Genomic DNA, 45,180 nt, shown 5'->3' with positions numbered 1-45,180 from the left:
AGTAGCGGACCATTGCCGGTGATGCCGCGAAGGTCGCATCTCGGACCCGGTGCGTACCTCTGTCGGAGAGCGTCCTGCCACAAATCCTGGACGCGTCTCTGACGTTCAGCAGCCTGTGCCTTTGTCGTCTGAACGCCCCCCGACACACAAATCCACATAGATTCGGGTCAGCTTCATCCTAGCCTCTGGATCGCCTCGACTGAACGTCTTTGCCGATTAACAAGAAAGCTCATGCGTCGCGCCAAATTTGTTACCAACGCTGCACCTGCGTCTTTACTGGGAGACGAGCCAAATGAGCGTTGCACAAAATCTTGCAAGCGACAGATCTGTCTCTGGCACGTCGCATCTTTGCATCTGCACCGGCCGCGTCCAGGAAACCCATAACGTTTTCACTCTGGTTTTCGAGCGGATCGACCGTCAGACATTTAATTTCCTGCCGGGTCAGTTCGTCACGATCCGCTTTTCATGGGACGGCCGGATTTTTTCGCGGGTCTTCACCATTGCGTCACCGCCAACCCGTCCCGAGCGGATCTCCTTGACGATCAAAGCGGCGACGGATGGTGAGGCAACGCGAATTCTGCATGGCCACTTCCATGAAGGCTGTGGGGTCGAGATCAGCGAGGCCATCGGAGAATTTACGCTCCACGGACGCGCCGTTGAAAAGGCGCTGTTCCTATGTGCCGGGAGCGGGATTACCCCGCTCATGTCGATGGTGAGGACGCTGCACGACCTCGGCGAGGAATTGGACCTCTGCTTGATTCAATGCTCGCGGACACCGAGCGACGTCCTCTTCGGACAGGAACTGGCGATGCTGTCGCGAAGCATGCCCAAGATGCGGGTCGAAACGTTTTGCAGCCGACCATCTGACCTTAATTCGAATCGTCCGGGTCGGCTCAACAAATCGCAGCTGGCGCTGCTTGTTCCGGATGTGTCGGATCGGACCGCTTTTGTTTGCGGTCCGACAGGTTTCATGGCGGTGATGCGTGGTCATTTGCTTGAGCTTGGGATTCCGGCCGACCGGATTTTCGAAGAAGCTTTTGGCCCCCGGCCAGCTACCACGAGTAAGACATCTGCCGGCGAGAAGGCGGTTGTTTCCTTCGAGCGCTCCGGCTTTCATGTGGAAGCAGACGAGGATACGACCATCCTGAACTGCGCCGAGACGGCAGGGATTCACATCGAGACTGCGTGCCAGATGGGTTTGTGCGGGACGTGCAAGGTGAAGCTGACGCGAGGCGAAGTCGATATGAGTGATATGGGCGGATTGTCCGAGGTGGATTGTCAGGACGGCTTTATTCTTGCTTGCTGCAGCAGGCCACGGGGCCACGTCACAGTCGACTTGTAATCAATTCTGCTAGGCCGCCATCAGTTTAAGCGCCTTCAGAAGGCGAATGTGCGTATGGGAATGGTGGTGCCTCACATGCACGGCAGAATAGATCGGATGAGAGATCTTCGGCGCATCTGCAACAGTCTGAACCACCCCCTCCTGCCGCAATTTGGTGGCAACGGTTTCGGTAACGAACGCTGTCCCACCCCTGCTCCGCAATAGGTAAGCAACGGCTCCGCCATTTCCGGTCGATACCGGGCTATTTTCCAATTCCGGCAACATCTGCTTGTGGGCACGATTGAAGTAGGCGGAATAATTGGCGCGGATATAGTCCGATGGCGTGATCTCACTGAACGCAACTCGGCGCGTGCTGACCATCAGAAAATTCTCCTCGGCAATCTGCTCATAGTGCATGTCCGGCAGATGCTGCGGCGAGTAAAGCACCGCCAGATCAAGACTCCCTGTAGTCAGGTCCAGGATCATCTGGTTGGAATAGTCGATCTCGACATAGATGGCCAACTTTGGCATCGTCGCTCGCACCCACTCCAGCCACGCTTCCAGCACACGTTCGTAGAGTTCGTGCTGGATACCGATGCGAATGAGGCGGTCGAATTTGCCTACGGACTGGATTTCGCGGCGGGCGTCAAGCCACCGTAGCTTAACTGCACGCGCGTGCTCCTCGAACCTTATGCCCGCTACGGTCGGTTCAGTGCCGCTTTTGTTGCGGATGAAGAGCTGCTTTTCCAGCAGCGTTTCAAGCGAACGGATCCGGCTCGAAACGGTCGACTGCGTGACGCCCAAGCGCTCTGCCGTCCTATTGAAGTTTCGGGTCTCGATTAGATCAATGAACGTGTCGAGCAGTTCTATTTGCATCTCATCCATCCAGCAGAACTAGAAATCCTCCCAACGGGTATCGCTTTTTAGCCCCGGCTCACAATGGCTAATCGGAATCTTCGATTAAACTCATGCCTCCGCCTGCGTTGTCGGATATGCCTCCAAAGCGCACGTTTGTTGGGTCTTTCACGATACCCTTCTAGGCAGGTGACACATCAATGTTCATCGTCGATACGGACGTACACAATTACTGGTCGAGTGCTGAAGTTCTTCTTCCCTATCTCGAGCCCTACTGGCGCGATTTCCTTGTCCGCGGCGAAAAGCCGGGTCCGACCGGGAGTTTCCCTCATGGGCATCGGCCATGGTTGCATCCGGAGGGATTCTCTCGGCACGACATCAAACCGGAATCCGAGGAGGACAACTACCTAATCATGAAGGAGAAGCACCTCGATTTCTACGATATCGACGTCGCAATCCTTACCGCGGATGAGCCGCTGGAAGCCTCGACATTGGCCAACTATCACTACGCAAACGCGCTGGTGAAGGCCTACAATGATTACATGATCGAGTGGTGGCTGCCGAAAGACAGGCGCTTCAAAGGTTCGATCATCATCTCGCCGACGGACCCGCATGGTGCCGCAGCTGAGATACGGCGCATCGGTGGCCACAAGGACATCGTCCAGGTGCTGGCAAGCCACGGCTCGCAGCGTCCCTATGGCGATCCGTTCTACCACCCGATCTTCGAGGCCTGTGCGGAGGTTGGGCTGCCCTTTGCTATTCATTTTGGCGGCCAAGGCGGCGTGAACCACAACGCCGTCGCGAGCGGACCGACGGCCTACTATTGGGAGACGCATGCGCTTCTTAGCCAGCCCGCCATGACCCACGTGGTGAGCATGATTTCCAATGGCGTGTTCGAAAAGTATCCCGACCTCTACTTCATCGTCATTGAATGCGGCGTTTCGTGGGTGCCGTCGTTGATGTGGAGATTGGACGCCAACTTCAAGGCGCTTCGCAAGGAGACCCCATGGCTGAAGATGCTGCCGTCGGAATATTGTCGCCGGAACGTTCGGTTCAGCACACAGCCCCTCGAGCAACCGCAGAACGTCAAGCATCTTTGGGAGACGCTTGAACATATGGATGGCCAGAATACGCTGCTCTTCGCGTCCGACTACCCGCATTGGGATTTCGACGCGCCGACCAATCTCCACATCCCGCCGGCCTGGCGCGACAAGGTGATGGGTCTGAATGCGCTGGAAGTCTACAAGCGCATAGACGCTCCGGCCGCCACCGCGAGGGTCGCCTGATGACCGCCACGGCAACCGCCACCGCACGAACCTTTGCCTGCAAGGTCGCCGAGGTTGCGGTCGGCAAGCCAAGGATCGTTACCATCGGCCGCATCAGCGTCGGCATATTCCAGCTCGATGACGGCTATGCCGCTCTGCTCAACATCTGTCCGCACCGGGCAGGCCAGCTTTGCGAGGGACCGGTGTGCGGAACCACGCGGCACACCGACAGGGCGGAGTTCATCTACGAACGGGCCGGCGAGCTCATTCGCTGCGCCTGGCATGGATGGGAGTTCGACATCCGATCTGGCAAGTGCCTGGTCGATGAGAAGCTCAAGGCACGCATCTTCCCCGTCCATGTCGACGGGGAAGACATCTATCTCGAAATGGGCCGCTGACCGCCACAAGTCGCAGATTTGGAGATTCGACAATGGAAACCGTGAAGTTCACCCAGATGAAGGATGGCGACCGCGAGGATTATGCCTTCCTGACCGAACATGAAATTGAGTATGCCGCCGGCACGTCCGACCGGCTGCTCGCTGCCATGGTCGATCTCGATAAATCGCTGTCAGGCTACAAGGTCACGCGGCTCGGCCATTCGCTGCAGGCCGCCACGCGCGCCTGGAATGCCGGGGCCGATATCGATTGGGTGGTGTCGGCGCTACTGCACGACATCGGCGACATCTATGCTCCGTACAATCATGACGAATACGCTGCCGCCATCCTGCGTCCGTTCGTGCGCGAGCAATGTGCCTGGGTGGTGGAGAAGCACGGCGACTTCCAGTTGGTCTATTATGGCGAGCATGTCGGCGCGAATCCGCACAAGCGGGACGCGTTCAGGGACAATGCCTATTTTGATGACTGCGCGGAATTTTGCGAAAAGTGGGACCAGGCGAGCTTCGATCCGGACTACCCGACCAGACCCCTGGAGTTCTTTGCGCCCTTTGTGAGAGAGGTCTTCGCCCGCAAGAGCTATGACCCCGCAGTTATCAGAACTGGCGAGCGAATGGTGATGTCGGATGACCTGATTGCTGCCAAACGTTCAACATCGTGATGCCGCGGCGACAAGCAGGTCGCCGAATCTTTTATGCCAAGCGAATGTCTGCAAGCGGGGGCAACCGCCTCGCTCGTGTGAGAGAGGTAGACAGCAGCGATCCACCCCAGTTCGGACCTTTCGATGATTGGTGGCCAAACGCGCTTTCTCCACCCTGCAGGGGGAACTGAGAGTGCTACTCGATCAACCCCATGCGCAGCGCCTTGGCGACGGCGTGCATGCGGTTCACCGCGTTCAGCTTCTGCGCGGTGTTGGTGAGATACTGATTGGCGGTGTGCACCGACAATTTCAGCAGCCGGGCGATGTCCGCGCTCGTGTAGCCGTTGGCGGTCAGTTTCAGGCATTCCAGCTCGCGCTTCGAGATCGACGGCGCCTTGCCGAATTCGCCCGGTCTGATGCGCGACACGGCGCTGAATAGCGAAAAGCAGCGCGCATGGATTTCGTGCAACTGGTCGGCCGGCAGCGCGATTTCGGGGCCGTAGAAAACGGCCAGGCCGCACTGGCCACGCTCGGCATAGGCCGGAAAGGCGATGCCCGAGGTGCCGGGAACGAGCTCGGCGGTTTCGATCGCGCAGTCCAGCGTCTTGAAAGCGAGTGCCGAGGCGGCAAACTTATCGCTGCTCCACCAGCAGGGCAGCGTCGACATGCGCGCATGGCGGACGATGTCCTCGCCATTGCTTCCGGACACGAATTTGGTCGGGACCGACACCTGCGGGTAGTCGGAATCGAAGCATGGCACCAGGCGCGCCCGCTCCATGGAAGGGCTGACGAAGAACAGCCCGAAGGCGGCTGCGTTGAGGTCGATGGCGATCCAGCGGCAGCGCCGAACGGCGTCGGGTATGGTGACCGCCTGATGGCTGTCGGAACTCAGCGAAAAGGCGCCGAAAGGATTGCGGTGTTCGCCGAACAGCGACTGCGCGATGCTCTTGACCTCTTCCGGTTTCAAATGATGCCGCTCCTGATCGCGGTGGCCACCGCCGCAGCGCGGTTGGGCGCGGAAAACTTCTGGATGGCGTGGGTGATGTAGCTGTTGACCGTGTTGGACGAGACGCCGAGGATCACCGCCACTTCGTCGGTCGTCTTGCCTTCCGAAACCCAGAACAGGCATTCGCGCTCGCGATCCGAGAGCGGGTCCTGGAGCGCTGCCGCAGCCAACAGCTCGGGCACCTGCGAAAGGGCATAGCAGCACTGCATCTGCGCCTGCATCAGGTCGGACGGCTCGATCCTGCCGGCAACCGCTGCCGAAAACATCAGGAACAGGCGCTGGCGGCCGACATTCAGCTTCAGCGCGAAAATCTCGCAATGGCCGAGCACGTCGAGCAGCTTTGCCTCCTCCGCGCCCAGCACGTCCGGCAGAGCGGGCGCATCCGAAGTGACGATGCCGCGCGGCCGTATTCCCGGCGAAACGGCGAGCGGGCTCTGGGCGAGGCCGGCGATCAGCCTGTGGCCGGCAAGCTCGATCGCATCGAAGATCCAGTTGGAGGCGATGATGCGCGCATCGTTCCTGTCACGGTCGTGGACGATGGCGACAAGCATGTAGCTGTCGGCGTTGATCTCGCTGGTCAGCTCCATCAGGAAGCTGGTCAGATCGCCCCGCGAAGCCAGCCTGACGGCGAGCGGCTTCGGGTCCGGAATCTGCGCTGCAAGACTGTTCATTGCCCCAAGTTCATTGCCCGAATCGATATAACCGCCGGTCGCCGGATGCCCGGCGGCCGAACCCGAAACGCATCAACTGATACGAAAACACTTCACAGGCGCGGAGAACCGCGCCATCGGTCGAATCCCTGGGGAACACGCGAAACCGGCCGCGCCTGCACCGGAAAAAACTCCGGATCGTCAGACTTGTTGGTGGTTGCCAAGCCCCCCACGGACCGGCTGATTCGGGTCTAATCTAACGCAGACGAATCAGACATCAAACTGGAAATTGCTAAAAATTTAACCATAGGGTTGTGGTCGCTCGGATTGCGATCCAGCGGACATGGATAGGCCTTGCCACGCGCGGCGTTACGAGGCATTGCCGGAGCAGTCGCCAGGGAGACGCAATCCGATGAAACGGTCCCGCATCAACGAGATCATCCGCGAGGGCGACGCCTTCATCCGCTCCTTCGGCTACATCATGCCGCCCTTTGCCTACTGGTCGCCGGAGGAACTGAAGTCGCGGCGGCCGGAAGGCATAGTCGGCGCCCGCCTCGGCTGGGACATCACCGATTACGGTCAGGGCAAGTTCGATGAACTCGGCCTGTTCCTGTTCACGGTGCGCAACGGCCGCGCCGAGGACCTGGCGCGTGGCACGGGCATGCTCTACGCCGAAAAGATCATGATCTCGCGCAAGGACCAGCTGTCGCCGATGCACCGGCACGTGGTGAAGGCCGAGGACATCATCAACCGCGGCGGCGGAAAGCTGGTGCTGGAGCTGTTCATGCCGGCGGCCGACGGCGGCATCGACCGCGAGGCGGAGGTGGTGGTGCCCACCGACGGCGTCATCCGCAAGCTGCCAGCCGGCGGTCTCCTGAAGCTCGATCCGGGCGAGAGCGTCACGTTGCTTCCGGGCGTGTGGCACGCGTTCTGGGGCGAGGGCGGCGACGTGCTGATCGGCGAGGTCTCGACCGTCAATGACGATTTGACCGACAACATCTTCGCCGATCCGATCGGCCGCTTCTCCAATATCGAGGAAGACGAGCCGCCGCTGCGTCTGCTTGTTTCGGACTACGACCGCTGGATCGACGGCAAGGCCTGACGGCCGTCGGACGCCAGCGTCAGTCCGCCGGCTTCATCTCTCCAAGCACGGTCGGGATCAGCTCCGAAACGGTCGGATGGATGTGCACGGCGCGCTGCTGCGTCGTGTAGGGCGCTTTCGCGTACATCGTGTCCAATATACAGTGGATTGCCTCGTCGCCGCCGGTTCCCAGGATGGCCGCGCCGAGGATTTCCTTGCTGTCGGCGTCGGCGACGATCTTCATGAAACCCTGCGTCTCACCTTTTTCGACAGCGCGGGCGACCCTCGTCATCGGGCGCATGCCGATGAGGAGGTTCCTGCCTGATTTCCTCGCCTCGGCCTCGCTCATCCCGGCGCGGCCGAGCGGCGGGTCGATATAGAGCGCGTAGGCGGGCAGGCGGTCGCTGACACGGCGGCTGTCGCCATCGAGCAGGTTCGCCGCCACGATCTCGAAATCATTGTAGGAAGTGTGGGTGAACGCGCCCTTGCCGTTGCAGTCGCCGAGCGCCCAGATCCCGGGGACGCTGGTGCGCAACTCGTCATCCACGGTGATGTAGCCGCGCTCGTCGGTCTCGACGCCGGCATTGTCCAGCCCGAGGTCGTCCGTGTTGGGCCGGCGGCCGACCGCCAGCAGCACATGCGAGCCGAGCACTTGCCGGTCGCCCGAGTTGCAATCCACCCCGACGCAGACCTCCTCGCCGCGCGGCTCGAAGCTGATGCATTCGGAATTGAGACGGATGCCGATGCCTTCCTTCTCCAATATGTCCTTCACCGCGGCGGAAACGTCCTCGTCCTCGCGCGCGATCAGGCGCGGGCCTTTCTCGACGACCGTCACCTCGCTGCCGAAGCGGCGGAACATCTGTGCGAATTCGAGGCCGACATAGCTGCCACCGATCACTATGAGGTGCCTGGGGACGAAGTCCACATCCATCATCAAGCTGTTGGTGAGGTATTTTATCCGGTCGACGCCGGGCATTTCCGGCACGGAAGCCCTGCCGCCGACATTGATGAAGATGCGGTCGGCCTCGAGCAGGTCGTCGCCGGCGCGGACCTCGCGCGGCGATTCAAACCGCGCATGGCCCTCGATGACCGTGCACTTCTCCATGCCCTTCAGCCAGCTTTCGAGATTGCCGCGGGAGTTGAGCGTGATCTTGTCCTTGCGCGCCTTAACCGCCTTCATGTCGACGCCGACGCGGCCGCCGTGGGTCACGCCGTAATCGGCCGCGCGACGCGCGAGGTGGGCCGCGTAGGCGCTGGCGACCATCGCCTTGGTCGGCGTGCAGCCGGTGTTGACGCAGGTGCCGCCGAAGAATTTGCGCTCGATGAGCGCGACGGTCATGCCGGCGGCAGTGAGCCGGCCCGCAAGCGACGGCCCCGCCTGGCCTGCGCCGATGATGATGGCGTCGAATTTTTGGGTCATCGCGTTTTCCGATTTTCCCCTGCGGGCATACTCTTTCCCAACCGGCGACGGCTGGCAATGGCTTGAGGGCGCTTCGAGCGTTCGCTGGGGACGCAACGTCGGCACGACGCCGCCTGGGATCTCGTCTAAACTTACGACATGTCGGCCCGACTACAACGAAACTCTGCTCGATGTGTTCGCATATGATCGGCGCCCTGAGAATCATAACGCACCGCCATCACCAGTGCGAAATGCGTGTCGCAGGCGCAGGAGGCTGATAATTTGGTACCTCAATGTATTGAAGGCGGAGGCATGTTCCATCATCGCTACCCCAATCGGCCGCAGGACAATTTCGACGAACCGGAAACCGCGTTCGCCGCGCTCGCACCGCCCGATGGGAAATCGAAACCGGCGAATTCAGGGGCAACTTCCTCCAAGCACATTCGATGCTCGGTCAGACCAAATGCCGCCGTGCCACTGTCGCGCCGCTGGGATGACGTGCTGTGAGCCGCCTCGTGGTCATTTCGAATCGCGTGTCCTCTCCAAGCAAGCGCGCAGTCCAGGCCGGGGGGCTCGCCATCGCCATGCAGGCTGCGCTCTCCGAGCATGGCGGCCTCTGGATGGGGTGGTCCGGCAAGTCGAGCGGCGCGCGCGATCCGGGCAAACCCATCTTTCGCGAGGAAGGCCGCGTCACCTATGCGCTGACCGACCTTCGCCGAGCCGACATCGATGAATATTACGCCGGGTTTGCCAACAGCGTGCTCTGGCCGCTCTGCCACTACCGGCTGGACCTGACAGACTATGCGCGCAAGGACATGGCCGGCTACTTCCGGGTGAATCGTTTCTTCGCTCAGCAACTCGCACCCCTTCTCAAGCCCGACGATCTCGTCTGGGTCCAGGACTATCACCTGATCCCGATGGGGTCCGAACTGCGCCACATAGGCGTGAAAAACCGCATTGGCTTCTTCCTCCACATTCCATGGCCGCCGCCGGACGTGTTTTTCGCGCTGCCGGTCCACGAGACAATCGTGCGCGGCCTGACTGCCTATGATCTCGTTGGCTTTCAGACGCAGTTCGACGCCGATAATTTCGCAAGCTGCCTCGAGCGTGAGGGCATCGGCCGGGTGCTTGGGGATGGCTGGTTCGAGGCCTATGGCCACCGCTTTCGCGTCGGCGTGTTCCCCATCGGAATTGACACGGCGGGTTTCGCCCAGCTTGCCCAGAACGCGGTGCGAAGCGGTTCGGTCCGCAAGATCGAGGAGAGCTTTCGCAATCGCGACCTGATCGTGGGTGTCGACCGGCTCGACTATTCGAAGGGCCTCACGCACAAGATAGAAGCCTTCGATAAGTTCATCGCCGCCAATTCCGCCTGGCAGGGACGCGCGACGCTCCTGCAGATTACGCCGAAATCGCGCTCGGAAGTGCTCCAGTATGCCACCATGCAACGGCAGGTGGCCGAGTTCGCTGGCCGGGTCAACGGGCAACACGGAACGCCGGACTGGGTGCCAATCCGCTACGTGAACCGGTCGATCGGCCAAGCGACGCTTGCCGGGATCTACCGCGTGGCGCGTGTCGGCCTTGTCACACCGATCCGCGACGGCATGAACCTCGTCGCAAAAGAATATGTCGCTGCCCAGCGCTCTGAGGATCCGGGTGTGCTTGTGCTGTCGCGCTTTGCTGGCGCGGCTCGCGAACTCGATGGGGCGATCCTTGTCAACCCTTACGACATAGAAGCCGTCGCCAACGCGATCGCCCGATCGCTGTCCATGTCGATGGAAGAGCGCCGCAAACGCTGGAAGCAGATGATGGACCACCTGCTGAAGCATGACATCTCAAAATGGTGCCGGGATTTCCTGGAAGCATTGCGATAGCCGTGAGCGGAAACGGTACAGCGCGGGCAATGATTGTCAGTGTTGGCCGCGTTGATGGCGAGGCGCGATTCTTGGTCCCCGATGACATCCAATGGGGAAATCCACTGCTCATGCAATGTGTTCCATAGGTCTCTCCCATTGCAACCCATTCGGCAGTCACGGTTGAGGGGTCGGCACGGCCGTCAGCACGGCGGCGCCCGCGGCAAGCGCAAGAAACCGGAAAATCCCCCTCTATCATTCTGGTTTTGAAACCGGGCTGGGCGGCATTTCAAGGCGGGTGCGCGTGTACCCACAACGAGATTTACACCACATGCGGCTCAGTTCTTTCGCTTGGGAATGCTGACAATCCGCGGAACCCGGAAAGCCAGGGGATGAGCATCGACCGGCTGCCGTGACGCGCCCGGCGGATCGAGCTCCTGCACCGGCAGCCGCAGATAGGCGCCGTCTCGTATGCCTTGAAAAGTCTGTTCGACCATCGCGCTGAAACCCCCGCCATGCATCCCGCTCAGGAACGCCAGCGTATAGGCGGCCTTGCCGGAAAAGGAGAATGAGCAGTTGTCGAACGAGCAGCCCGAGAGCACCGGCGGGATCCCTCCACCGTAGTTCAGTTCGCAGCGGTCGAAAGTGCAGTTCTCGAAGCGCTTGCCGTCGAGTGAGAGTTGCTTGCCGCGATAGGTCTTGCCGGTTTCGTGCACGCCGGTCCAGCCCCTATTGGACGGCGTCCAGCTTGTCGATGGCAGCGGTAAAACCGTTCAGGGATAATGGGATGGCGACCGGCTTTCGTGTGACCGATTCCATGCCGATGTTCAGATTGGTGCCGGTCTTCAGCGCCGCGTCGAGGGGTACCGCGGCATAGGCGCCGTTCTGGTCGCTGGTCTGGATGGCCACCGCTTTCTTTTCGCCCGCGTCGATCTGGTAGGAGGCGCCGGCGGGGATGAACAGGCCGTGCGGAAGCGCAAGCAGCATGGCCATCGCCCCGTCCTTCGCCTGCTTCCTGATCGTCACCGTCAGCACCCGCTGTCCGGTCTTGGCTTCGGTCAGGTTCTGCGACATCTGGCATTCGAGCGCGCCGCCATTGGCCCCGCTGGCGCAATTCACGACCCATGCGTTCACCGGTTTCTCGGGCGCTGGCGCTTCCGCCTTGGGCGTCTCCTGCGCGAATGCGGGGCCTCCCGTGCCGGCTGCAAGCGCCAGCATGACGGTCACGCCCAATGCATATTTTGAAAACGAGCCTGCGTCGCCGAAAGTCATAATTCGCGATCCATTCAAAGTCGGCCAGTTCGGGCGCGACGCTTCATGGTGCGAATTAGTACAGTCCTTGTTTGCAAGAGGAAAGACCGGCGGTTGCTGAAAAGATTTCGCCGAATGTGGCGGGAATGCCACATGAACCCGGCTTTTCCATGTCAATCGTCCGCTTTCCGCAATTCCCACTCGCAAACCGAGGCAAAATATCTACGGTGCGCAATGCGGGGTTGTGCAAAGAGGCGGCAGGGCATGCATTCGGGGGGACCGTCGCGTCAGACACGATCGCGTGCAGCGTTCGCGGCTGATAATGCCCGTTTCGACCGGATCGGCTGGCGCGATTTCTCGCGGCATCTGTTGAAAACCTCGGCTCTGTCCACCATAGCAATCGCCGGTTCAGGCGCCGCTGCGGCGGCGCAGGAAGGCGTTCTGTGGCAGCCACAGGTGCAGACCATCATCGGCGCGGATGAGCAGGGCGCCTACACCTCGCTCGAAGGCTTCATTCCGCTTGCGCAGACGCCCGATTCGGTCCTGTTCCTCGATTTGCGGCTCAAGCACGACTTTTCCAACGGAACCGGCGGCGATGTCGGCCTCGGCTTTCGCCATGTGGTCGATCCCGACCTCATTCTCGGCGGCTATGCCTATCTGAACGTCGATCGCTTCGACGGGCATCAATATACCGGCGCTACCGTCGGCCTCGAGGCGATCGCCACGAAGTTCGACGCCCATGTCAACGGCTACCTGCCGTTCGGCGATACTTCCGAAACGACGTCCAGTTCGTCGTCGAGCCTGTCTCTGGTGGACAATTCTAGCGGCCCGGGCAGCCAGCTAATTGAACAAGTGTTGACGACCAGAAATCGACAGGCGGGCAGTCCCTTCTGCCTCCATTCCCAATCACGTTCGACGGTGTGCCGGTCCTGTGGGACGGCCTCGGCGTGTCGCTTCTCGGCGTTCAGCGCGCGTATAATCACCGGTTCGCCGGAGTGGTGAACGAAGGCAACGTTGGCTCGATCATACGAGGGCCAAACGGCGTCGATCTCGGCGACAACGATTTCGGAGATGACGGCGGCTTTCTGCAATCTAACGGCTTGATAAATGTCCGGCTGGACATATCGACTTTCCCCACATGGGCGTCTCGCCCACGAGCGAGGGCGCGGTTCCCCCGCTTTGGCGTGTTCGGCAACGGCATGACCGGCGGTACTGGCATTCGCGTCAGTGGTACGATGCTTTGCACGCTGGAGGATTTGGATTTCTCCTACCTCCCGGATTGGGCCTACTATATTGGCAGCCGTGGCGACAGCTCGCCCGGTTCGGCCAACGGCAACATCCTGCGCGACCTGTTCTCGACGCGGTGCGGCACTGCTGGCGTTGGCGGTGGCGGCTCCATTACCATGCCTGACGGTTACGTCGGGCAGTTGCAATCGGGCGGCAATTTTGGCCGGGGTCTGCACTTTTCCTCGTGTGGCAACATCTCAGCGCAGCAAATCCATGTGTGGGACAACGACGAAGACAACATTCTGTTTTCGGCGTGCACCGGAATGTCGGCGCACGTCATGTCTTACGATGGCTACAAGACAAATATTGCCATCACCGGCACACGAAGCCTTATTCTGACGGGCGAGAGCCACCACCCGAACCGCTCGGCGCAGACGACCGACAGGGATAGCTCAACCGTCTATTGCGACGCTACGAGCGATGAAATCACTATCGCCGCATTTCGGGCGGCTGGAGACAGCTACGCCCTGCGCTACGAGCAGTACACCGCATGGACGACGCTCGAAGCCGGCATCACTGTAGGCACCATTCGGGTGAACGCCAACAAGCGTTACACGGCGACGACTGCTGGCACGACCGGTGCGACCCCGCCGACACACACCACCGGCACCGCGTCGGATGGCGGCGTTACGTGGGATTTCGACCGGGGGTACGGCCTAAAAGGGCTGGTGTTCGCCAACCCCACCGGCAGGCTGACGCTGGAAGGCGGCGGGGCTTTCATTCGCCACCGCACGCAGAACTACGACATCGCCACCCCTAATGTGTTCGGCGAGTATGACTATGCGAACAGCTTCTCGACGGCTGGCGGCGCGAACATCAACATGTTCGATGCCGGTGAAGCTGGGGCGGTATGGCGCGTCAGGGCGTCACGGGCCGGAGCCAACACGGACGGGGTGATAGCCACCGTGTTTGGCGGCGCCGCCCCGGTCATCGCCGGCAAAGCCCAAAGCGGCACGTCGGTCGATCTCAATCTTAGCGGCTCAACGGTTCGTGCAAACAACACGACGGGCGGCACCTTCACCATGCTCAAGCAATGGACACGCATCAAATGAACGGACGACTTCTCGGGCCGCGCATCCTCGTCAAGCAGATCGAGGAAACCAACACCACGGCGGGCGGTATCATCATCCCTGACCAGTATCTGGAGCGCCCCATGCAGGGGCGCGTGATCGCGGTCGGGAGGACTTCCGAAATCTGGATCACCCGATATTTTTCGCCTTCGATCTTCATTGCCGGAGAACTGCCCGAACATGACGCGCTCGCCGGGCTTCACGGTGATTTTCCAGAACGTCGAATTGACGTAGCTGATAATGGCCTTTGCCGAGTGATGGATTGACACCATTCGGCACAGCGGCCATCTGTCGGCGATGGTAGTAATAGACCGCATCGACGCCTCACGCGTTCCCTTCGATCAATGGGCGTCCCTGGCCGGTGGTGGAACAGTCGTCCTTGACTACTCCATGGAGGCTGCTCCCCTAATCCCGGAAACGCTGGAGAACATCAGCGCCGCTGTAAAGGGGCGGGTTGTGGTGCTGGCCCAAAACCTCGAATACGTGGCGGAGCTCGAAGCGCTCGACAATCCACGGTTTCGGGCTGTCTATTCGCACCGCTTCCTCGAAATGGCCAACAGCGCCTTCAAAGCCATTCTGGCTGACCCGGTAAAACTGGCGACATTAAAGAACCGGCGCAGGCCGGGAATGACGCAGCGGCACTACACATGCCTGCTGAATCGCGCTCGACCCCACCGGCTGGCAATGTTCGGATGGTTGAAGCGGCGTGGCTATCTGGAGCGGGGGAATGTCAGTTTTCACGGCGCGGAGTGCCGCCATTGAGGGTGTCGGCGCCGCCGCCGCCCTTCAACTCGTCATTGCCTCCCAATCCGAAGATGGTGTCGTCGCCGCCGAAGCCGAAAATCGTATCCGCGCCGTTCGTCACGCCGTCGTTGGCATCGAGGGTTTCAGGATTATCGGTACCGAAGACATTTGCCATGCGCTGACCTCCCGTTTGTTGTAGCCATCTCGAACAGCCTTCCGGTTGCCGAGCATGGCTCTGTCGTCCTGTTCAGCGAAATGGTTCATTGAAAAGCACGCGCGAGGTGCCGTTCTATGAAGTCGTTCACACGCATGCGCACGGGGCGAACGCTCCCGGCGTCGTACAGTCGCTTGAAATACATCATGCTGCGGCCGCGCATCGCTTCCCGCGCGGCCGCCAGAAGGACCGGATTGACGTCGGCGCTGTCGGCAGACCACGCATTGAAGACGATACAGTCGCCGTCCCTGGCTTCGGCATCGGAAAAGCCGCCTCGGCCCTCGACCCAGGCCTCGGCTGTCTCCCTGCTGGTCAGGGCCCAGCCAAGAAATCCGACCACCTTGTCCTGATCGTCAAGCACAAATCGATAATGCTTGCGGTTGATCTGCCCCACCAGAACGCGCGACCAGTCCCCGAATTTCAACTGGGCGAAAGCCGGCTTGGTCATCAGATGACTGACGGCCAAACCCAGCGCAACGGTCGGGCTTTCGGGCCGGAACAGCCGCAGGGCAGGGCGCCTTTGTTGCGCGGCCGCCCCGTTCACGGTCTCGATAGCCTGCATTCCCCCGCCTCCACGGCAATGCTCCTGGGCCTGTGAAGTACGTCCAGTGAACAATCAGACAATACTATCGCATTTTTGCTAGGTTGCCAAATGTTTGATGATGCCATTCCGGAACACTATAAGATAATTGCGTCTGAGGCGGCAGCAACCCGAAATAAGGCGGCTTCACAGCCATCCTGTTAGAAGGGTGTTAGGCAGATCGCGGCTGCATGGTGCGATGCCGAAATTTATTCTACACTATCGATGTCCCCGGCAGGCTCGACGTTCTTTGACAAACATCCGCGGGTTAACCCGGACGCGTTGCAGGGATCGAACGGGCACACGATGCAAGATGCTTCGGCCCGACCCTGCGGCGGCCCGGTTAGGGAGCGCCTAAACTAGACATGATCCCATAGGGGGTGGGAAGCGAGCGGTCTGGTTGGCTGATCTATTTTCGCGCCAATTTTGCTCTTAGCAAATCAGCCCGGGATTGGACGTCGCCATACTTCTCTTTCGCGTAGATGCGGTGGCCTGGCGCTGCAACTGCAAAGTTTGTTCCATCGCCTGAACTATCTGGCTCGAACTTGATGACCAGATCAAAATTCAGCATGAACTTACCGCCCTGCGCGTCAGTCAGTTCCAGCCACATTCCCACACGCTCCAGTTTTGAATTCAATCAAAGGTAATCAGACGTGGCGCGCGGGGGCAAGGAAGCTGACTCAGCGGCTGCTGCAAGGGAGGGCTATAGGGCAGACCAGTGGAAATACGCCGCCACCCCCATTCGCGGCGGCGGCGAGGAGCCAAGCCGGTATCGAAGGCCGCCAGAGCGCGTAGGCGGCCAGCGCAAAGGCAACGAGCGACGCTATACCCACAATCTGCCTTCCCCCATCCGTCAGCGCGACAAGCGCCCCCGCACCGAGTATCGCGATACGCATCAAACCTTCAACCACGCTCTGTATGCCCGGTCGCTCACGAACATCGACCGTGAGAGTGATTATCGCGGCCGCTCCACCGCTAAGCACCGTAACCGTTGCGATGGAAATGAGAGCAAACTGTGATTCCATGTGGACCTCCTGTTGGAATAGGAGGATTTTCCCATACGGCTGAGGGGTGTGGATAAAATGGTCCTAAAAATCCGCTGAAACCGCAGAATTCTAGGATTTGCAGCGCGAACCTATCCACACCATCACTACCGAAACGCTCGCCCAGTCGCCCGTACGGTCGACCAGCAATTGGTGACGTAACTCAACCCTCCCTTGTCGTACTTCACGGCGGCAACACCGGCCGCACCGAGGTTGGCCGCCTTCTGCTTCAACTGAATAAGCGTTTTGGCTTCAGTCGGTGCGGGGTCGAGCAAGCTGTTTTTGCACGATGTCCCGTCAACTTCGCCAAGATCAAAGGCGCCCTCCGGAATGGTTGCGGCTACGACAACTGTCCCAACCTGCGTGTCGTTGGTCTTTACGATGCCTGCGGCTGGCAAGAGTCCGATCACGGCGAGATTGCCTTTACCCGGCGTTTGAGTACAGCCGGCAAGAACCGCGCACGCCGCGGCAAGTATTAAAATGCGTTTCATGATTTCGCCCTTTACCTCTATTTACCGTTGCATGCCGGCAGGCCGAAGTCGACTACAGTTCGCCCTTCTGGATCCATCCTTACCTTGTTTCTGCAGCCTTCTTCGCTCTGAACTCTTCAAGAGCTTTCTTCTTTTTTGCTGCCCATGCGTCGGAATTCGCCCTCGCCTCGGCGCGCTTCTCCTCAGGTGTGAGGCGAGGGCCTGCGGTTGGATCCTTGTCATGGCGCTCATCTGCTTCTGCAAGTGCGGACTTCCGTCGATTCTTCGGCTGCCATATCTTTTCCTCGCCATCCGGCTTCGCCATTGCAAAACCCGCCGTGATTCCGAAGTACGCTTCATAAAACTTCCTGACCAACGGCACGGCCCGCCCATCATGAAAAGCGTCGACAGCGGGAAATCCCTTTCGCTCCAGTGTAGGCAGACGCTCCTTCCTCCACCGCTCCGCCCGCGCCTTACCGACGATCGCAACTGCGATCTCAATGTCGGTTGCGAACAGCGGGAGCTTATCGAGCAGGTTGTTGGTTACGAGGTAATTCCGATCATTCATCGGCTGCAACCGTAGGTGCCCACCGCTTCATTCGATCAATATGCTCCTCCCGAAGTCGATGCTTGCGCTCGTCTGTCCAATAGGCAGGGTCTCGATTTCGAATATCGAGGGTTTCGACCTGGGAAGCAGTTTCCGAATCGGTGTGTTTGGCGGTTTTCACCTCCGACTTGGCAGCGGCTACCGCGGCCCGCTTCGCAGCCTTCGTATCAGCCCTAGCTCGGGCGGCTTGTCGCCTCTCTTCAAGGCGACGCTCTCTCGCTGCCGTTTCCCGCTCCTTGCGCAAGCGAGCGCGCTCCTCGTGCAATTCTCGTTTCTTGCGGGCGTACTCACGAAGCCATACGCCGCTTGCACTAGGAAGTTCTGCTTTTACGGTCACAGGTCTCGGCTCCTTGGCCTCAACCCTCAGCACTTGCCACAAATCCAGCAAATCCTGTTCCGAGAAGCGGACGGTCCGGCCGTATGCAGAACAGCACCCGTAACGCTTGCCCAGAGTAATGGCCGTGCGTCTGGTGATCCTTAGCCGAGCGGCGGCTTCGTCTTCTGTGTAGATGGTGTCTAGCTTGCCTTCATCGTCGGTCATGGATAAAGGCTTCCCATGCCGCATTTGTGGAGCCAAGCCATTGGTTTTGCTAGGCTATTTCGCCTACGAAGTCAAGGTCAATATGCCAAAGCGCCTACGGTTGCCGATCCCTCAGCCGCACACCAGGACCATTGCCGTTCTGGTCGATGAAGATGACGCCGGCCGATTCAAGGGTAGAGCGAAGGGCGGAGACGGTTCGAGGCAACAGTTCCTCCCCACGCTCTAGTCGCGATACGGTATCAACCGCCACACCAGCTTTTTTTGCTAGGTCGCGGACACCCCATCCGACAGCCGCTCTCGCCATTTTGCACTGGACGCTATTCATCGTGACGATGTACCGATTTCGGGTTGACGTACTTACACACTGCTGATATCGGTACATTGTCATGAAAACAGAACACATGCAATAAGGAGCCGCGCAATGAACGCACACATGGTTAACGACGGCAGCCACGAAGCACCCTGGCAGTTCGAGCTAGGCGCCTGGATCACACACAAAGACCAGTCGATGCCGTCCCTCGTGCTAAGCCGGTTCCGCGCCGGTAACGCCAAGGGCAACAAGCTTGAACTTTACGGCGTGCGATCGTTCGCCGCCAATGACCCCCACCGCGATAGACTTATGGTAGGCGACAGCCTGAAGCCGATCGACGATGCCGCAAAGTCAATTTGCCTGGCGCATGCGACTGGCCTGGTCGACGGGTCGGCTACGGTCTGATGGGCAAGGGCGGACCACGCCCTGAATTGCGCACCATCCTGCGTGAAAAGCAGGATGGCCGCTGCTGCTATTGCCGCATCAAAATGCGGATCTGCTTTCCGAACAGCAGGCGCCCGGACGCTGAGACGCTGGAGCATCTCGATCGTCGCGCCGACGGCGGGCGAAATGCCCCCGACAACATCGCCTTGGCCTGCCGTGATTGCAACACCGGGCGCGGTAGCATCGATTGGCTGAGCTACACGACGTTGAAGCGCGGCGAGCACTATGAAGCTGGACGATAGAGAACCCGTTGCGGGAGGGGGGATCACGCAACGGGTTTTCTCGATGCCCGGCCAGCCGGGCGGTGGGGGAAATTCCAGGCCGACCGGCCCTGATCGGCGAGTTGCGGTGCCGATGCGTCAAGCTGGAATGGAAACGAGGCAAACATGAGGCATGCTGAACGTCAAACAAAAAAGCCCGCTGCGGGAGGAGGTGCAGCGGGCTTCTATTTGGGCGAACTCGGGAGGAGGTGAGTTCGCTGTGCGCCGGCATCGCATCTGGGAGGAGTAGATGGCCGACAACTAAAATCTACGGCCACCACACGACTCCGCAATGCACAATAAGTTTATCGCAAATGCGAAAACGTCACAGACGCCGCTATGCAGCCTTCTTGCGACCGCGGCCTTTCCGCTTTTCGGCAGGCTTCCTGCCGAGACCAATGCTCTTGGCCAAGGCCGAGCGGGAGGCGGCATAATTAGGCGCCACCATCGGGTAATCGCTCGGCAGGTTCCACTTAGCCCGGTATTCATCGGGGGTCATGCCGTAGCTGCTCATGAGGTGGCGCTTGAGCGACTTGAACGGTTTGCCGTCCTCTAACGAGATTATGCAGTCCGGCGTCACTGATTTCTTAATCGGCACGGCCGGCTTCTGCGGTTCTGCCTCGGCAGGTGTGGCGCCATTCACCTGGCCAAGTGCAGTATAGATGTCGGCAATCAGTTTAGGCAGTTCGCCCACCGGCACCGGGTTATTGCTCACATAGGCGGCCACAACGTCGGCGGTGAGTTCGATCTGCAATTCGTTCTTCTCGGCCATTGCATTCTCCTGTATGTGCCCGCGGCGTCGTTTAGCCGCGAACGCGTTGGAGGGCAATTGGATTGGGGCATCTGGCTATCCGGCCACCAGTGTTCCAACGTGTCCGATCGTGATCTGCGTAAATCGCGAGATAAATTGCAGGTCCGCAAATGTTGGGCTTGGATCACCGCGCTTGCGCGACTTCGCGTACTCCCTCGTACTTAGCTCCTCGCCGCGCCTCATTATCTCAATAACGGCACGTGGATCCGGCCCGAACAGCGAAACGGTGACCCAATCGCCGTCTTCGCCCGAGAAGGAGTCGGCAGATGCTGGTACGGCCTCTAGCAGCGCGGCGAGCGCATCTCCAAATGTGCTCCCGCGCGTGATCGTTTCTTGGCCCACTCCAAAAATTAATGGCTTGCTGGCGGGGAGCAAGGCGTACTCCCTCACGGTGGCGGCACTGTCCTTAACGTTCCTACTTCCGGCGACCGCGATTATGAGGTTCGCAGCGTCTTGGAATGTGACGCGCGACACGCCCCGCCCCCTCATGGCGGGAGTGCGCAGCCCGACTTCGGCAAGATTCCTATCGTGTACAATAACTGTTGGTTCGGGCACGCCGGTTTCGCGCGCAATTGCTGAAACTAGCTCTTTCGGAGTTGCCACCTCAAATCATCCCCATCCGGCCGCGTTCGGAATATATCTATTTTGTGCATCACACAAATTCCCTTTGACTTGCAAGGCGAAAACGCCTATATCGTGCAAAATACAAAATAGAATCGCGAACGGCGTTACAAAAAGGGGAGGCCCAACTTGTGACAAACGATGAAAAGACGCCTTACCGCATGAACGATGCGGCTCGGGCAGCGCAAGCGCGATTACGCAAAGCTGGCACGCTTATCAAAAAAGGCTTCCAGCCAACTTACGACCGCGCTGACGTTCTGGCCGGGATTCTTCTCAAGCATCTGCCCAAGGATGAACTGACCAAAGTGAATCTCCTTCTGAAAAAGGGCATAGACCTCCCGCGCTTGATGCAACGGACTGCAGAATGACCACTGCCGTTGCACGCGCCAATGCGCTGGATCTAAATCCCGCAACCTTAGCACTCCGGGATTTCGTGCGTGCGCTAGCTGTTCGCCAGGCGCGGATAGACGCCGCAAAGTTAGTCTCAGCTAACGACAACGATCCACCCATACAATGAAACGAGCAGCGATTTACGCTCGGTTCTCAACCGACCTACAAAACGACCGCTCAGTTGAGGATCAAATTTCGTTGTGCGCTGCATACGCGGCGCGCATTGGATATACGGTCGTCTCGACGTACCACGACAGGGCGCGTTCAGGTGCCTCTGTTTTCGGGCGCGCCGGTTTGGCACGCCTAATCGCAGCTGCTGAATCCGGTGCCTTCGATGTGTTGATTGCAGAGGCGGCCGATCGAATAAGCCGCGACATGGCGGACCTCGCCGGCATTCATAAAAATCTCGAATTTCGCTCGATTGAGATCAACTGCGTCAACGGCGGCAAGCTAGATACGCTGCAGGTCGGTGTACATGGCCTGGTCGGGCAAATGCAGCGCGAAGAGGGAGCCAGAAAAGTTCGACGTGGCCTTATGGGCGTCGTCAATGACGGCCGCCACGCTGGTGGAAAGGCTTACGGATATCGCCCAGTTCTTGGCAGGCCAGGTGTTTTGGAGATTGTCGATGAGGAGGCCGCGATTGTGCGGCGCATCTTCGCCGTTTACGCAGCGGGAGTCTCGCCACGGAATATTGCGGCAAGCTTGAACGCGGAAGCCATTCCTGCTCCTCGGGGCAAGCGCTGGAACGCATCGACGATTAACGGCAGTGGCAAGCGCGGCCACGGAATTCTGCGCAATCCGATCTATGCAGGACGCAACGTCTGGAACCGCGTTCGGATGATGAAAGATCCGTCTACCGGAAAGCGCGTGTCGCGGGTCAATCCCGAATCTGAGTGGCACATCGCGGAAATGCCTGACCTTCGAATTGTCGATCAGGAACTCTTCGACGCTGTTCAACTTCGCAAAGCTGAACGAGGGGGTACGCATGGCGTCCATCTCCCCCGATCGTCACGGCCCCTATCAGGGTTGTTGAAATGCGGGGCTTGTGGTGGGGGCATGACGACAGTTGGCAGAGATCGGAGCGGACCTCGCCTTCAATGCTCTACATATCGTGAGAGTCGTTCTTGCTCCAATGGCGCCCGTTACTATGTCGAGAAGGTCGAGCGCCTTGTCGTGGACTCGCTGCGACATCAGCTGGCGAGCCCTGCATTGATTGCTGACTATGTTTCGGCCTACCGCGAGGAGCGAAGGAGAATCGAGGCTGATGCCAGGCGAGACCGGGCGCAGGCGCAGGCGCAGGCTAAGCTCACGGATGCGGAGGCACGGATTCAGCGCCTCGTTTCTATGGCTGGAAAAGGTCTGATATCCGAAGCAGAGGTGTCTACCGAGATCTCCCAGCTACGGGCGCAGAGAGATCGGTGGCGAGCGGCCGTGGAGCTTGCCGGCAGTGATACCAACGTCATCGAGTTCCGGCCTCAGGCTGTCGATCGATTTCGACTGAACCTGGAAGAACTCGCCACTGTCCTTGTCGAAAAATACGCTTTGCCAAATCTGGCAATCACCAGCACCTTCCGAGAACTTGTTGAAAGCGTCGTGATAAGTCCACGAAAAGCCGGCGATGAATACGAGGTGCGAATACGCGGACACCTCTCTCTAGCCTGCTTGACGCCGAGGTGTCGGCTGTATTGATGGTAGCGGGAAGTGGACTCGAACCACCGACCCCAGGATTATGATTCCCGTGCTCTAACCAACTGAGCTATCCCGCCACGGGGCGAAGGTCCAAAGGATGTTCGCCAAGGTCGGCCGGGATATAGTGGCGCTGGGGTCGGCCTGTCAAGCACGGAGCGCGGCGCCGGTCGCGACAATTCATGCTCGCAAACGGGCCTTTGCCTGCAATCAATCGTGTCGGAGGCCGGGCTTGAGTTCGGACCGTCGCGCCGTTATGTCTCCGCGCGACGCATTTCTTGAGCTAATGGAATTGATGACACCGCGGATTGCAGTCCTTGGTTGCGGATATTGGGGCTCGAACCATATCCGCACCCTCAAGGCGCTTGGCGCCCTCCATGCCGTTTCGGACGCCAACCGCGCCCGCGCGGAAGGCTTTGCGAGCGAGCAGGATTGCCTGGCGATCGAGCCGGACGATCTTTTCGCGCGCCGCGACGTCGACGCGATCATCGTGGCGCTGCCGCCGCAATACCACGCCGATACAGCCATCCGCGTGGTCGAGAACGGCAAGGACGTGCTGGTCGAAAAGCCGATCGCGCTGACCGTGGCGGACGCCGAGCGCTCGGTGCTGGCCGCCGAAAAGCATGGCCGCATCTTCATGACCGGGCATGTGCTGCGCTTCCATCCGGCTTTCGAGAAGATGAAGGAGCTGATCGACAAGGGCGAGCTCGGCGATGTGAAATACATCCACTCGCATCGCCTCGGCCTTGGCAAGTTCCACACCGAAAACGATGCGCTGTGGGACCTCGCGCCGCACGATCTGTCGATGATCCTGGCGATCACCGGGACGGCGCCGATCGAGGTGCGAGGCGAGGGGGCGGCGCTGCTCGACCACCTCTCGGATTTCGCGCATCTGCACATGCGCTTTCCCAATGGCCTGAGAAGCCATCTGTTCACCTCGCGGCTCAATCCCTATCGCGAGCGCCGGCTGACCGTCGTCGGCACCAAGGCGATGGCGGTGTTCGACGATGTCGAGCCGTGGGAGCGCAAGCTCGCGGTCTATCGCCATGCCGTCTGGCAGGACAGCGGACAGTGGGCGTTCACCGCCAACGAGCCGGCCTATGTGCATGTAAAGCAAGGCATGCCGCTGACGCGCGAGCTGGAGCATTTCCTGCACTGCATCGCGACACGCGCGGCGCCCCGCACCAGCGGCGAGGAGGCGATCTCGGTGCTGCGCATCCTGACGGCGGGCACCGTCATCCACGATTGATCTCAGTTGGCGCTGCGGGGCCAGAACCACCAGGTCAGCAAGCCGGCCGCGGCGAGCCAGACGGCGACCACGAGCAGTGCGCCCGCCCGGCTGTTCGGCTGCGTTTCCAGCTTGGCCGCCGTCGCGCGGAATTCATCCATCAGTTCGGCGGGCACCAGCCTGGCCGCGATCCATATGCCGGCCGGTACGATCAGCAGATCGTCGATGTAGCCGAGAACCGGGATGAAATCGGGAATGAGGTCGATGGGGCTCAAAGCGTAGGCGGCCACCAGCGTGGCTATGGCTTTCGCATACCAGGGCGTGCGCGGGTCGCGCGCGGCGAGGAATAGGGCGATCGCATCGTCCGTGATGCTTTTCGCCCAGCTTTTGAGGGCGGCAAGCATCGGCCCGCCCGCTTCTATTCCGCGGCGATGCGCGCCGGCTTTGCTGCAAGTCGGGTCAACATCGCCTCGGCTTCCGCGGCGCGCTCGGAGCGTTCGATGAAGCCGCCGCCCAGAACGCGCGCGTCATTGCCGTCGTCGGTATAGAGCACGCAGGCCTGGCCCGGCGCTATGCCGGACTCGCCGTCCGCAAGCTCCACCCAGCTTGCGCCACCGTGATGATGCAGCATCGCCGGGCGCGGCGGGCGCGTCGAGCGCACTTTGGCGAAAAGTTCCAGCCCTTCCGACGGAATGGCGTCGAGCGCCATGTCGCCCAGCCAGTTCACGTTACGAAGGTAGATCTTGTGGGTCTCCAGCGCCTCGCGCGGCCCGACGATCACCCGCGCCCGTTCGGCGTCGAGATGCACCACGTAGAGCGGCTCGCCCGAGGCGACGCCGAGGCCGCGGCGCTGGCCGACCGTATAGCGCAGAATTCCGTCATGGCGGCCGAGCACGCGGCCGTCTATGTGGACGATGTCGCCGGGCGTCGCCGCCGTCGGCTTGAGCTTGGCGATGATGTCGGAATATTTGCCCTGCGGCACGAAGCAGATGTCCTGGCTGTCCTGCTTGGCGGCGACGCTCAGGCCGAGTTCCTCGGCGATAGCGCGCACCTCCGGCTTTGACAGGCCGCCGAGCGGAAAGCGCAGGTAATCGATCTGCTCCTGCGTGGTCGCGAACAGGAAGTAGCTCTGGTCGCGGTCGGCGTCGACCGGGCGGTAGAGCGCCCGGTGCGCGCCGTTAGCCTTGCTGCGGATGTAGTGGCCGGTCGCAAGTGCGTCGGCGCCGAGTTCACGCGCGGTCTCCAAGAGATCGGCGAACTTCACCGTCTGGTTGCACGAGACACAGGGGATCGGCGTTTCGCCCGAAACATAGCTCTCCGCGAAGGGCTCGATCACCGACTTGCGGAAGCGCTCCTCGTAATTCAGCACGTAATGCGGAATGCCCAGCGTCTCCGATACACGGCGGGCGTCGTCAATGTCCTGACCGGCGCAGCAGGAGCCGGCGCGGTGGGTCGCTGCGCCATGGTCGTAAAGCTGCAGGGTTACGCCGACGACATCATAGCCCTCGCGCTTCAGGATTCCGGCCACGACTGAGGAATCGACGCCGCCCGACATCGCCACGACGATGCGTGTGTCTTCAGGCCGTCCCGGCAGATCCAGGCTGTTCATCGAAAGGCGTTCCATGTTCCAAATTTGGGCGCTTCATGCCAACGAAGCCAATATAGGTCAAGCAAGCGCAAAGCGCCACTTTTCGGGCCGGATCACAAGCCGTTGCAAACAAAAGGCTTTTCCGGAGGCGCGGGTCAGATGCCGACCACAGCGGCCGCTAACGAAGGATTCACCATCATTACCCAACGCTTACCAGGCGTTTAGGCAAATTTTAAAGCTGTTGGGCTATTCTTGCCGGGATTGGGTCTTTGAGTTTTTGTAGAGAGTACTATGACCGATCTGGTTAGACCGCGTGTCAAATATGTGATTGGGCCAGACGGCAGCCCGCTTACCATCGCCGATCTTCCTCCGACGAACACCCGCCGCTGGGTCATCCGCCGCAAGGCGGAAGTGGTCGCCGCAGTCCGGGGCGGCCTGCTCAGCCTCGAGGAAGCCTGCCAGCGCTACAAGCTCACGACCGAAGAATTCCTCTCCTGGCAGGCCTCGATCGACGAATACGGCCTTGCCGGCCTGCGCACCACGCGCATCCAGCAATACCGGCACTGAGTGGCTGAACGTAAAGCACGCCGCCCAACGCTGGCGTTCCTTCCCCGCCGCCTCTCACGCCCTCACTTTGTCTTCGTTCGATCCCGGCCGCCTGGACAAGCGACGCAATGCCGTAACAGGTGGTCCGCGCGGAGTAGTCGTCGCTCGCCGCGGAGGCTATGCTTGTCGGTGACTGCATCCGCCGTTGGTGGGAGATTAGGATGCCGACACTCGAAGTCGATGGCGTCGATCTTCAGTACGAAGTGTATGGCGATGGGCCGCCGGTTCTGTTCATCCATGGCAGCGTCACGAACGGCGAGTTGACCTGGCCGGCGCAGCGGCCGCTCGCCGACAGATGGAAGCTGATCATCATCGATCGACCGGGTTATGGGGCGGGTTCGACGCCCGAGCGCGAAGACTTCGCCGCCGACGCCAGGCTGATCGCCAGGATTCTCGACCGGCTGGGACAGCCCTGGGGCGCGGATCGCGTTCATGTGGTCGGGCATTCCTATGGGAGCGTCATCGCCCTGCTTGCCGCCGCTCTTCGCCCCGAGGCCGTCCGTTCGCTGACAGTGATCGAGCCGCCGGCGTTTGGCGTCGCGTCCGGTTCGACCGCGGCCGATGAACTCGTGGCGCGCCTGAAGGACCACTGGCGGAATGGGCCGCTTAACGACCCTCCGGCATTCCTGCGCCGGTTTGTCGAACTCGTCGGTTCCGCGGCACGATTGCCAGACCCGCTTCCGCCGCCGCTGGCGCGGGGTGCGGCGATGCTGGTTGTCGAGCGCGGACCGTGGGAGGCCGACATCCCGCTCCGGCAACTCGCCGATGCGCCCTTTCCGAAGCTGGTTGTTTCCGGCGGGCACAGCGCCGCCTTCGATGCCGTCTGCGACGTGCTTGAGCGGGAACTGGGAGCCGACCGCGCCGTGATCGCGGGTGCCGGGCACAGCGTTCAACGAACAGGCGAGCCCTTCAACCGGCGGCTGGATGCGTTCATGACGGCGGCCCAGGGCTGATAATAGATTGGGGCGATCGCGGCCGGGACTGTCCGGCGGGGCCTCGCGAGCGTCGGCTCCCGCAGGCGCCCTTCTCAGCCGATCATGGCGCTGCGGCTGTCGCTGTCGATCTCGCGCATTTTGCCGTCACGCGATTCCAGCATCTCCGCCTTGGAAAGCTCCGCTTCAGCTTCGGCGAGTAATGATTCGGCGACGCTTCGCTGCTGGGCGAGGTCAGCCTGTGAGTTTATCAGATTGTCCCTGCGCAAGCGGGCGGCTTTGGCGAAGGTTGGGTATGCAAAATGGTTGATGTCGGTGATGCCGGCCTTCTTTTCCTCGGCGTTGATCTGGAAATCCAGTTCGCCGGCCATGCGCTCGAATTCGGCGATCATCATGTCGAGTTGAAGCAACTGCCGGCGCTTCTCGTTCACCTGAAACTGTTTCAGCCGAACGAGGTTTTCACGTGACTTCATGACCTGTACTCCCGGAGACGCAAAACTCTGAACAAGCAGCCCTACCCACAAAAAAGACCCTGCCGCAAACGGCCTGGCCAGCCTGCGCCACCATAGGAAACGAATTCCTAAGATTTTTCGGCGCCGGTAACCATTCGTTTACGGGCATTGTTAATCATACGGGTCAGGACTTAAGGCCCGGTAAAAATCCGGGTGCAAAGCTGAATTGCCGGCGAGGGTGAATCGCATGAATCACTTGAAGCTGTTTGTTCACGTGATGCGTTAAGGGCTGGTCGTTGGGATTCGTCATAAGATTCAAGAGAATGTATCCGATCGTTAAAAAATCTGGTATCGCTTTGCGGGCGGAATTAGATTTTGTTAACCATTCGGTGGCAGCCTCAGCTCACAGCAATCGCTGCTCCGGCACCGGATGGAGTGCCAAATGGTCCGGCGGCAGAAAAGGGGAATGAAATGCGCGTTCTGCTGATAGAAGATGACAGTGCAACCGCACAGAGCATCGAGCTGATGCTGAAATCGGAGAGCTTCAACGTCTATACCACCGATCTCGGTGAAGAAGGCGTCGATCTCGGTAAGCTTTATGACTACGATATCATTCTCCTTGATCTTAATTTGCCTGATATGTCGGGCTACGAAGTCTTGAGAACGCTTCGCCTGTCCAAGGTAAAGACGCCGATCCTGATTCTCTCTGGCATGGCCGGCATCGAGGACAAGGTTCGCGGCCTCGGCTTCGGCGCCGACGACTACATGACCAAGCCGTTCCACAAGGACGAGCTCGTCGCCCGCATCCACGCCATCGTGCGCCGCTCCAAGGGCCATGCGCAGTCCGTCATCACAACCGGCGACCTGGTGGTCAATCTCGACGCCAAGACCGTGGAAGTCGGCGGCCAGCGCGTGCATCTGACCGGCAAGGAATACCAGATGCTGGAGCTGCTCTCGCTGCGCAAGGGCACAACGCTGACCAAGGAAATGTTCCTCAACCACCTTTACGGCGGGATGGACGAGCCGGAACTGAAGATTATCGACGTTTTCATCTGCAAGCTGCGCAAGAAGCTCGACGCGGCCTCCGGCGGGCAGAACTACATCGAGACGGTCTGGGGCCGCGGCTATGTGCTGCGCGAGCCGGAAGAGATCCGCGAAAGCGCCTGATTACCAGGGAATAGTGAATAGCGAGTAGAGGGTGAACCTTTGCTCGCCGTTTTTCTATTCGCTACTTACTACTCGCTATTCGCTTTCTCAGGCGGCTGCCTGGAGACTGCGAAAGCGCTCCAGCAACTGCGGCCGGGTGAACGGCTTAAGTATGTAGCCCTGAGCGCCGGCGCGTTTGGCGCGCATGATGGCGCCGACGTCGATCTCGATCAGGCAAACCGCAATCTGCGGCTTGACCGGGCTTTCGATGGCGCGAATGCGGCTGATCACTTCGGAAGTCGGCATATCGGGCAGGGAGCCATCGACCACGATGATGTCGGGCATGTCGGCCGCGCACATTTCGATGGCGTCGAGGCCGGTCGCCGCTTCGATCACCACCATCTCCGGACCGCCCAATATGCGCTTGGCGACCTTGCGGATCACGCTGGAATCGTCGACGAACATGCAGCGTTTCATGACACGGTCCCCTTTGAGCATGATCCCGAAAAGTCGCGGACTCTTCGGCCAGCAAACCTACCCGCGACCAGGCCAGGCAGCGGTTTTGACCGTCGGACGATATCCCAACCCGGTAAAGAACCGGACAAAAGGTTAGGTAAACTTAGGGTAAAGCCGCGTCGTGACGAAACGGCGGCGAGCGCTGATCAGGCGGCCGTGAAGACGATCTCTTCGGCCGTGGCGTGGATCGAAATCTCCATGCCTGATTCGCGCGCCAGAAGCAGCGTATAGTAAGGCTGCACCGAATGCGCGTCGATCGGTTCCTCCGGCTTTTGCCCGGAATGCAGTTCGAGGAATTTCGGCGGCACGCGCAGCATCGGCCCCGAGGCCGAAATCTGGAATTTCGGCTCCGTCTCGACATCGTCCAGCGTCACGCCGATCTTTCCGCCGCGCGGAATGGCCGCCAGCGCCACCAGGATCAGGTTTAACAGCAGCTTGACCTTGTTCTTGGGCAGGAGCGCGCGGCGGCCGGACCATGTGAGCTCGGGCTTTTCGTTGCGCAGGAAAGCGGTGGCGACGGCTTCCGCATCACCGGTGTCGATGACCATGCCGGCGGAACCGGCGGCGCCGAAGGCGATGCGGGCAAATTGCAGGCGCGCCGAGGCGTTGCGGGCGCTGGTGCGGATCAGCTGCATGGCGTCGGCATCGGCGCCGCCCTCATCCAGCAGCTCCAGTCCGTTGTTGATCGCGCCGACCGGCGAAATGATGTCGTGGCACACGCGGCTGCACAGAAGTGCTGCCAGATCGGCTGCTGAAAGCGTGAAAAGCTCGGCCATCAATGTATCCCTGCGGCAATTAAAATGGAGGCACGAGCGAATTCTGTCGCACCGGGTGGCGAATCAGGCCGTCCCACCCCGCCTCCTCGTTACACAGCGCTGTCGCGCGCATCAACAAATCAGGAAATGTTCATCGTTAAACGGTTGCTCCATAGGGCGAAAACCGCCCTTCGAAAAGGGTCGTTAAGCCACCGAAGCGCCATCTTCGTATGAAGGCTTAATGCTTGGAAAAGATTTACGGCATAGTTTTGGTAAATGGCGTGGCAAGCGACCGCCAAAGAGTTGCAGCGCGCCGAGGCGTCGGCGAAAACGCTCCCGGACGGAGATTTGCAAGCATGTTTTCCCGACTTTACGACCGGAGCGTTCTCCGGCTTGCCGCGCTGTTGTTGGCACTGACAGGCATCCTGACTGTTTCGACGGGCCAGTTGCGTGCGCAGGAATATTCCGCGCAGGAAATCGTCGATTCCGGCCACCGCTTCTTCGGTGCGACGTCCGGCGGCCTTGCGACCGTTATCGAGAAGATATTCTCGTCCTATGGCCTGCCCAACGGCTACATACTGGGCGAGGAGGGTTCCGGCGCACTGGTCGGCGGCCTGACCTATGGCGAAGGCACGCTCTACACCAAGAATGCCGGCGACCATAAGGTGTTCTGGCAGGGCCCCTCGCTGGGCTGGGATTTCGGCGGCCAAGGGTCGCGCAACATGATCCTGGTCTACAATCTCGACGATGTTCCGAACCTCTATAACCGCTTCGCGGGCGTGGCCGGCTCGGCCTATGTCGTCGCGGGCGTCGGCTTCAACGTCTTGAAGAACGGCAACATGCTGCTTGTTCCGGTGCGAACCGGCGTCGGCGCGCGGCTCGGCATCAATGTCGGTTACCTGAAGCTGACGGAAAGGCCGACCTGGAATCCGTTCTAGCGCTCGGGTCGGAGCGCCGGTTGCCGCCGGCGGGCATTCCGGCATATTGGTTGCAGCGCGGAGGCGGCGTTTTGCGCGCCGGCAAGCCGCTCCAACCAGAGTTCGTGACCCGACGTGATCCAGTCCATCCTGTTCTTTGCACTCGGCTTTCTCACCGCCGGCTTTCTCGCGCTTCTGGCCGCGCCGGCGTTCTGGCGGCGCGCCGTCAACCTGACCCGCAAGCGCGTCGAGGCCTCCATGCCGATGACGCTCGACGAGATCCAGGCCGACAAGGACCGGATGCGGGCGGAATTCGCCATGTCGGCGCGGCGGCTCGAGATGAGCGCGCAGGCGCTTCGCGAGAAGAATGCGGCACAAGTCATCGAGATCGGCCGGGGTCGCGAGGAGATCAAGGCGCTCAACGCCGTGATCACCGAAAAGAACCGCGAGATAACGGCGCTCGAAACAGCCGGCGAAGCGCTGCGCACCGAATTGCGGCAGCAAAGCAACGACATGCAGCGGCTGTCGGCCAGGCTCGCCGAAACCGACAATGTGCTGAAGCAACGGACGGCGGAGATCGAAAAGCTAGGCCGCATGTATGACGACGCCAGCTTCTCTTCGAGCAGCCGCCAGATCGAGCTGGTGGCGCGGGAATCGGAACACGAGCAGCTCGGCAATGAAGTCGTCCAGTTGAGGAGCAAGGCGGAGCAGGCGGAGAAGCGATACCAGGAAAGGGAACGCGAGGCCGCCACGCTGCGCGACGCGCTGAGGACCGAGGCGCGGAAGGTCGACGGCCTCGAAAGGAAGATCGCCGGCATGCTTTCGACACTCGCCGAGCGCGAGGAAAAGCTGGAGCACAGCGGAAAGGAACTGGCGCGCCTGCGCGAGGAACTGGCGCGCGCCACCGCCGCGGAAAACGAAAAGATCGAAAAGCCCGCCGGCCGCGAGCGGCTTGAAAGCCGCCTGACGGCGCTGACGCGCGAAAACCGCAAGCTGAAGGCTGATCTCAAGGCGACGGCAACCGCCAAAGGTGGCGATGACGAAATGCTGCGTGAGCGGATAGGCGAGCTGGCGGCGCAGATGGTGCATCTGACCAGCGTTCTCGAAGGGCAGGGCTCGCCGATCGCGAAGGCGCTGTCGTCGCCGACGCCCGATAGCGGCCAGGGCGCCGGCGCCAAGAAGACCAGCCTTGCCGACCGCGTGCGCGCCGTGCAGAAAGCGGCGTCAGCCGGCTGATTTCTCCAGTTCTGCCAGTTGGTGCAGGGCGATCGCCGAAGCCGCGGCGACGTTCAGGCTGTCGAACCCGCCGGCCATTGCGATGCGCACCGTGTTCAGGCGGGCAAGCAGCTTTTCCGGCAGGCCCTCGCCTTCGGCTCCGAACCATAGCGCCGCTCGCCCGCGCCGTTCGACATCGCGCAGGTCGGCTTTGCCTCGTGGCGAGAGGCCGTAGAGTTCGAAGCCGCGCCGCGCCATCGCGTCGGCGAGGCCATCGGCATCGTCCGCTACCGCGAAGGGGATTTTGAGCACGGCGCCGACCGAAACCCGGATCGCCTTGCGGTAGAGCGGATCGCAGGAGCTCGCATCGAGGATCACTGCAGCGGCCCCGAACGCCGCCGCGTTGCGGAATATCGCGCCGACATTGTCGTGATTGGCGATGCCTACCAGCACGACGACCAGCGCCCGCTCGGGCAGTTCGTCAAGCAGTTCCTCCGGCGCTTGCGGCGCCCGCTTGCGGCCGATGGCCAGTACACCGCGATGGATGTGGAAGCCCGCGATCGCGTCCATCACCGGGCCGGACGCCACATAGACCGGCATGTTGGCGGGGGCCAGCGCCAGGGTGGCTGCAAGACCGGGAAGGCGGCTTTCAAGCACCAGAACGGATTCGGCCGCAAAGCGCCGGGCCGAGAACAGCACGTTCAGCACGACCTTGCCTTCGGCCACGAACCGGCCCTGTCTTCCGGCAAGATCGCGTTCCCTTATGTCGAGATAGGGCGCGACCCGCGGATCTTGCGGGTCGGCGATGTGGACAGGGTTCATACCAAATGTTCGCGCGCGATCATCCGGCGGATAATCGGCGTCGGCCCACAGCGCCGCGCGTCCGTTGGGACGCGCAAAGGACTCTGCAAGTCTTTGAATCCGCGCATCGTGCTTTCCGAAAATCGAATCCTATTTTCGGGCCGATGCGCGGCCGGCGTCAAGTCTCCGCCAACTGGTGCTCCAGGCGCTCCGAGTGCTTGCCGTTGGCCTTGAAGCTGAAAATCCCGTCCAGCGTGCCCAGGAGCTGACGCACTGCGTCGGAGCGGCAGGAGTAGTAGATCATCTGGCGGTCGCGGCGCGTCTCGACCAGATGGACGCTGCGCAGCTTCGCCAGGTGCTGCGAAAGGGCCGATTGGCTGAGAGAAACCTTTTGGGCGATCGCGCCGACCGACATCTCGCCTTCGAGCAGATGGCTCACGATCACCAGCCGCTTCTCATTGCCGAGCAGCGTCAGCAGTGCCGCGGCTTGCTCGGCGTTCGCGATAAGCTGTTTCGAAATCATGATGCCCCACAATCTTTGCTCATTTCAGACGCCATGGGGGCAATAACGTCGGAAAGCCAAGCCGGACGTGCGCAGCGCGCTCTGAATCATCCGGCCATTACTGATTCAACCTAGAAGCATTCGACGCAAATCTCAAGGTGGCACGGACGTCTCCTCTCTAACTCCAACTCCCAGCGCGGCCCTTCCCGCCTTGGCCATTTCCACCAGGATTTTCCTGAGTTCGCCCGCATCCGAAAGCGGTTGCGGGAAGAATATCCGCCGGACCTCGTCGCCGGAGGCGATGTCCACGCCGTCGGCGTCGAAACCGGTGACCCGCCATCCCTCGCCGGATGCGTTGGCGAAATGCCGGGCATAGACGCTGATGGCGTCGAGATGGTCGGCATTCATGTGGTCGAGCGCCGACTGCTCGCTCTCAGCGAGCGCGTCGAGCGCCGGGCTGTCGGTCAGCAGATCCGCGGCCGTCAGATTGTAGGCCTTGCCGAAGCCGCCATTCAGGCTGCCGCATTCGATTTCGAGCCGGAACAGCGAGAAGTCGCCGAGCCCGACATAGAGCTGCGCCTTCGGGTTGCGGTTGAGGTAGCGCCGCTCGGCGCGCGCCTGCTGCGGCGTGTCGCGTTCGAGGCGCCCTGCGCGGCAAACCAACGTGATGCGTGGGTGCGCGAGAGGATCGCCCTTGCCAGGCTCGCCGAGCAGCAGCGAACAGCGCGGATCGGCGATGATGGCGCGGGTATGGGCCGACAGCATCGAAACCAGGATGAGCGGCGAGCCGTCAATGTCTGTCGCGACGCCGACGCGGCTCGCCAGCGGCGCGCCGGTCTCCGGATCCAGCACGGCGATGGCGCCGTAGCGTGCCGACCGGATCAGCGTCCTGGCCAGCCGGATCGCATCCGCATCCGTCGGCCTGATGACATCCTTGGTCTTTTCCAATGCCGGCCTTCATCAATGTTGATGAGCTTTGTCCAGTTATCCTCCGACAATACCCGCCTTGGCAAGGGCCTCGATGTCATCAGGCGAAATTCCCAGGCGCTCCAGCACCGCTGCCGTGTTCTCCTCGTCGGACGGTGGCGCGGCGGTCTCGGAGGGCGTGCGCGAAAAACGCGGCGCGGGGGCAGGGCGATCCAGCGTTCCCGCCCTCACATGTACGCCCCGCGCAAGGTTGTGCGGGTGCTGCGGCGCTTCGCAGAAAGAAAGCACCGGGGCCACGCAGGCGTCGGTGTTCTCGAACAAGGCAGCCCATTCGTCACGGGTCTTTTCGCCGATGCGCCGGGTGATCGCCTCGCGCATGCCGTCCCACATCGACCTGTCGTACTGAGCGGCCGCAAAACGCTGCTCCAGCGGCAGCAATTTGGCGAATTCGGCAAAGAACTGCGGCTCCAGGCAGGCAACCGCGACATGCTTGCCGTCGGAGGTTCGGTAGGTGTCGTAGAAGGGTGCGCCCGAATCGAGCAGATTGGAGCCGCGCCGGTTGGTCCAGAAGCCGGCGGCCATGAAGGCGAAGAAGGGCGCAGCCAGCATGGATGCGCCGTCCACCATCGCGGCGTCGACCACCTGGCCCTTGCCGGACCGCGACGCCTCGACCAGCGCCGCCAATATGCCGGCAATCAGGAACATCGTGCCGCCGCCATAGTCGCCGACAAGGTTGAGAGGCGGCACCGGCTTGCCCTCGCGAGGGCCGATGGCGTGCAGCACCCCGCTATAGGCAAGATAGGTGAGATCGTGTCCGGCGCGGCCGGCGAGCGGGCCTTCCTGTCCGAACCCGGTCATCCTGGCGTAGATCAGCTTGGGATTGCGGCGCTGCGCCTCTTGCGGACCGATGCCCAGCCGCTCCATCACGCCCGGCCGGAACCCCTCGATCAGCACATCCGCCTTTTCGAGAAGCCGCAGGACGAGCCCTATGCCCTCGGATCGTTTCAGGTCGAGCTTGAGGATGGAACGGCCGTGGCGGTCGAGATCGTGTTCGGGCGGCAGCGCCAGAAATGCCTTGCCGCTCGCCATGCGCTCAATGCGGATGACGTGCGCGCCCATTTCCGAAAGCATCAGCGCGGCCAGCGGCGCCGGACCCAGCCCCGCCATCTCGACGATCGTCAGCCCGGCGAGCGGGCCGGGTTTTGCATCGCTGCTGCTGCCGTCACCCATGGTTTCGGCTGTCCAGCCTCTACTTCGGCGCCATACGGATCGCGCCGTCGAGACGGATCACCTCGCCGTTCAGCATCTGGTTCTCGACGATGTGCAGCGCCAGCGCGGCATATTCGGACGGCTCGCCGAGGCGTGGCGGGAAGGGCACGGACGCGCCGAGCGAATCCTGCACCTCCTGCGGCATGCCCATCAGCATCGGCGTCTTGAAGATGCCGGGTGCGATGGTCATCACGCGGATGCCGGAGCGGGCAAGATCGCGCGCCACCGGCAGCGTCATGGCGACCACGCCACCTTTGGACGAGGAATAGGCGGCTTGGCCGATCTGCCCATCGAAAGCCGCGACCGACGCGGTGTTGACGATCACGCCGCGCTCGCCGCCTTCCAGCGGCTCCTGCTTCGCCATGCGGTCGGCAACCAGGCGGGTCATGTTGAAGGTGCCGATGAGGTTGACTTCGATCACCCGGCGATAGCTGTCGAGCGGGTGCGGGCCGTCCTTGCCCAGCGTCTTGGCGCCGATGGCGACACCGGCGCAATTGACCAGGATACGCGGTTCGCCGAGCGCCTGCGCCGCCTCCGCAATCGCCGCCTCGGCGCCCTCGGCGCTGCTCACATCGCAGCGGATGGCGACGCCGCCGATCTCGCGGGCGACTATCGCCGCGCGTTCCATGCCGATGTCGAGCACGGCGACTTTCGCGCCTGCCGCAGCCAACGCGCGAGCCGTCGCCTCGCCCAACCCCGAGCCGCCGCCCGTGACGATTGCGGTTTGTTCCTGCGGTTTCATGAACGGCTCCCCTATTTGTATTTTCTGTGTTTTTGCATGCTAGGGAGGCGGCTACTACGGCGCAACTGCCTACGCTTTCTCAAGGTCTCTTACCCGGTCGGCATGCGAGACTTCGCCGGTCAGCGCAGCAACAGCGCCGGGCGTGAATTCCACCGCCAGCAGCCGATCGAGATCGACAGGGCGCGGCATCGAGATCTGGCCGCGCGGGATCCTCTTGAAGCCGAGCGGCCCGTAATAGGGTTCGTCGCCTACGAGTACTACCGCGCCTGCGCCCGAATTTTTCGTCGCCTCCAGCCCCATCGCCACGAGCTTGCGGCCGATGCCGATGTTCTTGTAGGCCGGGCGCACCGCCAGCGGGCCGAGCAGCAAAGCGCGCCCTGCGCCCGCCGCGATCCGCGTCATGCGAACCGATGCTATGACTGCGCCGTCATGCATCGCCACGAAAGACAGGCTGCGCTCATGCGGCCCGCCTTCGCGTATCTTGTAGGCGGCGCGCGTGAAGCGTCCCGGCCCGAAGGCCTCGGCGTTGATGATTTCGATTTGGGAATCGTGCGCCGGCTGCTCCGGCATATAGATCGTGTCGGCAAAACTCATTTCGTTCACATCCGGTCGAGGAGGGAATGGGTCGGCTGCGCGCGGCAGCCCGTCGCAATCAGCGCTTTCTCAAGCGCGGGCGCCCATTCGTCGTCGGTCGAACCGGATATGTGTGAAGCATTTTGCCATCGGAACGACCGGCTAGCATCATTTTCGGGCCGCGTCCATCCGCGATTCTCTCGCAGAAGTGACGATCCGTTCACCCCCGAAAGGTTTCCGCTTCGCGGCATTGCACACTACATCGGAAGGGAACAGCCAAGGAGACTGACGATGGGATTGCTGGTCGACGGCAAATGGAGCGACCGCTGGTACGACACCGGGGAAAGCGGCGGCAAATTCGTGCGCACGGAATCGCAATGGCGCGACTGGATCACCGTCGACGGTGAGCCGGGGCCGGGCCGCAGCCGCGGCTTCAAGGCCGAGCCGGGTCGTTATCACCTCTACGTCTCGTTTGCCTGTCCCTGGGCGCACCGCACACTGATTTTCCGCGCCCTGAAGAAGCTCGAGGACGTCATCTCGGTCTCGGTCGTCCACCATTTCATGGGCAAGGACGGCTGGACCTTCCGAAAGGAGGACGGCGCGACCGGCGACACGCTTTATGGTCTCGATTTCCTGCACCAGATCTACACGAAGGCCGACCCCGCCTATTCGGGTCGGGTGACCGTGCCGGTCCTGTGGGATAAGAAGGGCGAGACGATCGTCAACAATGAATCTTCCGAGATCATCCGCATGCTCAATTCCACCTTCGACGAATGGGGCGACGGCTCTCTCGATTTTTATCCGCAGGCGCTGCGAGGCGAGATCGAAGCGGTCAACGCGCTAGTCTACCCGCAGGTCAACAACGGCGTCTATCGCGCCGGCTTCGCGACCACGCAGAAGGCTTACGAGGAGGCGTTTGCCGAGCTGTTTTCAGCGCTCGACACGCTGGAGGACCGGCTTTCGCGGCAGCGCTATCTGGCCGGCGACCGGATCACCGAGGCGGACTGGCGGCTGTTCACCACGCTAGCGCGCTTCGATCCGGTCTATGTCGGCCATTTCAAATGCAATCTGCGCCGCATCGCCGACTATCCGAACCTGTCCAACTACCTGCGCGACCTGTTCCAGGTTCCGGGCGTTGCGGCGACAGTCAACATGCTGCACATCAAATCGCATTATTACCGCAGCCACGAGACCGTCAATCCGACGCGGATCATCCCGGTCGGGCCGGAGCTTGACTATTCCGCGCCGCATGATCGGGCTCGGTTCGGCTGATCACCAGAACGGCGAGACCGGTTCGCCGCCGAAGACCTCAGCGATGCGCCGCCTTGTCGCCGGCGTGGTTGCTTCCGGCAGGTCGTCGAGCCGAAAGAAACGGGCCTCGGCGATTTCACGATCGGGCAGTTTCGACCCTGACCAACTGAACTGCCGGATCAGATAGAGCGCGACGTGGTCGCGCCGGCTCGCTTGCCGGTTGAAGTGCAGCGACCGCAACTCCGGCGGCGCGGTCAAGGAGACATTGCCTTCCTCGACGAGTTCGCGCTCCAGCGCCTCCAGCATGGTCTCGCCCAGCTCCACGCCGCCGCCTGGCAGTTGCCAGCCGGGCACATAGGTATGGCGGATCAGGAATACCGAATTCGACGCTTCATCGTGGACCAGGCCGCGAACGCCGAGCGTCATTGGGCGGCGCAGCAGGAAGTAGAAATGGAACAGCCGCCCGCGCAGTCCAGGCCACCCAGTTTGCCGGAACGGATCGTTTGTTTCGATGTTGGGCATCAGGCCGCCATCCACGGGTGGAAAGGCAGGCTTCGGTATCCTACAAGGGCTGAATGTTCAGGCTTGCGCATCTTTCCGACGTTCATCTGGGGCCGCTTCCCGATGTATCCTATCGCGAACTCGCGTCCAAGCGCATGGTCGGCTACGTCAACTGGCACCGCAACCGCCGCCGGGTGCTGACCGAGGGGGTTCTGGGCGCGATCGTGGCCGACATGCAGGCGTCGCAGCCCGACCACCTCGCCGTCACCGGTGATCTGGTCAATCTGGCGCTCGACGCTGAGATCGAACTGGCGCGGATCTGGCTGGAGACGCTCGGAAAGCCCGGCGACGTGTCGGTGGTGCCGGGCAACCACGACGCCTATGTGCCGGGCGCCTTCGACAAGACCTGCCGCGCCTGGGGCCCTTGGATGACCGGCGACGGCGCCAGTCCGCCGACCGATCGCCATGGCTTTCCCTATATGCGCGTGCGGGGGCAGGTGGCGCTCATCGGCGTGTCGACCGCGCGCGCCACGGCGCCGTTCATGGCAAGCGGCTTCTTTCGCGAGGACCAGTCGCACCGACTCGGCCGGATGCTGGACGACGCGGCCAAACGCGGCCTGTTCCGGGTAGTGATGCTGCACCATCCGCCGGTGCGCGGCGCTGTGCCCCAGCACAAGAGGCTGTTCGGCATAGGCTGCTTTCAGACGGCCATGCAGAAGCACGGCGCCGAACTGGTGCTGCACGGCCATTCGCATCTGCCGACGCTCTACTGGATCGGCGGCCGCGGCGGGCCGGTACCGGTTGTCGGGGCCGCCGCCGCCGGCCAGTCGCCGGGCGATTCCAAGCCGGCCGCCCAGTACAATCTCCTCGACATATCGGGAGAGGCAGGCGCCTGGTCCGTCCGGCTGACGCGGCGCGGCCTGACGGGAACGGCCCTGCCGCCCTCCGATATCATGTCGGTGGATCTGACGCCCGAAGCACGGATTGTCGAGCGGACTTAGGACTTAGAAGGATGCTCTAGAAGCCGATCCCCATCGCCGCGAGACGGTCCCACAAAAGGGCGACCGAGACGGCCAGGCCGACCAGTGCGCCGGCGACCACCAGCCCGAGCCCGGTCAGGAAAGCCGACCAGCCATTGCGCCTGGTGCGCAGCGGCTCTGCAGCTTCGCCCACGGAGGACTTCAGCACTCCGGCGACAGCCGGCTCGGCGCTGCCGTCCATCATGCGTTGGCGCTCGACGAGACGCTCCGCCACATAGCGGGTCACCTGATCGGCCACCGGCTTCATATCGGTCGATTCGGCGAGCACCACGCGGCCGACACGCGTGTCCTTCAAAAAGCGGTAGGTGCGGCGGTCACGGCCCATGGTCACATGGCTCGTCGCGTCGATCCACAGGCGAGGCTGCAGGCCGGATGATACTGCGAAATCGAAAATTTCGACATCGGCGGGCACTTCGGCAAAGACCGGCGCCAGTTCGGCGGCAAGCAGGTCGAGCCGCATACGGCTCGCCTCGCGCATTTCCACCACCACGTCATCCCGGTCTGCGGCCGCGTTCTTCACGTCGCGGATCGCATCGGAAAGCTTGCGCGCATGCTCGATGGGCGTCACGTTTTCGCCTGCGTCACTCATGGTCCGCTCCAACCGCAAGGGGCTCTTAAGGAACTGTTAACATAAACGGAGCGCGAAAACAGCCAGCGTTGGGCCAAACGCCTTCAAACCCGGAGTTTCGGCCAGTTGCAGCGCCCCGGCGTCAGCCGACAGTGCGGCGAATGACAACGACCACCCGCTCGGGCGCTTCTTCCGGCAGCATATGGCCGAACCCCTCGGCGGTATGGAGCGAAAATTGCGATGGCAGCCCTTCCGTCTGGCTATAGGGCAGCAGCGGATCGGCCGTTCCCCACATTACCGAGACAGGCATTGCGAGCGCCGCAAGCGTTTCGCGCGAGATCACGCCCTGCCTGTCGTCGCGACTGATCTCTGCGGCAATCCTGGCGAGCATTTCCGACTGCCCCGGCTGCCGCCGCATCTCGGCCAGCACTTTCACCGCATGGTCGGGCGCCGCGCTCGACTGCCCCGACATTGCCGCCAGGCAATCGCGGATTTCGTCAGGCTCGACCGCCGCGCCGTAGCGGCGCAGGAGCGCGCCATTGATCTCCGGGCCATAGCCGCCGGGGGCTAGCACCGTCAGCGAGACGACGTTTTGCGGCCTCGCCGACGCCAGCAGCGTCGCGACCACTCCGCCGAAGGAATGGCCGACGAGATGGAATTTCTCGATGCCGCGCGCATCGAGATCAGCGGAAATGGCGCGCACGGCGATCTTGGCCGGCCCGGCATCAGGCCAGCCGAGCGAGGCTCCGTGGCCGGGCAGATCATAGGCGATGGTGCGTTCCGGCGAGAGCGCGCCGGTTATGGGTCGCCACAGGCCGTGGCAACTGCCGAAGCCGTGCAGAAAGACGATCGGCGCGGCACTGTCGCCATCCTCGCGGGCAAAGAGCCTCAACTCGGACCGCCCAGGCCGGCATGGCGAAGCGCCTCGAGCAGTTTGTCCGTCATCTCCGGCGGATATTTGCCGTTGACGAAGAAGGCGCGGGGGTTGCTGGCGAATTCAGGAAACTCGGCCACAAGTTCGTCGAGGAGTTGCTTGGCCAGTTCCGGCTTTCCGGCACAATCGGCGGCGATGGCGCGGACGGCGATATAATGCCCGCGCTTGGCGGTCACCAGGGCTTCGGCGGCGCGTTCCGATCTGGGCATGTCGTCCAGCATGAACCGCGCCAGGAACAGCCCGTAATCCCACCAGCTCGGATGCGCGCTCGAGGCCTCGACCGCGCGTTCCATGATCGGCGCGCCCTCGCGGTAATTGCCCGAAAAGATCAAGGCGTAGCCATAGGCGGCCGCCATCGACAGGTCGTAGGTGTTGAGTTCGTAGGCCTTGCGCATCCAGCGCGTCGCCTCTTCGGAGTTGCCGATGCGCTGGTTCAGGAAGCCGTAGGAGCGGTGGGCGTAGGGGCTGGTGGCGACCATCTGCACCGCGCGGTAGCCGAGCGCCAGCGCCTGATCGGCCGTCGCGGCGGGCGGGTAGCGGTAGCCGTCGCGCACCGCCTCCATGTGCAGCGAGGCCATCTCGGCGTAGATGAGCGGCGATTTGGCGTTGTCGCGGGCGAGCTTTTCGAAGCAGCGGTAGGCTTCGGCGTGCTTCTCTTCGGTTTCGGCAAGGTAGTAGTCGTCATTGAGCAACAGGCAGGCGGTCAGCCCGGTCTGGATGCCCAGCTGGTCGATGTGTCCGTAAATGGTGCCCGAGGCCGGAACGGTCGAGCTCAGAATGTCGGCGATGGTGTCATCGAGCTTGGCAGCGGCGACATCGGCCGCCGGCAACACCCGGGACAAGAGGACCTTGCCGCTGGCGCTGTGCTGCAACTCCACCAGCACGTCGCCTTCGGCAAGGCCCGCGCCGACCACGAACACGAATTGAAGCGGATTGCCCCGGTCGCTCTCGGCAATGTCGCGGCCGATGAAGTCGACCGTGTCGAAGCCGGACAGGCCAGTGCGCAGCACGGAAGCGACGCGCGTCGGTCCCTCGGCGTCGGAGGTTTGCGAAATATAGACGGGCGGCAGTGCTTCGAGGGCGGCCAGGCCGGCTATGCTGCTGGTCTCGGCCGGTACGCCCGCCGCGGCCGAAACCTGATCGCCGGGCGCCGGTTCGTTGATGCGGTAGACCAGGAAGCCGAGCATCAGGATGATGACGGCCATGGCTCCCCAGAAGAGCTTGAGCTGCCGCATCATCTGCGCTCCCGATGGCGGCGAGGCGCCTTCAGCGGCCAGGGCCAGATCGATGTCGTGGGCCGGCTCCGTCTGCTCTTCCACGGGCGTTTCGAGGATTGCCGCCGGGTGCCGGTCCGGGTCTACCTCATAGGCCGGGACATAGCTGCCGCGGGGAACCGTGATTCGTATAGGCTCGGCCGCTCCTTCCGTGGAGTAATAATGCGCCAGCAGTTCCCGCAACCGGCCTGCCTGCACCCGCACCACCGCGTCGGTCGACGGGTCGAAGTCGGCGTCCTTGCCGAACACATCGACCGCGATCGCGAAACCTTTCAGCCGGTCGGCATGGCCCGCCTGTTCCTGTTCGACGAGATAGCGCAAGAGATTGCGAGCGCGTTCCGACCGTCCGAAGGTCTCGCTGGTGAGGATGCGCTCCAGCGTTTCGCGCACTGCGGGGGCGGCAGGCGTGTTATGTGGCAAGCGTCGAACCTTTCGAGACCGGCACGAACGACCGATCATAGCGCCGCCTGCCGAGTTGGCACAAGCGCGCATGGCCCGATCGGCAGTGTTTCCCCCGCCCGAATTAGGTCCGGGCGGGGCTACGATTACAATCGGTTCAAGTTATGATCCGATTGGCGGCGGAAATCACGGCCTCAAGCGAGGCTGCGACGATGTTGGTGTTGATGCCCGCGCCGAACAGCCGACCGCCCGGATGCTCGACCTCGACATAGGAGATCGCCGCCGCGTTGGACCCGCGCTGCATGGAGTGCTCGGAATAGTCGAGCACCGACATTTCGAGGCCGATATGCCGCGAAAGCGCGTCGACGAAGCCGTCGATCGGTCCCGTGCCGCTGCCGGTGATGGTCACTTCCTTGCCGCCGTCGAGAATCACCGCCTCGATCACGCGCCGGCCCTTGTGCTCGGTATCGGGGAACGTCTGGTGGTCGACAAATTTCAGCCGCGCTTTCGGCTGGTCGACGTAAAGCTCGAGAAAGCGGTCGTAGATGCGCCGCGACGGCACCTCCTTGCCCTCGACATCGGTGATTTCCTGGATGTCGCGGGAAAACTCGACCTGCAGATTGCGCGGCAGGTTCAGCCCGTAATCGGCCTGCAGCACATAGGCGATGCCGCCCTTGCCCGATTGCGAGTTGATGCGGATGATCGCCTCGTAGCTGCGGCCGACATCCTTCGGGTCGATCGGCAGATAGGGCACCTCCCAGAGCGGCGTGTTGGCCTTCTTGATGGCCTTCATGCCCTTGTTGATCGCATCCTGATGCGAGCCGGAAAACGCCGTATAGACGAGTTCGCCGACATACGGATGGCGCTCGGGGATCTTCATCTGGTTCGAATATTCGAACACGTCCTTCATCCGGTTGATGTCGGAACAGTCCAACTCCGGGTCGAGGCCCTGCGTGTACATGTTGAGCGCCAGCGTCACGATGTCGACATTGCCGGTGCGCTCGCCATTGCCAAACAGCGTGCCCTCTACGCGGTCGGCGCCCGCCATCAGGCCGAACTCGGTCGCGGCGATCCCTGTGCCGCGGTCATTGTGCGGGTGCAGCGAGACGATCAGATTTTCGCGATTGTCGAGATTGCGGCACATCCATTCGATCTGGTCGGCATAGATGTTGGGCGTCGCCATCTCGACGGTCGCCGGCAAATTGATGATGAGCTTGTTGTCCGTCGTCGGCCTGACTATCTCGGCGACGGCATTGCAGATTTCCAGCGCCACTTCGAGTTCGGTGCCGGTAAAGCTTTCGGGCGAATATTCGAATCGGTAGCCGCCGCCGGCTTTGGCCGCCATGTCCGTGATCATCTTGGCGGCGTCGGTGGCGATCTGTTTGATGCCGCGCACGTCCTTTTCGAACACGACGCGGCGCTGTAATTCGCTGGTCGAATTGTAGAAGTGCACGATCGGATTCGTGGCGCCCTGGAGCGATTCGAAAGTCCGCGTGATGAGTTCCGGCCGGCACTGCACCAGCACTTGCAGCGACACGTCATCGGCAACGCCGCCTTCCTCGATCGCCCAGCGCGCGAAGTCGAAATCGGTCTGCGAGGCCGAAGGAAAGCCGATCTCGATTTCTCTGAAGCCCATATCGAGCAGCAGCTGGAACATGCGCGCTTTGCGGTCGTGACCCATCGGGTCGATCAGCGCCTGGTTGCCGTCGCGCAGGTCGACCGAGCACCAGATAGGCGCCTTTTCGATGCGCTTTGACGGCCATGTCCGGTCGGCGAGGCCGATCGCCGGATAGGGTTGGTATTTGCGTGCCGCGTCGGGCATGCCCTTCATGGCGCGGATCTCTTCTCGTACATTCATCTCAATTCTCCCGGCGCTCCGGCTGCTAAGCCCAGGACAGCGCCTTCAGTCAACTGTTCCGTGGATGGTTGCAAGGAGCATGCGCCTCAAGCGGCAGATCGACCGCCGGGCGCTCCTTCAGCGAGCCCGGCGATCGCCGATAAGGCCGAGAAGCAGCAGGGCAGAAGAGAGGGTGCGCGCGGTCTCGCCCGCGAAAGCGGTGCGGACGGAACGAATGTTCGAGCGCGAAGACATGAATCAGCGTATACAAGAGTGGCGTACAGGGGACAAGTGGGGGACGGAGCCTTCGTGACGGAGGCTTCGCCGATAGGGCTTCACACAGCGGTCCACGATATGTGGCGTTTTGTTGCGATGCAACATGATTGTTGCAATGCAGCATGGCTTGTGTAAGCTCGTC

At 61.7% G+C, this 45,180-nt stretch carries 54 protein-coding genes and 1 tRNA gene; 23 read left to right on the top strand and 32 right to left on the bottom strand.

Translation table 11 applies throughout. The features are described from left to right. Positions 1–292 precede the first annotated feature (292 nt). The gene (locus G6N73_RS24355) at positions 293–1,342 is read left to right on the top strand and encodes a flavin reductase family protein (protein ID WP_165032364.1); all 1,050 of its coding nucleotides are present in this window, start codon (positions 293–295) and stop codon (positions 1,340–1,342) included. Positions 1,343–1,351: 9 nt separating this feature from the next. On the opposite strand, the gene G6N73_RS24350 is transcribed toward G6N73_RS24355, so the two are convergent. Beyond that, positions 1,352–2,197: a LysR family transcriptional regulator gene (locus tag G6N73_RS24350; RefSeq protein ID WP_165032362.1), complete on the bottom strand. Its 846-nt coding sequence runs from the start codon at positions 2,195–2,197 to the stop codon at positions 1,352–1,354. A 179-nt stretch (positions 2,198–2,376) separates the two neighbouring features. Between G6N73_RS24350 and G6N73_RS24345 the strand changes: the two genes are divergently transcribed. Genes G6N73_RS24345 through G6N73_RS24335 form a run of 3 tightly spaced genes read left to right on the top strand, consistent with a single transcriptional unit; the run spans position 2,377 to position 4,495 of the window. Then, positions 2,377–3,462 (top strand): amidohydrolase family protein, encoded by a 1,086-nt coding sequence (locus G6N73_RS24345; RefSeq protein WP_165032360.1) that lies wholly within the window; start codon positions 2,377–2,379, stop codon positions 3,460–3,462. Continuing rightward, positions 3,462–3,839 (top strand): Rieske (2Fe-2S) protein, encoded by a 378-nt coding sequence (locus G6N73_RS24340; RefSeq protein ID WP_165032358.1) that lies wholly within the window; start codon positions 3,462–3,464, stop codon positions 3,837–3,839. The genes G6N73_RS24345 and G6N73_RS24340 overlap by 1 nt, the downstream gene beginning before the upstream one ends. A 32-nt stretch (positions 3,840–3,871) precedes the next feature. Further along, positions 3,872–4,495 (top strand): HD domain-containing protein, encoded by a 624-nt coding sequence (locus G6N73_RS24335; protein WP_165032353.1) that lies wholly within the window; start codon positions 3,872–3,874, stop codon positions 4,493–4,495. 175 nt (positions 4,496–4,670) lie between these two features. On the opposite strand, the gene G6N73_RS24330 is transcribed toward G6N73_RS24335, so the two are convergent. Beyond that, positions 4,671–5,441 carry a helix-turn-helix transcriptional regulator gene (locus G6N73_RS24330; protein WP_165032351.1) on the bottom strand — a complete coding sequence of 257 codons (771 nt, stop codon included), beginning with the start codon at positions 5,439–5,441 and terminating at the stop codon, positions 4,671–4,673. Beyond that, the gene (locus tag G6N73_RS24325; RefSeq protein WP_165032349.1) at positions 5,438–6,151 is read right to left on the bottom strand and encodes a helix-turn-helix transcriptional regulator; all 714 of its coding nucleotides are present in this window, start codon (positions 6,149–6,151) and stop codon (positions 5,438–5,440) included. Before G6N73_RS24325 ends, G6N73_RS24330 begins: the two co-directional genes overlap by 4 nt. A 391-nt stretch (positions 6,152–6,542) precedes the next feature. Here G6N73_RS24325 and G6N73_RS24320 point away from each other — a divergent pair, with 391 nt between their 5' ends. Then, on the top strand, positions 6,543–7,232 hold the full coding sequence (locus tag G6N73_RS24320) for a D-lyxose/D-mannose family sugar isomerase (protein WP_165032347.1): 690 nt from the start codon (positions 6,543–6,545) through the stop codon (positions 7,230–7,232). Positions 7,233–7,251: 19 nt separating this feature from the next. Here G6N73_RS24320 and G6N73_RS24315 read toward each other — a convergent pair whose 3' ends face one another. Beyond that, positions 7,252–8,631, bottom strand: coding sequence for an FAD-containing oxidoreductase (locus G6N73_RS24315; RefSeq protein WP_165032345.1), 1,380 nt, complete (start codon positions 8,629–8,631; stop codon positions 7,252–7,254). 234 nt (positions 8,632–8,865) lie between these two features. On the opposite strand from G6N73_RS24315, the gene G6N73_RS24310 reads away from it, so the two are divergent. Together G6N73_RS24310 and otsA are read left to right on the top strand one after the other, a co-directional pair. Next, the gene (locus G6N73_RS24310; protein WP_165032344.1) at positions 8,866–9,117 is read left to right on the top strand and encodes a hypothetical protein; all 252 of its coding nucleotides are present in this window, start codon (positions 8,866–8,868) and stop codon (positions 9,115–9,117) included. Beyond that, the gene (gene otsA / locus G6N73_RS24305) at positions 9,114–10,481 is read left to right on the top strand and encodes an alpha,alpha-trehalose-phosphate synthase (UDP-forming) (protein ID WP_165032342.1); all 1,368 of its coding nucleotides are present in this window, start codon (positions 9,114–9,116) and stop codon (positions 10,479–10,481) included. Before G6N73_RS24310 ends, otsA begins: the two co-directional genes overlap by 4 nt. Positions 10,482–10,798: 317 nt before the next feature. On the opposite strand, the gene G6N73_RS24300 is transcribed toward otsA, so the two are convergent. Then, positions 10,799–11,176 (bottom strand): hypothetical protein, encoded by a 378-nt coding sequence (locus tag G6N73_RS24300; protein WP_165032340.1) that lies wholly within the window; start codon positions 11,174–11,176, stop codon positions 10,799–10,801. A 13-nt stretch (positions 11,177–11,189) separates the two neighbouring features. Next, on the bottom strand, positions 11,190–11,732 hold the full coding sequence (locus G6N73_RS24295; protein ID WP_165032338.1) for an invasion associated locus B family protein: 543 nt from the start codon (positions 11,730–11,732) through the stop codon (positions 11,190–11,192). Positions 11,733–11,975: 243 nt separating this feature from the next. Between G6N73_RS24295 and G6N73_RS24290 the strand changes: the two genes are divergently transcribed. The 4 genes from G6N73_RS24290 to G6N73_RS24275 all read left to right on the top strand — a co-directional run bounded on the left by G6N73_RS24290 (position 11,976) and on the right by G6N73_RS24275 (position 14,830). Next, positions 11,976–12,713, top strand: coding sequence for an inverse autotransporter beta domain-containing protein (locus tag G6N73_RS24290; protein ID WP_165032336.1), 738 nt, complete (start codon positions 11,976–11,978; stop codon positions 12,711–12,713). After that, complete coding sequence (locus G6N73_RS24285) at positions 12,659–14,050, top strand: hypothetical protein (protein ID WP_165032334.1); 1,392 nt, start codon at positions 12,659–12,661, stop codon at positions 14,048–14,050. Before G6N73_RS24290 ends, G6N73_RS24285 begins: the two co-directional genes overlap by 55 nt. Further along, on the top strand, positions 14,047–14,334 hold the full coding sequence (locus tag G6N73_RS24280) for a hypothetical protein (RefSeq protein ID WP_165032332.1): 288 nt from the start codon (positions 14,047–14,049) through the stop codon (positions 14,332–14,334). The genes G6N73_RS24285 and G6N73_RS24280 overlap by 4 nt, the downstream gene beginning before the upstream one ends. 124 nt (positions 14,335–14,458) lie before the next feature. Beyond that, positions 14,459–14,830: a hypothetical protein gene (locus tag G6N73_RS24275; protein ID WP_165032330.1), complete on the top strand. Its 372-nt coding sequence runs from the start codon at positions 14,459–14,461 to the stop codon at positions 14,828–14,830. Here the strand turns inward: G6N73_RS24275 and G6N73_RS24270 are convergent. The 7 genes from G6N73_RS24270 to G6N73_RS24240 all read right to left on the bottom strand — a co-directional run bounded on the left by G6N73_RS24270 (position 14,799) and on the right by G6N73_RS24240 (position 18,267). Further along, positions 14,799–14,987, bottom strand: a complete 189-nt coding sequence (locus tag G6N73_RS24270) for a calcium-binding protein (RefSeq protein ID WP_165032328.1) — start codon at positions 14,985–14,987, stop codon at positions 14,799–14,801. The genes G6N73_RS24275 and G6N73_RS24270 overlap by 32 nt on opposite strands. 85 nt (positions 14,988–15,072) lie before the next feature. Further along, the gene (locus G6N73_RS24265; protein ID WP_165032326.1) at positions 15,073–15,588 is read right to left on the bottom strand and encodes a toxin-activating lysine-acyltransferase; all 516 of its coding nucleotides are present in this window, start codon (positions 15,586–15,588) and stop codon (positions 15,073–15,075) included. A 427-nt stretch (positions 15,589–16,015) separates the two neighbouring features. Then, a complete protein-coding gene (locus G6N73_RS24260) occupies positions 16,016–16,216 on the bottom strand; it encodes a hypothetical protein (protein ID WP_165032324.1) in 201 nt (66 codons plus the stop codon). 70 nt (positions 16,217–16,286) lie between these two features. Then, positions 16,287–16,631 (bottom strand): hypothetical protein, encoded by a 345-nt coding sequence (locus G6N73_RS24255; protein WP_165032322.1) that lies wholly within the window; start codon positions 16,629–16,631, stop codon positions 16,287–16,289. A gap of 125 nt (positions 16,632–16,756) precedes the next feature. After that, a complete protein-coding gene (locus tag G6N73_RS24250; RefSeq protein ID WP_165032320.1) occupies positions 16,757–17,140 on the bottom strand; it encodes a hypothetical protein in 384 nt (127 codons plus the stop codon). Positions 17,141–17,219: 79 nt separating this feature from the next. Continuing rightward, a complete protein-coding gene (locus G6N73_RS37150; protein WP_246252522.1) occupies positions 17,220–17,687 on the bottom strand; it encodes a hypothetical protein in 468 nt (155 codons plus the stop codon). Continuing rightward, complete coding sequence (locus G6N73_RS24240) at positions 17,680–18,267, bottom strand: hypothetical protein (protein WP_165032318.1); 588 nt, start codon at positions 18,265–18,267, stop codon at positions 17,680–17,682. Before G6N73_RS24240 ends, G6N73_RS37150 begins: the two co-directional genes overlap by 8 nt. Positions 18,268–18,688: 421 nt before the next feature. On the opposite strand from G6N73_RS24240, the gene G6N73_RS24230 reads away from it, so the two are divergent. Both G6N73_RS24230 and G6N73_RS24225 read left to right on the top strand, forming a co-directional pair. Beyond that, complete coding sequence (locus tag G6N73_RS24230; RefSeq protein ID WP_165032316.1) at positions 18,689–18,982, top strand: hypothetical protein; 294 nt, start codon at positions 18,689–18,691, stop codon at positions 18,980–18,982. Further along, entirely contained in the window at positions 18,982–19,263 is a 282-nt protein-coding gene (locus tag G6N73_RS24225) for an HNH endonuclease (RefSeq protein WP_165032314.1), read from the top strand. Before G6N73_RS24230 ends, G6N73_RS24225 begins: the two co-directional genes overlap by 1 nt. A gap of 355 nt (positions 19,264–19,618) precedes the next feature. On the opposite strand, the gene G6N73_RS24220 is transcribed toward G6N73_RS24225, so the two are convergent. After that, the gene (locus G6N73_RS24220; protein WP_165032312.1) at positions 19,619–20,053 is read right to left on the bottom strand and encodes a Ros/MucR family transcriptional regulator; all 435 of its coding nucleotides are present in this window, start codon (positions 20,051–20,053) and stop codon (positions 19,619–19,621) included. A gap of 75 nt (positions 20,054–20,128) precedes the next feature. After that, positions 20,129–20,695 (bottom strand): hypothetical protein, encoded by a 567-nt coding sequence (locus G6N73_RS24215; RefSeq protein WP_165032310.1) that lies wholly within the window; start codon positions 20,693–20,695, stop codon positions 20,129–20,131. Between the two features lie 149 nt (positions 20,696–20,844). On the opposite strand from G6N73_RS24215, the gene G6N73_RS24210 reads away from it, so the two are divergent. Both G6N73_RS24210 and G6N73_RS24205 read left to right on the top strand, forming a co-directional pair. Continuing rightward, positions 20,845–21,081, top strand: a complete 237-nt coding sequence (locus G6N73_RS24210; protein WP_165032308.1) for a hypothetical protein — start codon at positions 20,845–20,847, stop codon at positions 21,079–21,081. Between the two features lie 145 nt (positions 21,082–21,226). Further along, a complete protein-coding gene (locus G6N73_RS24205) occupies positions 21,227–22,792 on the top strand; it encodes a recombinase family protein (protein ID WP_246252518.1) in 1,566 nt (521 codons plus the stop codon). Here G6N73_RS24205 and G6N73_RS24200 read toward each other — a convergent pair. Next, a tRNA-Met gene (locus tag G6N73_RS24200) sits at positions 22,793–22,869 on the bottom strand. Positions 22,870–23,084: 215 nt separating this feature from the next. On the opposite strand from G6N73_RS24200, the gene G6N73_RS24195 reads away from it, so the two are divergent. Next, the gene (locus G6N73_RS24195) at positions 23,085–24,038 is read left to right on the top strand and encodes a Gfo/Idh/MocA family protein (RefSeq protein WP_165032368.1); all 954 of its coding nucleotides are present in this window, start codon (positions 23,085–23,087) and stop codon (positions 24,036–24,038) included. A 2-nt stretch (positions 24,039–24,040) separates the two neighbouring features. On the opposite strand, the gene G6N73_RS24190 is transcribed toward G6N73_RS24195, so the two are convergent. After that, positions 24,041–24,421: a YkvA family protein gene (locus G6N73_RS24190; protein WP_165032306.1), complete on the bottom strand. Its 381-nt coding sequence runs from the start codon at positions 24,419–24,421 to the stop codon at positions 24,041–24,043. Between the two features lie 14 nt (positions 24,422–24,435). Then, the gene (gene mnmA, locus G6N73_RS24185) at positions 24,436–25,626 is read right to left on the bottom strand and encodes a tRNA 2-thiouridine(34) synthase MnmA (RefSeq protein WP_165032304.1); all 1,191 of its coding nucleotides are present in this window, start codon (positions 25,624–25,626) and stop codon (positions 24,436–24,438) included. A gap of 270 nt (positions 25,627–25,896) precedes the next feature. Between mnmA and sciP the strand changes: the two genes are divergently transcribed. Continuing rightward, positions 25,897–26,172 (top strand): CtrA inhibitor SciP, encoded by a 276-nt coding sequence (gene sciP, locus G6N73_RS24180; RefSeq protein ID WP_006203587.1) that lies wholly within the window; start codon positions 25,897–25,899, stop codon positions 26,170–26,172. A gap of 200 nt (positions 26,173–26,372) precedes the next feature. Continuing rightward, complete coding sequence (locus tag G6N73_RS24175) at positions 26,373–27,164, top strand: alpha/beta fold hydrolase (protein ID WP_165032302.1); 792 nt, start codon at positions 26,373–26,375, stop codon at positions 27,162–27,164. 74 nt (positions 27,165–27,238) lie between these two features. Here the strand turns inward: G6N73_RS24175 and G6N73_RS24170 are convergent, their stop codons facing one another. Then, positions 27,239–27,616: a flagellar export protein FliJ gene (locus tag G6N73_RS24170; protein ID WP_165032300.1), complete on the bottom strand. Its 378-nt coding sequence runs from the start codon at positions 27,614–27,616 to the stop codon at positions 27,239–27,241. Between the two features lie 450 nt (positions 27,617–28,066). Between G6N73_RS24170 and ctrA the strand changes: the two genes are divergently transcribed. Continuing rightward, positions 28,067–28,762, top strand: a complete 696-nt coding sequence (gene ctrA / locus G6N73_RS24165; RefSeq protein ID WP_008835512.1) for a response regulator transcription factor CtrA — start codon at positions 28,067–28,069, stop codon at positions 28,760–28,762. A gap of 87 nt (positions 28,763–28,849) precedes the next feature. Here the strand turns inward: ctrA and G6N73_RS24160 are convergent, their stop codons facing one another. Both G6N73_RS24160 and chpT read right to left on the bottom strand, forming a co-directional pair. Further along, positions 28,850–29,218: a response regulator gene (locus G6N73_RS24160; RefSeq protein WP_165032298.1), complete on the bottom strand. Its 369-nt coding sequence runs from the start codon at positions 29,216–29,218 to the stop codon at positions 28,850–28,852. Positions 29,219–29,403: 185 nt separating this feature from the next. Continuing rightward, the gene (gene chpT, locus G6N73_RS24155; protein ID WP_165032296.1) at positions 29,404–30,033 is read right to left on the bottom strand and encodes a histidine phosphotransferase ChpT; all 630 of its coding nucleotides are present in this window, start codon (positions 30,031–30,033) and stop codon (positions 29,404–29,406) included. Between the two features lie 335 nt (positions 30,034–30,368). Here chpT and G6N73_RS24150 point away from each other — a divergent pair, with 335 nt between their 5' ends. Continuing rightward, positions 30,369–30,950, top strand: coding sequence for a DUF1134 domain-containing protein (locus G6N73_RS24150; RefSeq protein ID WP_165032294.1), 582 nt, complete (start codon positions 30,369–30,371; stop codon positions 30,948–30,950). A gap of 114 nt (positions 30,951–31,064) precedes the next feature. Beyond that, positions 31,065–32,165 carry a coiled-coil domain-containing protein gene (locus G6N73_RS24145; RefSeq protein WP_165032292.1) on the top strand — a complete coding sequence of 367 codons (1,101 nt, stop codon included), beginning with the start codon at positions 31,065–31,067 and terminating at the stop codon, positions 32,163–32,165. Here the strand turns inward: G6N73_RS24145 and G6N73_RS24140 are convergent. From G6N73_RS24140 to G6N73_RS24115, 6 genes are all read right to left on the bottom strand, one after another. After that, on the bottom strand, positions 32,154–32,966 hold the full coding sequence (locus tag G6N73_RS24140; RefSeq protein WP_165032290.1) for a TrmH family RNA methyltransferase: 813 nt from the start codon (positions 32,964–32,966) through the stop codon (positions 32,154–32,156). The genes G6N73_RS24145 and G6N73_RS24140 overlap by 12 nt on opposite strands. Before the next feature lie 157 nt (positions 32,967–33,123). Continuing rightward, the gene (locus G6N73_RS24135; protein ID WP_165032288.1) at positions 33,124–33,468 is read right to left on the bottom strand and encodes an ArsR/SmtB family transcription factor; all 345 of its coding nucleotides are present in this window, start codon (positions 33,466–33,468) and stop codon (positions 33,124–33,126) included. A 132-nt stretch (positions 33,469–33,600) separates the two neighbouring features. Then, positions 33,601–34,395 carry a HugZ family pyridoxamine 5'-phosphate oxidase gene (locus tag G6N73_RS24130; protein ID WP_165032286.1) on the bottom strand — a complete coding sequence of 265 codons (795 nt, stop codon included), beginning with the start codon at positions 34,393–34,395 and terminating at the stop codon, positions 33,601–33,603. A gap of 36 nt (positions 34,396–34,431) precedes the next feature. Then, positions 34,432–35,604: a CaiB/BaiF CoA transferase family protein gene (locus G6N73_RS24125; RefSeq protein WP_165032284.1), complete on the bottom strand. Its 1,173-nt coding sequence runs from the start codon at positions 35,602–35,604 to the stop codon at positions 34,432–34,434. A 19-nt stretch (positions 35,605–35,623) separates the two neighbouring features. Then, positions 35,624–36,385: an SDR family NAD(P)-dependent oxidoreductase gene (locus G6N73_RS24120; protein WP_165032282.1), complete on the bottom strand. Its 762-nt coding sequence runs from the start codon at positions 36,383–36,385 to the stop codon at positions 35,624–35,626. A gap of 69 nt (positions 36,386–36,454) precedes the next feature. Next, positions 36,455–36,979: a GNAT family N-acetyltransferase gene (locus G6N73_RS24115; RefSeq protein WP_165032280.1), complete on the bottom strand. Its 525-nt coding sequence runs from the start codon at positions 36,977–36,979 to the stop codon at positions 36,455–36,457. Positions 36,980–37,249: 270 nt separating this feature from the next. Here G6N73_RS24115 and G6N73_RS24110 point away from each other — a divergent pair, with 270 nt between their 5' ends. After that, positions 37,250–38,230 (top strand): glutathione S-transferase family protein, encoded by a 981-nt coding sequence (locus G6N73_RS24110; RefSeq protein ID WP_165032278.1) that lies wholly within the window; start codon positions 37,250–37,252, stop codon positions 38,228–38,230. Here the strand turns inward: G6N73_RS24110 and G6N73_RS24105 are convergent, their stop codons facing one another. Continuing rightward, a complete protein-coding gene (locus tag G6N73_RS24105; protein WP_165032276.1) occupies positions 38,231–38,731 on the bottom strand; it encodes an NUDIX domain-containing protein in 501 nt (166 codons plus the stop codon). Positions 38,732–38,784: 53 nt separating this feature from the next. Here G6N73_RS24105 and G6N73_RS24100 point away from each other — a divergent pair, with 53 nt between their 5' ends. Further along, the gene (locus G6N73_RS24100) at positions 38,785–39,711 is read left to right on the top strand and encodes a metallophosphoesterase family protein (protein ID WP_165032274.1); all 927 of its coding nucleotides are present in this window, start codon (positions 38,785–38,787) and stop codon (positions 39,709–39,711) included. 16 nt (positions 39,712–39,727) lie between these two features. Here the strand turns inward: G6N73_RS24100 and G6N73_RS24095 are convergent, their stop codons facing one another. The 4 genes from G6N73_RS24095 to leuA form a co-directional block, all read right to left on the bottom strand. Further along, positions 39,728–40,339: a hypothetical protein gene (locus tag G6N73_RS24095; RefSeq protein ID WP_165032272.1), complete on the bottom strand. Its 612-nt coding sequence runs from the start codon at positions 40,337–40,339 to the stop codon at positions 39,728–39,730. 121 nt (positions 40,340–40,460) lie between these two features. Beyond that, positions 40,461–41,210 (bottom strand): alpha/beta fold hydrolase, encoded by a 750-nt coding sequence (locus G6N73_RS24090; RefSeq protein ID WP_165032270.1) that lies wholly within the window; start codon positions 41,208–41,210, stop codon positions 40,461–40,463. Further along, positions 41,207–42,946: a tetratricopeptide repeat protein gene (locus G6N73_RS24085; RefSeq protein ID WP_165032268.1), complete on the bottom strand. Its 1,740-nt coding sequence runs from the start codon at positions 42,944–42,946 to the stop codon at positions 41,207–41,209. The genes G6N73_RS24090 and G6N73_RS24085 overlap by 4 nt, the downstream gene beginning before the upstream one ends. 136 nt (positions 42,947–43,082) lie before the next feature. Then, positions 43,083–44,783, bottom strand: a complete 1,701-nt coding sequence (leuA, locus tag G6N73_RS24080) for a 2-isopropylmalate synthase (RefSeq protein ID WP_246252516.1) — start codon at positions 44,781–44,783, stop codon at positions 43,083–43,085. Between the last annotated feature and the right edge of the window lie 397 nt (positions 44,784–45,180).

This window comes from Allomesorhizobium camelthorni (assembly GCF_011045125.1).
Classification (GTDB): domain Bacteria; phylum Pseudomonadota; class Alphaproteobacteria; order Rhizobiales; family Rhizobiaceae; genus Allomesorhizobium; species Allomesorhizobium camelthorni.
This window is presented reverse-complemented; position numbering and strand designations above follow the sequence as displayed.

Excerpts from the sequence above, each read along its gene's own strand:
- G6N73_RS24355 (WP_165032364.1), top strand. The coding sequence starts at position 293 with ATGAGCGTTGCACAAAATCTTGCAAGCGACAGATCTGTCTCTGGCACG.
- G6N73_RS24350 (WP_165032362.1), bottom strand. The coding sequence starts at position 2,197 with ATGCAAATAGAACTGCTCGACACGTTCATTGATCTAATCGAGACCCGA.
- G6N73_RS24345 (WP_165032360.1), top strand. The coding sequence starts at position 2,377 with ATGTTCATCGTCGATACGGACGTACACAATTACTGGTCGAGTGCTGAA.
- G6N73_RS24340 (WP_165032358.1), top strand. The coding sequence starts at position 3,462 with ATGACCGCCACGGCAACCGCCACCGCACGAACCTTTGCCTGCAAGGTC.
- G6N73_RS24335 (WP_165032353.1), top strand. The coding sequence starts at position 3,872 with ATGGAAACCGTGAAGTTCACCCAGATGAAGGATGGCGACCGCGAGGAT.
- G6N73_RS24325 (WP_165032349.1), bottom strand. The coding sequence starts at position 6,151 with ATGAACAGTCTTGCAGCGCAGATTCCGGACCCGAAGCCGCTCGCCGTC.
- G6N73_RS24320 (WP_165032347.1), top strand. The coding sequence starts at position 6,543 with ATGAAACGGTCCCGCATCAACGAGATCATCCGCGAGGGCGACGCCTTC.
- G6N73_RS24315 (WP_165032345.1), bottom strand. The coding sequence starts at position 8,631 with ATGACCCAAAAATTCGACGCCATCATCATCGGCGCAGGCCAGGCGGGG.
- G6N73_RS24295 (WP_165032338.1), bottom strand. The coding sequence starts at position 11,732 with ATGACTTTCGGCGACGCAGGCTCGTTTTCAAAATATGCATTGGGCGTG.
- G6N73_RS24290 (WP_165032336.1), top strand. The coding sequence starts at position 11,976 with ATGCATTCGGGGGGACCGTCGCGTCAGACACGATCGCGTGCAGCGTTC.
- G6N73_RS24280 (WP_165032332.1), top strand. The coding sequence starts at position 14,047 with ATGAACGGACGACTTCTCGGGCCGCGCATCCTCGTCAAGCAGATCGAG.
- G6N73_RS24275 (WP_165032330.1), top strand. The coding sequence starts at position 14,459 with ATGGAGGCTGCTCCCCTAATCCCGGAAACGCTGGAGAACATCAGCGCC.
- G6N73_RS24270 (WP_165032328.1), bottom strand. The coding sequence starts at position 14,987 with ATGGCAAATGTCTTCGGTACCGATAATCCTGAAACCCTCGATGCCAAC.
- G6N73_RS24265 (WP_165032326.1), bottom strand. The coding sequence starts at position 15,588 with ATGCAGGCTATCGAGACCGTGAACGGGGCGGCCGCGCAACAAAGGCGC.
- G6N73_RS24260 (WP_165032324.1), bottom strand. The coding sequence starts at position 16,216 with ATGTGGCTGGAACTGACTGACGCGCAGGGCGGTAAGTTCATGCTGAAT.
- G6N73_RS24255 (WP_165032322.1), bottom strand. The coding sequence starts at position 16,631 with ATGGAATCACAGTTTGCTCTCATTTCCATCGCAACGGTTACGGTGCTT.
- G6N73_RS24250 (WP_165032320.1), bottom strand. The coding sequence starts at position 17,140 with ATGAAACGCATTTTAATACTTGCCGCGGCGTGCGCGGTTCTTGCCGGC.
- G6N73_RS37150 (WP_246252522.1), bottom strand. The coding sequence starts at position 17,687 with ATGAATGATCGGAATTACCTCGTAACCAACAACCTGCTCGATAAGCTC.
- G6N73_RS24240 (WP_165032318.1), bottom strand. The coding sequence starts at position 18,267 with ATGACCGACGATGAAGGCAAGCTAGACACCATCTACACAGAAGACGAA.
- G6N73_RS24230 (WP_165032316.1), top strand. The coding sequence starts at position 18,689 with ATGAACGCACACATGGTTAACGACGGCAGCCACGAAGCACCCTGGCAG.
- G6N73_RS24225 (WP_165032314.1), top strand. The coding sequence starts at position 18,982 with ATGGGCAAGGGCGGACCACGCCCTGAATTGCGCACCATCCTGCGTGAA.
- G6N73_RS24220 (WP_165032312.1), bottom strand. The coding sequence starts at position 20,053 with ATGGCCGAGAAGAACGAATTGCAGATCGAACTCACCGCCGACGTTGTG.
- G6N73_RS24205 (WP_246252518.1), top strand. The coding sequence starts at position 21,227 with ATGAAACGAGCAGCGATTTACGCTCGGTTCTCAACCGACCTACAAAAC.
- G6N73_RS24195 (WP_165032368.1), top strand. The coding sequence starts at position 23,085 with ATGACACCGCGGATTGCAGTCCTTGGTTGCGGATATTGGGGCTCGAAC.
- G6N73_RS24190 (WP_165032306.1), bottom strand. The coding sequence starts at position 24,421 with ATGCTTGCCGCCCTCAAAAGCTGGGCGAAAAGCATCACGGACGATGCG.
- mnmA (WP_165032304.1), bottom strand. The coding sequence starts at position 25,626 with ATGAACAGCCTGGATCTGCCGGGACGGCCTGAAGACACACGCATCGTC.
- sciP (WP_006203587.1), top strand. The coding sequence starts at position 25,897 with ATGACCGATCTGGTTAGACCGCGTGTCAAATATGTGATTGGGCCAGAC.
- G6N73_RS24175 (WP_165032302.1), top strand. The coding sequence starts at position 26,373 with ATGCCGACACTCGAAGTCGATGGCGTCGATCTTCAGTACGAAGTGTAT.
- G6N73_RS24170 (WP_165032300.1), bottom strand. The coding sequence starts at position 27,616 with ATGAAGTCACGTGAAAACCTCGTTCGGCTGAAACAGTTTCAGGTGAAC.
- ctrA (WP_008835512.1), top strand. The coding sequence starts at position 28,067 with ATGCGCGTTCTGCTGATAGAAGATGACAGTGCAACCGCACAGAGCATC.
- G6N73_RS24160 (WP_165032298.1), bottom strand. The coding sequence starts at position 29,218 with ATGAAACGCTGCATGTTCGTCGACGATTCCAGCGTGATCCGCAAGGTC.
- chpT (WP_165032296.1), bottom strand. The coding sequence starts at position 30,033 with ATGGCCGAGCTTTTCACGCTTTCAGCAGCCGATCTGGCAGCACTTCTG.
- G6N73_RS24150 (WP_165032294.1), top strand. The coding sequence starts at position 30,369 with ATGTTTTCCCGACTTTACGACCGGAGCGTTCTCCGGCTTGCCGCGCTG.
- G6N73_RS24140 (WP_165032290.1), bottom strand. The coding sequence starts at position 32,966 with ATGAACCCTGTCCACATCGCCGACCCGCAAGATCCGCGGGTCGCGCCC.
- G6N73_RS24135 (WP_165032288.1), bottom strand. The coding sequence starts at position 33,468 with ATGATTTCGAAACAGCTTATCGCGAACGCCGAGCAAGCCGCGGCACTG.
- G6N73_RS24125 (WP_165032284.1), bottom strand. The coding sequence starts at position 35,604 with ATGGGTGACGGCAGCAGCAGCGATGCAAAACCCGGCCCGCTCGCCGGG.
- G6N73_RS24120 (WP_165032282.1), bottom strand. The coding sequence starts at position 36,385 with ATGAAACCGCAGGAACAAACCGCAATCGTCACGGGCGGCGGCTCGGGG.
- G6N73_RS24115 (WP_165032280.1), bottom strand. The coding sequence starts at position 36,979 with ATGAGTTTTGCCGACACGATCTATATGCCGGAGCAGCCGGCGCACGAT.
- G6N73_RS24110 (WP_165032278.1), top strand. The coding sequence starts at position 37,250 with ATGGGATTGCTGGTCGACGGCAAATGGAGCGACCGCTGGTACGACACC.
- G6N73_RS24105 (WP_165032276.1), bottom strand. The coding sequence starts at position 38,731 with ATGCCCAACATCGAAACAAACGATCCGTTCCGGCAAACTGGGTGGCCT.
- G6N73_RS24100 (WP_165032274.1), top strand. The coding sequence starts at position 38,785 with ATGTTCAGGCTTGCGCATCTTTCCGACGTTCATCTGGGGCCGCTTCCC.
- G6N73_RS24095 (WP_165032272.1), bottom strand. The coding sequence starts at position 40,339 with ATGAGTGACGCAGGCGAAAACGTGACGCCCATCGAGCATGCGCGCAAG.
- leuA (WP_246252516.1), bottom strand. The coding sequence starts at position 44,783 with ATGAATGTACGAGAAGAGATCCGCGCCATGAAGGGCATGCCCGACGCG.